This is a genomic window from Pseudoalteromonas sp. NSLLW218 (genome assembly GCF_015864775.1).
Taxonomy (GTDB): Bacteria; Pseudomonadota; Gammaproteobacteria; order Enterobacterales; family Alteromonadaceae; genus Pseudoalteromonas.
Genome location: NZ_JADYWO010000001.1, coordinates 115344 through 173014, shown reverse-complemented (window position 1 = coordinate 173014; position 57671 = coordinate 115344). Strand labels below are relative to the sequence as shown.

The window sequence follows — 57671 nt, the reverse complement described above, 5'->3', positions numbered from 1 at the left end:
TAGTTTGTTCATTTCTTCATAAGAAAGTGTGCTACTGCTTACAGAGTTTTGGAAGCTCTTAGAAGCTATATCACGGCGAAGCTCTGTAGATAAGCGTGCGAGTTGTTTTTCCTCTTGCTCTTTAATCGACGTACGGGTAAATACAGCTGCTTTTTGCTCTGCAAATTGTGAAAAACCACCGGCACGTTCAAGTAATTCAGTTAGCGTTTCACCTCGGCGTATTGTATAAGTGCCCGGAAATTTAAGCTCGCCTTTTAATTCTATTTTTACGTTTTCTTGCCAATTTGGAATTGCAAAAACGTTGATGCTGTCTTTGCTTTGTAATGTAATATTACTTTGAAGGTCGCCCTTCATGGCGCTTTCAAGGTCAAATCTTAAGTGTTCTATTTTAGAACCATCACTCGCTACAATACGTGTAATTTCAGCTTGTTTTACGTAGGCAGACTCTAAAAGGCCACCGGCTGCTGTTATTAAATCACTTACTTCACCACCAATCATTAGTGGATAAATACCAGGAAAAGTAACGTTTCCGCTAATCTCAACTAATTGCATAGCTTGCTGCACTGATGCTTGCTGCTTAAATTTAGCAATAATTGGCGCTAGTAAGTTATGGCGGCTAAATAATGCGTAATCTTCAGGTTTGAGTTCTTGGTCTTCCTCTTCTTTTGCTTTACGTTTAGAAATTTCAGCAATAGTGAGTATTTTATTGTCTTCAAGAACAAGCTCTTCGTCTTCTTGATTAACGCCAATATATTTTTCGAATTCTTTTTGCTCAAACTTATGCCATTGCTCTGCTTTTTGTTGCTGCTCTTGTTGCTCTTGGCTAAGGGCCATATTTGCTAGGGCTGATTGCTCTGCTTCTTTTTCTTCAAAACGACTAAATACAACTATTTTGTCATTTGCTTGAAGCTGTAAATTATTTTCAGGGTTATTAATAATCGCTTGAGCAACATCGAACTGATGCGCTTCTATATCGCCGTTTATATTTATTTCGCGGATTACGAGGCCGTAGCTTAAATCTGCTTGCGGTAGTAAGTCACCACGTACTGATTTAAGTACATCAGAAATACGCTTACCTTGGTGCCATTGATAATTACCTGGGCGTGCTACTGCACCAATTAGACTAACCGAATTTTGATATTGCGAGCTAACTGAATTAAAGCGAATACGGTCGCCATCTTGTGGAATATAGTTAATTTGCGATTTTGAAAAGTCTACCGAGAGTACTTCTTTACGATCGAAGTTAAAGCGCTCTACAATTGCGCTTTTAGCATATGCATTTGGTTTAAGGCCTCCAGCCATTGCTAATAACTGCTTAGCAGACTCACCTTTTTTAAGTTCAAAGATAGCTGGGCGTTTAACCGCACCTTCAACTCTTACTTGAGCGCCAACTGATGGAATAAATACAGCATCGCCCGGCTTTAATACGATATCGTTACTGCTATCGCCATTAATAAGTAAGTCGTAAAGGTCAAAGTTTGCAACTACGTTGCCTGCGCGTTTAACTTGAATATTACGAAGAGAGGCAATGTCAGACACGCCACCGCTTACGAATAATGCGTGCGAAACGGTTGTTAATGAAGAAACACTGTAGCTACCCGGCTTATACGCTTCTCCTAGCACTAAAATACGCATGCTACGAAGTTGGCCAAGCGATATAAAGGCTTTTACACCAATAACTTCCTGCTCTACTTTTACTTTTATTAGTTCTTTAATTTCAGCAAAGGTTAAACCAGCCACTTCTACAGGGCTCAGATCAGGAATACTAATACGTCCTTCACGGTCAACTATGACCTCAAAGCTGTCACTTTCTTTACCATAAAAGTTAATTTTTAATTGATCGCCAGGGCCTACAATATAAGTATCGGGTACTGCGGCATTTTCGCTTGGCATAAATGTAGTGGGTTCACCTGCAAACAACTCATAACCATATGGTTTTAATTCGTCTGCTTTTGGTTTGAACCGTTCTTCATCTGTTAACTGCTCTTTCTCTGGCTCTGCGCGCTCGCCAACAGTACTTTTCTGCTCTGTATTATTTTCATTATTAGATTGGTTTGTACCAGTGATCGTTGATACATCGACACCGTATTGTTTTGCTAGGGCTTCTTGCTGAGCTTTTGGCAGCTTTTTAAATTGCTCAATTTGAGAAGCTGTTGGCGTAAAAGCCAAAGTACTAAAGCTACAAAGTAGAATAAAAGCACTAATAAATTGTATAAAAACTTTCACGAGTAGGTATATCCCTAGGTCTACAACCAAAATTGGTGGCTATAATACATTAATTTTGAGCAAATAAAAAAGGGACTTTCGTCCCTTTTGTCACTTTAGTGTCATTAACTTAGTTACATTGGTTAAAAACTGTAAACCAACGTGAATGACGTTTCTGTATCTGTACTTTCTTTATCATCAGCAACGTCTGAGTTGTTGGTAACATTAAAAGCTACTTTCATTTGTAGCGAGCCGTTTATTTTTGCAAGCAATGCAGTTTCTGAGCGAGTTTTAGTGTTTGTATCACCGTACTCCACAGCAACTAATTGGGTAAAACGGGCACTTTCAGAAATTTGCCAGTTGTAATCTAACTTACCTAATGCAATTACTTCGCCTTCAAACTCGCCAGCAAGAGAGTTACCGTTATCATCTATTTCAGTGCTGTCATCTGGGTATTCAAAATATTTATAACCAGGACCAACTTCAGCACTTAACCACATTGTTTTTTCGTTTAATAAACGTAAACCGTAACCAGCAGAAATTACCGACTCACTTCTATATGCTCCAAAATAATCTGAAACGTGTGAACCATAAATGAATAAATGAGAATGATCTTCATTTAATTTGTAATTGCCTTGCGCAGAAATTGAGTACTTTTCGTTAGTGCGCTGCTTATTTTTGTCGCCATCAGCATCTTCAACTTCATCTTCTTTGTAGATGCCGTCTAGCTTGTATTCGTTGTTCCAGTTTTCAAGGTTGTGTTGTACCTTGATACCACCTTTAAGTGTGGTTGTTTCGGTATTACCACTAGTGATAATAGCACCAAGTTCACTGGTAACTTCCCACGTTTTTTGATCTGCGTCTGCAGCGAATGCATTTGTTGCAGCAGATGCTGCAACTAAAACTGATAAAAGCTTTAATTTCATTAAAAAATAACCTTTGTATAAATGTATATCTATTTTATTAAAGCGTTACTTGTTAGAGCAAGCTAAATAGCTTATTAATTAAATTAAAAATTTTCATGCAGAAAATCCACATGAAAATTTTATAAGCAATTTTACTGCTACAACAATTAAGAAGAACCTTAATTTAATAGGTATTTAAAATTAGTCTTGCTTGTGTAAATGAACATCCATTTGTGGAAATGGGATGGCAATATCTGCATCATCTAATGCAATTTTAATATTTTCCATTAATGACCAGTAAGTAGGCCAGTAGTCTGCAGCGTTAACCCAAGGGCGAACAACAAAGTTTACGCTAGAATCACCTAGCTCAGATACAGCTACTGTATAAGCTGGGTCTTTTAGTATGCGCGCTTCTGCATCTAATACAGATTTTAGTACTTCTTTTGCTTGGCGTAAATCAGCATCGTAACCAACACCAATAACTAAATCGATACGACGAGTAGACTCTCGCGAGAAGTTAGTAATAGCACCAGACATTATTTGAGAGTTTGGTACGATGATTACTTTATTGTCTGGAGTACGAAGCTCAGTTGAAAATATTTCGATTTTCTTAACAGTACCCATTTTACTACCAGCTTCTACAAAGTCACCAGATTTAAACGGACGAAGTAAAATAATTAGCACGCCTGATGCAAAATTAGATAGTGAACCTTGTAATGCTAAGCCAACAGCTAAGCCTGCAGCACCTAAAATAGCGATGAACGAAGTTGTTTCAATGCCAATTTGCGAAAGTGCCATTAATATGGTTACTGCGAACACAAGAGTGAACACGATGCTAGCAACAAAAGATCCAACTGCCTTATCTACTTTCTTCTTAGCAAAACCTTTTTCAGTTAAGTTAGAACAAAACTTAGCAACACGACTACCAATTAAAAAGATAACAAGCGCAACAACAGCTTGAATACCATAATGTAAGATTAGGCCTGAGTTTTCGTTAAGCCAATTAAGTACTGAATCCATATTTACTCCAAATGTTTTTTATTAAGCGTTTTCCGAGCATTATTATACATTAATTTACAATTTATTCTCATGAAATAATGAATTAATACTATTAAACATAACTTCATTCGATTTTTTAGGGGTAATTCTGTGCCAAATATATCCCCTGGTATGGATAAATATTAGTTGCCCAACGCTGATTACATTTGCATGGTTTAAATTATTTTAATTTATTTCACTTTTGGGCTTCACAACATTTATTATTTTATGTATTATGCGCGCCACACCAAACAAGGTGTGTGTAGTGGCGGTTGTAGCTCAGTTGGTAGAGCCCCGGATTGTGATTCCGGTTGTCGCGGGTTCAAGCCCCGTCAATCGCCCCACTTTTTCTCCTAGTAATACCCTTTATTTATATTTCAATAATCTCCCTAAATTATCTTTTTATATCCTATACAGAATATCTAACCTTTGTTACCCAAATTAATTACTATTTTAAGCTAAAGCAGTCTATCAGCAACCTCTTCTGTTTTAATAAGTTTAATTAGAAGATTTATTAAACAAGTATTTAGCCTAAATTAAATAACATTTATTTAACCAATGTGATTACATTGGCTGTACTTAAGTACAAAAAGTGCTAAATTTCTAGTACATACATCTCTTTTTATGCAAAACATCAAACTTCTACTGGGATATAAAATTAAGCATGATTAAACAGGTTTTAAGAAATTTACTGTGTAGTTGTTTAGCTGTAATGAGCTTTAACTCATTGGCTCAAAGCAATGATGAATATAATAAGCTACTGATTGAACTTCAAAAATTAGTTTCTGAAAAAAAATATACTCAGGCTTATCAAAAAAGTAATAGTGAATACCAGTACCTGGGTGAACCCGTATACGATTTTTTACTAGGGATCTCTGCCCTTAAAACAGGACATCCGGCGCCAGCTGTATTTGCCTTTGAACGTGTGGTTGAAAACAACCCAAGGTGGTATCAAGCTCGTTTGTATTTAGTGCGCGCTTATTTAACAGTTAATAATTTACCTGCTGCTGACACACAAGCTTTAATACTGATTAACTCACCTAATACACCTAATAACATAAAGTCTTCAGCACAGTCGTTACTTGATACAACCACACTTAAAAAACAAGAAGCTAGGCGTTCTTATAAGCAAAATATTGAGCTTGCCCTTGGCGTTGATGGCAACGTAAATGCGGGTACGGCAGAAGATACAATTATAATTCCTAACATTGGTGAATTTTTATTATCGCCAGAAAGTAAAAGTACGCAAGACAACTATGCGCGACTAAATTATAGAGGAAAGTACTCCCACCCTATAGATCAAAAAAGTTTAATCACTTTGAGTGTTAACACTGGGTGGTACAAATTTGCAGAACTCAGCCAATACGATCGTATAAACGCGCACATTAATGCTGCCTATCAATATAAACAAAATGACATAAGTTGGTTTGCACAAGTATCGACGACTCCATTACTGCTTGATGGCGATCTTTATCGTACTGAATCAGCTTTAACAGCAGGTGCTAATTATAAGCTGAATAAACAAGTTAATTTATTTAGCTCTGCGACTGCTGGTGTTTTGAATAATAGGTTTGATGAAAAGCTCGATAATTCGTTTTATACATTAAATGCAGGTGCTAGCTATGCAACTAATCAATGGTTTCAAAGTTTAAGCGTTAACGCCAAAAACGAAAAAGCCGATATTACTGAAGGCGAATTTAATAGCCGAAATATTACTAGCTTGTACTACCAAGCAAACACTCAGCTGGCTCAACATTGGCAGTTGTTGTCTCTTGCTGGATACCAATGGATTAATTATAAAGAAGATCACCCTTTATTTTTACAAGAACGTGCCGATAACCTCTTTATGCTTTCGACTACTGTTCGCTATTTAGTTAATCGTGATTTAGCAATACAGTTGGCTGCAAACTATCAAGATAAATCCAGTAATATTTCTTTATTCGAATATGACCGTTTAGATATCAATTTAAGCGCTTCTTACTCATTTTAATTTAAGGTATTTATGAAACATTTACTCCCTGTAATTACCACTTTACTGTGTGTAAGTTTTTATACGCAAGCAAATGATCCTGCTGGTAAAACTATTTTAGCGCGAGGCTCAGTACTTGCGGTTGATGGAAGCTCTGAACAACAACGACAGTTGCAGCGCAGAGATACCGTTTTTGGTGTCGATCGCATTACGACTGGAGAGAAAAGTAAAGCGCAGTTTTCGATGTCGGATGGTGGTTTAATCGCTTTAAAAGAAAATTCAGAACTAAATATTGCTAACTACGAATTTGATGCTAATACCCAACAAGGTTCTGCTTCTATTGAGTTACTTAAAGGTGGTTTACGCTCTATTTCAGGTGTAATTAAAAAAAATGGCGGCTCTTATAGTGTTAAAACTCCCGTGGGCTCTATTGGTATACGTGGAACACATTTTGAAGTTCAGCTCGTTGAAGGCAATGTATTTTTAGCTGTATGGGATGGCGCAATAGATCTAACTTTAGAAAATAATAGCGTAGTTTCTTTGGGTGATAACGAAGCATTTTCGTTTGCGCAAATTACAGCTTCAGGTGAAGTATTAAAAACGACGCGTGCGGCACGTGTGTTTGATCAAAATATTGTAACGATCGATCCTAAAGATGACAACGAAGAAGAAACTGAGCAAGTAGCTGCAACTGAAGTTGAAGTAAATGCCTTTGAAACAGATACAGATGCTATGGATGTATATTCTGAACAACAATTTCAAACAGTTAGCAGCGCGTCTTTAGTTGATCAGATAGCTCAGCGCCAAGGTGTATTTAACTATGAAGCATCAAGCTTTAATGTAAATTCGAGTGTGGGTGCTGTTACTGACTTTGCTATGACTATGGCCGTTGATTTTGATAATGGCACAGTGCCTGATGGCGAAATTAGTTTTAATGACGCCGACGGAAATTGGTATGCAGCCTACAGCGGCTTAATAAATTTAAGCGAACTTGACCTAGCCGTTACATTTGCATCCCATGGTAACAATAAAGCCGAAGGTGATGTTGAGGCAATATTTTTGAATGACTTAGACAACATTACTGGCAACTTTAATCTTAACGAAATAAATAATCCTGATGTAAATGCTAGCGGTTCTTTTAAATTAGAACCATAAACACATTGGATACAAAGCTTTTATTATGGAGTATTTAAAATGACAGCAAAAAATATATTTTTGCTTGGTTCTATGGTGTTTTTGTTAAGTGCTTGTGGAGGTTCAGAAGAAAGCCCTGCTCAAGAGACTATACAATCACCTACAGCTGAAGTATTAACGCCAACAGTGACTAGCTATATAAATTTAGCTGGCGTTATAGCAAGTAATCAAAACAAGAATACAAAAGTTTTAGGTGCTGTCACTTCAAGTAGAGGAGTTGTTGGATCAAGCATAGCCAATACGCGCGCTAATATTGTTTTTTCACAAATAAACGAAACCGTGCAAGGCAATGTTTCTTTTTTACTTGAAGCTTCGGATGCGGATGGCATTGCTGAAGTTAATTTAGTGCTCCCTAGCGTAAATAAAAGCATATCACTGTGTTCTTCTGATTGTGGTTTTGACTACGAAAAATCAATTATAGGCCTCAGTCCTGTGCTTTATGGGGTAACTCCAGGAGAGATACGCCTAGAAATATGGATAACTGACACTTTAGATAACCAAGTCCTTGCTGATGCAATTACTTTTAACTGGCAACCATATCAAATTGAAGGGGTTACAGCTCAGCGAGACGAAGATAATATTAATATTTCGTGGCAAGCTAACCCCGAACTTAATCGTTATAATGTTTATATTGCAACTCAAGCGGGTGTCTCATCTACTAATATTAATGAGTTAGAAAATGGGCAACAATTTTTAAGTATTCAAGATACTGCATTGAGCATTACCGAGTCATTGACAGATAAAAGTTATCAAGTACTTATTACCGGTGTTGATGGCAGTGGTGAAAGTGGCTTTGCTAATACAATAAATATAGCACCAGTGGGTGGAGAGCTTGCATTTGCGCCAGAAGCTAATGCCGATCAGTTTCAGATAAGTGAAGATCAAACTCTACAAGGCAACGTATTAACAAATGATACAAATCAATACAGTGGCGATTTACGTGTAAATGCTGATGCCTTAATTCTACCGCAGCATGGCACGCTTAATATAAATGAAAATGGGGATTTTACTTATATCCCTATTGCAAACTTTAATGGTGAAGATGCCTTTAGCTATCAAGTTGCTAACGAGCTAGGTATGACAGACACCGCAGTTGTAGAGATAACTATTTTAGCTGTTAATGACGCCCCTATTGCGCTTGATAATACTTATAACATTACAAACAATGGAGCCTTAGTTGTCCTATCGCCTGGCTTACTTATTAACGATAGCGATATAGACTTAGATAACTTAACTGTTGATACAACGCCTGTTAACGAACCGAAAAGAGGACAATTAACTCTTTTTGATAATGGTGGCTTTGAATACCAAGGCGAGCAAAACATGCAAGGTGAAGACAGCTTTCAGTATAGAGTTGTTGATGCACAAGGTGCTCAGGCTATTGCAAATGTAACCATTGTAAGTTCAAACACTAACGTAGCCCCCGTAACAAAAAATGATAGCTATAGTTTAAGCGAAGATGAAACACTTGTGGTTACAGCAGCCAATGGTGTGCTTAGTAACGATACTGATCCAAATAATGATAGTTTTTCAGTTGATGAAACATTTATTGTAGCACCAACACATGGCCAACTATTGTTAGCAATTGATGGCAGTTTTAGTTATGTACCAGATGCAAATTTTAATGGTGTTGATCAATTTCAATATCAAGCTATTGACGCTTTAGGAGCGACTTCTACAGCGACAGTAACTTTAATAATAAACAGTGAACCTGATAACCCTGTTGCACAAAATGATGCCTATCAGTTTAGTAAAAATAAACTATTTGAGGTAACTACGCAAAATGGCCTACTAGTTAACGATTTTAATATTGAGGCTGGCGATTTATCAGTTAATACTACTGCAATTAATACGACTCAAAATGGCGAGCTTACATTAAAAGTTGATGGCTCGTTTACTTACCAGCCAGACTTAGGTTTTATTGGTGTAGACAGCTTTACTTATTCAATTTCAAATGAGCAAGGCTTAACCGCGACAGCCCAAGTAACATTAAGTGAAAGCGGTGTTAATACTTTTCCAGAAGCCAATGACGATCAATATACGTTAGGTGAAGACAGCTCTGCATCTCTATTAGATGTGCTAGCTAACGACACTGATGCAGATGGCGATACAATTACTATTTCTAACATACAAAATATTGTTGGAGAGGCGACTATTGTTGCCGGAAAAATACAGTTTACTCCACCAGCCAACTTTTCAGGTGAGATAGTACTAACTTACACCATTACTGATGGCTATAGTGTTGGTAATGAAGGTATAAACGACAGAACAGCTAGTGTGACTATTACAGTTACACCCGTTAATGATGCCCCTATTGCAAATGCTGATTCAGTAACGATGAACGAAGATGGCCCTGCGGTATTAGTTAACGTATTAGCTAACGACTCCGATATTGATGGCGATACTCTTGCAATAACAGCTGCTACTGCAGATATAGGCTCTGCATCTGTTGTTGATAATAAAATCCAATACACGCCTGTTGCTAATACAAATGGAACAGCAATTATTAGCTACACAATAAGTGATGGAAGCGGCGGTACTGCAACTACTAACTTAACAATTACTATACTACCAATAAATGATACTCCAATTGCAAACGCTGACTCAGCTACAATTGATGAAGATGCTGCTCCAATACTAATAAACGTATTAGCAAATGACTCTGACGTGGATGGCGATAGCCTCATGATCAGCGCTGTCTCGGCAGATACTGGCTCGGTCTCAGTGATAAGCAATCAAATTCAATACACACCTGAGACTAACAGCAACGGTTTAGCAACAGTTACTTATACTGTAAGTGATAGTAGCGGTGGTACAAGTACAACAACATTAACTATCACTATTACTCCCGTAAACGATGCCCCAGTTGCAAACGCAGACTTGGCTACCATGGCTGAAGATGCTGCGCCAATACTAATAAACGTATTAGCAAATGATTCAGACGTGGATGGTGATAGCCTCACGATCAGCGCAGCCTCGGCAGATATTGGCACAGTCTCAGTGGTTGGCAATCAAATTCAATACGCACCTGCAGCCGATAGCAACGGCTTAGCAACCGTCACTTATACTGTTAGTGATAATAATGGTGGAACGAATACCGCTACGGTTACTATTACGATAACTGCAGTGAACGATGCACCTGTTGCTAATAATGATACCGCGACCATGGCTGAAGATGCAGCGCCAATATTAATAAACGTATTAGCAAATGACTCAGATGAAGACGGCGATAGCCTAACAATAAGTGCAGCCTCAGCTAATATTGGTTCGGTTTCAGTAGTTGGCAATCAAATTCAGTACACACCTGCAGCCGATAGCAACGGCTTAGCAACAGTTACTTATACTGTTAGTGATAATAATGGTGGAACGAATACCGCTACGGTCGCTATTACGATAACGGCAGTGAACGATGCACCGATTGCCAATAACGATACCGCGACCATGGCTGAAAATGCAGCACCAATACTGATAAACGTATTAGCAAATGACTCAGATATAGATGGCGATAGCCTGGCAATCACTTCAGCCTCAGCCGATATTGGCTCAGTCTCAGTAGTTGGCAATCAAATTCAATACACCCCTGCACCGAATGAAAATGGACTCGCCACTATAACTTATACTGTTAGTGATAATAATGGTGGAACGAACACTGCTACACTCACTATTACGATAACTGCAGTAAACGATGCGCCTGTTGCCAATAACGATACCGCGACCATGGCTGAAGATGCTGCACCAATACTGATAAACGTATTAGCAAATGATACTGACTCTGATGGCGATAGCTTGGTGATTGCTTCAGCCTCAGCTGATATTGGCTCGGTCTCGATAATTGGCGATAAAATTCAATATACACCTGCAACCAATATCAATGGACTTGCCACAGTAACTTATACTGTTAGTGATAATAATGGTGGAACCAATACAGCCACAGTAGCCATTACCGTAACAGCCGTTAACGATGCCCCCGTAGCGTCAGTTCAAATTTTTAGTATTAATGAAAACGCTACAGATGGTGACATTATAGGAACTGTTAGCGCGTCAGATATTGAGAACCAGACTTTAACTTATAGTTTAACTGGCGGTGACACTGCTTTATTTGAAATTAATAGTAGCTCTGGTGTTTTATCAACCGCAGGTGAAAGCCCATTTGATTTTGAAACAACTAATCAATATATCTTAAATATCACTATAACTGATGATGGCACCCCTAATGAAAGTTCAAACGTTAACATAACCGTTAATATTACTGATGAAGTTGAGCTTTTTATACCAACTGAAGATGTGGCATTTGGCCGCCCAATTACAGGAGAGCTTGATCTTTCAGACATTTTTTCTGGTGGCGAATTTAAAGACAGTATAGAGCTTAATGGCAACCTTTATTTTGTTGGTTTTACCAACAATGCTGATAAAGACCTTCTTATTGTCTCTTACTCAAACAATGGTGATATGAATACTGCCTTTAATAACACCGGCACTAAAATACTCGATTTAGATCAAGACGAAGAAGCCACCGCTATTATTTCTGACGGTACAGATCTTTTCATTGCCTATTCTAGTTTTGATGGCACCCATAATGAAGCTTGTATACTTAAAATGGATCTCGCTGGAACGTTAAGCACTGGTTCGGATGATGACGATGATGACGACGACGACGATGAAAGTGGCGCAGATATTCAATGTACAACGCTTAATAGTACTACCGTTATTAATGACCTTGAAATTGATGGCGATAAATTACTGGCTGTGGGCAAACACTTTGACGGCACTCAAAACGATAGCCTATGGATACATTACAAAAAATCAGATTTAGATTTTGAGAACTCTACTCCAGCTATTGTAGATGTTAGCGGCGCTAATCGAGATGATGAAGGCTTTGCCGTTAAGAACTTTGATAAGTCTGATTACTTAGTTGTAGGGAGTGTTACCAATGCAGAGGGAACAAAAGACTCTCTACTTCGTTATTTAAAATCTGATGGCGATAATGACAATAACTTTAATGGTGGCGCTGCACTAACAATTGATATATCTGATAATAATACAGACGACGAACTTTTTGCGGTAGGCGGAGTTGTTGATTCTGAATTTACTGCCTTTGCCGGTGGGTATGTAACAAGAACCAGCGGTGAAAAAGAAGCCGTAGTATTAGCTATTAATGAAGATGGGGAACTAATTACCACTTTTGGCAGTGCTGGTATAGCAATTTACGATGTTGATGGTAATGGCGGAAATGGTAATGGCGGCGCTAAAATTTCCGGTATTAAACACGAACCTATTAACAATGGTATTAGTTTTTCGGGGACTACAGGCGTATCAGCCTCAGAAAAATTATTTTCAGCACGGATTAATGATGAAGGTACTTTAGATGGCGCCTATGGCACCTCCGGCATTAATATAATTGATGGTATAAGTGGTAAGCAATTTGCCAATACTTTAGCTATCGACTCTAATGACACTATTTGGGTAGCAGGTGTTAACGATGATTCAAATACAAAACCGTTTATTGCAGCAATTGACGATAAAGCCACATTATTTAGTAACTTTGAGACCAATGGTCACTTTACCTTTACTAATTCAGTAGATGCAACTAACGATGAATCAATGCACGTTTTACAGCTTAGCAATGGCCCTGATGCTGGGAAATATATTCTTGCATCAACGGCTAAATCAGGCTCAATTACTAAGTTAGTATTAACACGCTTTACGAGTGCGGGTGATATCGATACTGGCTTTAGCGAAAGTGGCCATAAAGAAATTGCCATAGGTTTGAGTAACTCACGCATCGCTTTAACCGAGCAAAGCGACGGTAAATTAGTTATTGCAGGCTCTAAAAATAGTGAAAATGGTGAAGCGGGTTTTGTAGCTAAAGTTGATCAGTCTGGTAATTTAGACACATCATTTGCAACAGACGGTGTATACACAAGCTCTGTAAGTGGCGCAGAATTGGTAAACCTAATAGATATCGCTCTTGATAATAGCGGTAACATTATTACTGTTGGATCAATCGTAACAAGCGGTACTCCTAGCCCAATCGTTATAATGTTAACGCCAGAAGGCACCCTCGAGCCTAACTTTGGCACTGGCGGAAGTATCATAGGCTCAGCCTTTGAGTACTATAACCGCGTACATACCGACAATGCAGATATTTTCATTGGTGGTAAATCAGTATTAAGTGGCACTTCAAAGCTAATTGCATTGAAGCTAAGCTCAAACGGTACTGAGGTCTTTAAGTATGTAGGTGAAGAAACCACAGATACCGACAATAAAATAGCGCAGATTTTAACTGACACAACCGGGAAGTTATATTTAATAGCAAACCTTATTGATTCGCCAAATAAAGCCAATGTTATTAGGTTGCTTGTTACGGGTGCGCTTGATACTAGCTTTGCTTTAAATGGTGTCGGTGAATATACCTTGGCATCAAGTGGTGACACTGAGCTAAGCGGTGCAGCGCTCAATAGCAGCAATCAACTTATTTTAGCAGGCAAGGCTAACGATAAAGGAATGTTAGCGCGTATTTTAACTAACGGTACTTTAGATAATACGTTTGGAGCCAGTGGTGCCGGATTTTATGAAGCAAGCCAATGTGCCAGCACACATGTATTTACTTCAATTATCTTGCAAAATGATACTCAAGTTGTCCTAAGCAGCACCTGTAATGATACTAACTCTAACAATGTTAGTATTTCTAAATTCAATTTTGAAGAAGATGGAGCTTAGCCTTAAATTATGAAAGTTGAATTTTTTGGTGTTAGAGGCTCAATGGCTTCAGCTGGAAGTAATACCCACATTTTTGGGGGAAATACCTCATGTGTGTACATTGAACAAAATAATGGCAAAGATCTTATTTTAGACTCTGGTACCGGTATTGTAGAACTCGGTACACGTTTATTAGAAACACAAAGCCCTATCAATATTTTGCTAACACATAATCATTGGGATCATATTCAAGGGTTTCCTTTTTTTAAACCTATATACCAACCCAATCGCGATATAACTATTGCTGTGGGTAACGTTGATGATAAAAAAAGCCAAGATGCCATATTAAAGCAAATGAGTGGTTCGTACTTTCCGGTGTGTTATCAAGATTTACCTGCCAACATTACGCTTAATACTGATTTATCGTCTCACAAGCAGTTTACACTTAATGGTTTTTTGGTTTCGACTGCTCCACTAAATCACCCAGGTGGTGGTACTGCTTATTGTATTAAAGCGGATGAAAAAAAGGTGGCTTACGTTACCGACAATGAGCTAAACCCGCCAGAAAAAGCAAAAACAAGCATTAGCGAATGGGTCAACTTTATTGAAGGCGCTGATTTACTGATTCATGATGCTCAATTTATAGATGCAGACTTGCCTCTTAAACATGGTTGGGGGCATAGCACTATAGATCAGGTTGCTGAGCTGGCTATAAAAGCGAGTATTAAAAATGTGGTTATTATTAGCCACGACCCATCAAGAACCGATGAGCAGTTATCAGCTATAGAAAAATACCTACAAACAAATTACGCAAAACAAGTAACGATTGAATGTGGTCGAGAAGGACGAGTTTTTGATTTTTAGCCTATCAAGGAGCGTTACTCATTAGTTCCTTAAAACCAATTACTTCAAAGCACTTTTTCATTGGCGCTGTTATTACATTATTAATCGCATCAATAGAGCTATTTTCAACTGGGTCGCTCGCAAAGTTAGTTAACCGCGTAGAAGGTATAATATACGACTCTCGGCTTTTACTAACACTTTCAGAGGCGCCTAGGCGCATTGATGAATCTGTAGTAATAATTGATATCGACGAAAAGAGTATGCAAGAACAAGGGCGCTTTCCTTGGAGTCGCTCAAAAGTAGCTGACCTTGTTACAAAGCTTACTGATGCAGGTGTTATTGTTATTGCATTCGATATATTTTTTTCTGAGCAGGAAGAAAACCCTGTTACAAAAATCATGTCCGAAATACCCGATTTATCAAAAAAGTACACTATTCCCTTTGCTGAAATTACTAAACAAGTCGATGCAGACTCAAAACTAGCAAGCGCATTATCTAAAAATGATACTGTTCTTGGTTTTTTATTAATTGATGAACAACTCACAAATAAAAACTTGCCAGCTAAAAGCAGTGTTGTATGGGCAAATGCGGATCATACTAATTCACAAATAAACCACTTCCCTGGTGCTATTGTAAATATTCCTAAGCTGCAAAATGCGACAACGGGTACCGGTTTTATTAATGCACATAGCGATGAAGATGGTTTTATACGTAAAGCAGCTCTTGTAAATCGAGTTGGCGATACACTCTACCCTTCTTTAGCACTTGAAGTTGCTCGGCTGTATACCCTTGCTGAAAACATAGAAACCCGTTCCAATATATTAAATGATATAACCTTATTCGAAGGTATAAAGTTTCAAGATAAGTGGATTCAAACTGATGAGTATGGGCAAGTATTAATCCCTTACAAAGGCCGTGCGCATAGCTTTCCTTATTATTCGGCTACCGATATTTTGACTCAGCGAATTGGCTCAGAGGAATTAGAAGGCACTGTAGCGTTTATTGGCACATCGGCAATTGGGCTCGCTGATTTAAGATCAACGCCTGTTGGTTTGCAGTACCCTGGTGTTGAAGTACATGCCAACATATTTGAAGGGTTAATGCACCCAGAACTACTTCCATCTAAACCTAATTGGTCACTGGGAGCAAGCTTACTCATCATTGCATTAACTGGTAGCGTATTGTCGTTTTTTAGCCACGGTAAAAGCGCACGTTTTATTATTATTTTGTCTCTTATAGTCACAAGTGTTGTTATATTTTCAAACGTTTATTTATGGTCTGTACAAAAAATTAGTTTACCTTTATTAATGCCTCTTTTACTCATCATTATATTAGCGGGTTACTACATCATTGTTGGATCTATCGCTGAGATGAAGCACAGCCGAAAAATAAAATCGATGTTTGACCAATATGTACCTCCTGAGCGTATAGACCAAATGATATTACAAGGTAAAAGTTTATCTCAAAAAAGTGAGCGAAAAAATATGACGGTGCTATTTGCCGACATCCGTAGCTTCACTTCTTTATCCGAAAGTATGTCACCTCATCAATTAAGCGACTACTTAAACGAATATCTTACAGCTATTACCAAAATCATATTTGATCATAACGGAACTATTGATAAGTACGTAGGCGATATGGTGATGGCATTTTGGAACGCCCCACTAAAAGATGAAAACCACGCTCGCCATGCTGTTGAAGCCGCAATGGCTATGATAAACGGGTTAACGCAAATAAATCAGTTATTTGCAGAAAGCAGCCAGCCTGCAATAAAAATTGGTATAGGCTTAAGTACTGGCGACATGAATGTAGGTGATATGGGATCGGTTTACCGTAAAGCCTATACAGTTCTTGGTGATACTGTTAATTTAGGTGCTAGAGTAGAAAGCTTGACCAAATTTTACGGCGTAGCTATTCTTGTTACAGAAGAGACTATGAAGGAATGCCCTCATATTTCATTTCGTTTAATAGATAAAGTGCAAGTTGTCGGAAAAACAACGGCGGTACAGTTGTTTGAGCCTATAAATTTTATAGATAAGCTCGATGAAGAGCAGTTAAATGAAGTTGAAAAATCACAGCAAGCCATAACTCTTTTTTATAATAAAAAATGGCCACAAGCACTTAGCTTATTTAAAGAACTACAAAGCACGACCGTATTTAGCTCTGACGTTTATAGTATTTTTATCGAACGTATTAAGGGCACTGATTTGCAAACACTCGCTAAGGATTGGAATGGTGCCTTCAAACATACTAAAAAGTAGTAAACATATGCGACAGCACATTATAGATAAAACAAATCTTCAGCATTTTATCGATATTAGCATTAGGCTAACAACAGAAAAAAATTCGTCTAAGTTACTTGATGAAATACTGCAAGTTGTGATGTCGATAGCAAATTCTGATGCTGGCAGCATTTACTCTATTACCCCAAACAAACAACTCAAGTTTGAAACGGTAATAAATAAATCATTGAATCTCTATTTAGGTGGCACTTTAGGGAGCCCTGTTGATTTTCCTAATATTGATCTTTTTATTGATGGCAAACCAAATGAAACAGCTATTGTTGCTCACTCCGCGAACTCTGGCGAAGTGATTAATATTCCTGACGTGTATGATGCCCTGCCCTTTGATATGAGCGCAGCTCGCAAAATGGATGCACGCACGGGCTATCGCTCTGAGTCCATGCTAACAATTCCCTTGAAAGATCATGAAGATGATATTATTGGTGTCATTCAGCTTATAAATGTTAAAGACGAGCAAAATAAAAATATTCCTTTTAGTGAAGAACTCGCCACTTTAATTCGATCTTTTGCCTCTCTAGGCGCTATTTCATTAACTAACTCAACACTGATTAAGGGGATGGAAGATCTTTTTTCAACCTTTGCTGAAACAATTGCAATGGCAATAGATGAAAAATCACCTCATACCGGCGGCCATTGTAAACGAGTGCCAGCGCTCACATTAATGTTAGCTGATGCAGTCCATGATATAGATAAAGGCCCATTGGCTTCATTTTCGATGAGTGAAGCTGACCGCCATGAACTTGATATAGCAGGCTGGTTACATGACTGTGGGAAAATCGCGACTCCCGATCACATTATGGAAAAGTCGACAAAACTAGAAACTATTTTTGATCGAATAAAATATGTAGATGCTAAATTTGAAATAATTAGCCGAGATTTAAAAATAGCGTATCAGCAAAAAATTATCTGTGCGATGAAGCTGCAAAAACCTATCGAAGTTCAACAATTTGAACGACTACTTGATACCGAACTTAAACAGTTGGCATTAGACCGTGCATTATTACAGCGTGTTAATGTAGGGGGCGAGTTTTTAGGTGATGCAGAACTTGAGCACATTGAACGCATTGCAAACAAATACCAACTCGTTATTAATGATATTAATACACCATTGCTCTCAGCTGATGAAGTTGAAAACTTAACAATACGAAGAGGCACGTTAACCGAAGCCGAACGTGAAGTAATGAAGCGTCACATGGATGTAACTAAAAATATTTTAGATGCCCTGCCGTTCCCTAAACACTTAAGCAATGTTACTGAATATGCTTTAGGTCATCATGAAAAACTTGACGGTACTGGTTACCCTAGAGGTTTAACCAAAGAGCAAATGTCGGTGCCTGCGAGGTTAATGGCTATTACGGATATTTTTGAAGCGCTGTCTGCGGTAGACAGGCCTTACAAAAAAGCAAAACAGGTCAGTGAATGTTTATTTATTTTGGGGTCAATGGTTGCTAAAAACCATCTTGATGCTGACATTTTTGCTATTTTTATTGAGTCACAAGTTTATAAAAATTATATCAATGAGTATGCAAATCCTGAGCAGTTAGATGAGATAGATTTTGATAACTTACCAGGCTACACACCTATAAGTTAATAGCTATAAAAGCGCATTTCCATCTAAAAAGCTTTATTGCAAACAAAACTATTCAAACAAAAAAATGCCACCTTACGGTGGCATTTACACACGGGGTTATTTCTACTTATAGAAATCCTTTTACTTTTTATTTGTTTTTTAGTGTTGTTTTATTAACAAAAAATATGGTCATAAAGGTAGCATTAAGCGCTTTATGTAGCAACCGTAAAAGAAAAAGTTCATTTTTCTGCCATATTTCTGAAATAAACCAAAACGCAATTAAATTCGCTTCTAAAAAACAGCTATATCTTTATACACACGTATTTTTCTTCTAGGTATTCATCAAGCCCTTGATGCCCGCCTTCGCGGCCTAAACCTGATTGCTTAACGCCACCAAATGGTGCAACTGGGTTGGATATAACACCTTCATTTACGCCGACCATACCAAATTCCAGCCCCTCACTAACTCGGTAGACTTGCTTAATGTTTTGGCTGTAAAAATAAGCAGCTAGACCAAATGGTACATCGTTAGCCAAGGCAAGCACTTCGCTTTCTTCATCAAAAGGAATAACCGTTAATACTGGACCAAATACTTCTTCGTGGTAAATATCCATCTCGGTAGTTACGTTATTTACTATTAATGGGTTTTGAAAGCTGCCACCTAAGTCACTATTATCGCCAATCAACGTAGCGCCTTTATCGAGTGCGTCTTGTACTAACTGTTGTACTTTCTCTTTGGCTTTAGGATAAATGAGTGGACCAATATCGACATCGTCTTCAAAACCATTTGCCACTTTTAACGCTGCAACCTTAGGGGTGATTTTTGAAAGTACTTTATCGAGAATATTACGCTGTATAAAAATACGGTTTGCAGCAACACATGCCTGCCCACTATTTCTAAATTTAGCCGCCATTAGTCCTTCGACTGCTTCATCTAAATCTGCATTATCAAAAATAATAAAAGGAGCATTACCACCGAGCTCCATTGATGTACGTTTAATTGTGTCTGCACATTGCGATAGTAACTGCTTACCTACACCGGTAGAGCCGGTAAATGTAAACTTACGCACGACTTCTGAATCAGTCAGCATTTTACCGACTGTTTTAGCATCTTGTGATACGAGTACGTTAAATGCACCTTTAACAAAACCAGCTTGATCGGCCAGATAAGCAAGTGCAATAGCACATAGTGGCGTGTGTTCAGAAGGTTTAAGTATAAAACTACAGCCCGCAGCGTAAGCTGGAGCTACTTTACGAGTAACCATAGCAACAGGGAAGTTCCACGGCGTTATACCCGCTACAACACCTACAGGCTGCTTAAAACTAGTTAAACGATGCGAGTTATCTGTTGGCGGAATTACATCACCGTAACTGCGCTTGGCTTCTTCTGCAAACCATTTGATAAAACCAGCACCGTAATCAATTTCGCCAAGGGATTCTTTAAGCGGCTTGCCTTGCTCTTTGGTCATTAGCTCTGCAAGAGTTTGTTTGTGCTTTATAACTAGCTCATACCAGCGCATTAACGTTTCGCTTCGCTCGGTCGCATTCGTAGTTTTTAACTTAACAAAAGCCCCTTGAGCTGCAGTTATTGCGCTATTTACACCCTGCTCGTCAATATCGCTTACATCAACAATACTTTCTTCGGTCGCGGGATCGTTAACGCTAAAGCGCGTATCAGTTTTATAAAATTCGCCGTTAATAAATGAGTCTGAGAAAGTTAAATTATTCAAAATAGATCTCCTAAAGGCTACGTATAAAAATTACAGGTACGTGTTAATTTAGTAACAAGCGAGGTGTAAAACCTCACCTACATCAACACATACGCCAAACTTGTAGGTGCGAATTTATTTCGCGCTTATGCAACATAGCGAGGTATAAAACCTCACCTACATCAATACATATACCAAACTTGTAGGTGCGAATTTACTTCGCGCTCATGTAATTTGGTTTTAATGCAGCTTTAATGCAAAATAAAGCGAGATATAAAACCTCACTTACAAAAATGAACGCATACAAACAAAAAAGCCGCTGTATCAAACAGCGGCTTTTAATATATACATCGTTAAAAACTAGTGCTCTTCATTAACGATATTGAGATTGTACTTAGGTATTTCAACCACCAAGTCCTCATCTCTTATAATTGCTTGGCAACCAAGACGTGACTCAGGCTCTAAGCCCCATGCTTTATCTAGCATGTCATCTTCTAGCTCATCACTTTCTTCAAGTGAATCAAATCCTTCACGAATCACTAAATGACACGTAGTACATGCACACGACTTTTCGCAAGCATGCGCAATGCTAATACCATTTTTAAGCGCAGCGTCGAGTACTGTTTGGCCTGTAGGTGCTTCGATTGCAGCGCCGTCAGGACATAATTCAGGATGTGGAAGAAAAACAATTTGTGGCATTCTAATCTCTCTTAAATGTTGTCTACTGACTGCCCTGTAAGGGCTTTTTTAATTGATGCATCCATTCTGCGCGATGCAAAGTCGCTACTCGCATTATCGACTTTTTCGATAGCTGCTTTAATTTCGCCAGGCTCTTGTGCATTTTCGCGCACTTTTACCAGTTCTGCAATTTCAGTGCGTAAGTTAGCTAGTTGCATATCATCAAGCAATGCACCATCAGCTGCAAGTGATGCATTAAGCGCTTCTATTACACGCAGTGCTTCTACTTGTTGCTCTTTGAGCATACGCGCTTGCATATCACCTTTCGCGTTACTCATTGACTCTTTTAGCATGTTAGCTACTTGGTCGTCAGATAAACCAAACGAAGGCTTAACTTGAATTTCAGCTTGTACGCCTGTTGATTTTTCCATTGCAGATACACTTAATAAACCATCTGCATCTACCTTAAAGGTTACACGAATATGCGCAGCGCCTGCCGCCATTGGTGGAATGCCTTTTAAGCTAAACTTAGCAAGCGATCGACAATCATCAACAAGCTCACGTTCACCTTGCAGCACATGTAATGACATGGCTGTTTGGCCGTCTTTGAACGTTGTAAACTCTTGCGCGCGTGCTACCGGAATCGTCGTATTGCGTGGAATGATTTTTTCAACCAAACCGCCCATAGTTTCAAGGCCTAGCGACAACGGCAATACATCAAGTAACAACATGTCAGAATCAGGCTTATTGCCAATTAACACATCAGCCTGAAGCGCAGCACCTAGTGCTACTACACGATCTGGGTCGATTGAAGTCAGTGGCTCTTTATCAAAAAAGCTTTGTACTTGGCTACGTACCAGTGGCATACGAGTTGAACCGCCTACCATAATAACTTGCAGTACTTCGTCGTTTTCTATGCCAGCATCTTTTACAGCACGACGACACGAACGCAGCGTTTTTTTTACGAGTGGCATAGCCATTTCGTCAAACGTTTCGCGCGTTACTTCAACGGTGTATTTTTGGTCGGCAAACTCAAGACCCACATTTACTTTGGCGTATTGGCTTAGTGCCTCTTTACATGCTTTTGCTTTATTGATGAATAAACGTAAAACTGAAGGTGATAAAGCTGAGACACCCGTTTGCTGCTTAAAGTAATCAACAAGGAGCGAATCAAAGTCATCGCCGCCGAGGCTAGAGTCGCCACCGGTTGCCATTACTTCAAACACACCTTGGTGTAATCTAAGTACTGATATATCAAATGTACCACCGCCTAAATCGTAAACAGCAATAATACCTTCTTGGCCAGAATCTAAACCATAAGCAACAGCTGCTGCTGTTGGCTCATTTAATAAACGTAGTACGTTAATACCAGCAAGTTCTGCGGCATCTTTAGTACTTTGGCGCTGTGCGTCATCAAAGTACGCTGGTACTGTGATTACAGCCCCTAAAATTTCTTGGTTGCCAAAACTTTGCTCAGCACGTGCTCTTAATGCAGCTAAAATATGGCTTGATGCTTTAATTGGACTGATTTTGCCAGCTGCAGTTTCTATTGCTAGCGCACCATTGTCTTCACAAAATTCATACGGTAATTGGCCATAACTTTGCTCTATTTCAGCCTGAGTTTTGCCTAAAAAACGCTTAACCGAAATAAGTGTATTAGCAGGATCTTGCGTTGCTGCTTGTGCAGCCTCTGCGCCAACAGTAATACCGCCAGCTTGATAACGAACAACCGACGGTAACATAGCCGCGCCAAGATCATCAGTTAACGTGCGGGCTTCGCCACTTTGTACTGTTGCAACTAATGAATTAGTTGTACCAAGGTCAATACCAATAGCTAGTTTATGTTCGTGTGGTGCCGCGCTCTGCCCCGGCTCAGCAATTTGCAATAATGCCATAATGCTCTTTAAACTCGTGTTGCTCGCTTTGCAGCAAGTAATTAATCGTCAAATAAACTGTCTTCAATGCGCTCTAGTTCGTCACGCAACTTATAAACAAACTTCAGTTTACGAATATTATCTGCGGCAAGTTGATATTGCTGCTCATCGTTACTTGCTAGTTGCTCGGCAAGTTGCGCACTGTACTGCGCGTTTAGTTGCTTAATTTGTTTTTCAAAATTTGCAATCGCAGTATCAGGATCGCTTGATGATGTTAGCTCTTCAAGCTCTTCGCGAAGTTCCATTTGCTGCATTAAAAACATTGGATCTTGCAAGGTTTGCTGCTCTGCACGAATATCAACACCTAGTTCACTCAACATATATTCAGCACGCTTTACTGGGTGCTTTAATATTTGTAGCGCATCGTTAATTTCGGCGGCGCTTTGCACAGCCATTAACTTATCGCGGCTGCTCGCATTCGCGTGGCGATCTGGATGTACAGTACGTTGTAATTCCAAGTAGTGCTTGTTAACTGTTACTAAATCAATATTGTAGTCAACTGGTATTGCAAATAACTCAAAATAGCGCATAACTTCAACCAATAAAATTCAGAAATTAATTTCAAAAATAACAAAGCCCTACATTAACTGGCAGGGCTTATTTATACTACAAAGATATTTAAATCTTAAACGGTAAAGCTTTCGCCACAACCACACTCGTCTGCTTGGTTAGGGTTTCTAAATTTAAACCCTTCATTTAAGCCTTCTTTAGTGTAGTCGAGCTCTGTGCCGTCGATGTAAACTAAGCTTTTAGCGTCAACAATTAATGTGACACCTTTAGCCGCAAAAGTTTCATCGTCTTCGTTTAAATCGTCAACAAACTCAAGTACATAAGCAAGACCTGAACAGCCCGTCGTTTTAATGCCAACGCGCAGGCCTAAACCTTTACCGCGGTTTGCTAAAAATGATTGTACGCGGTTTGCTGCCGCATCTGTCAATGTCACTGCCATGAGTTTCTCTTCTTACTTCGCTTGTTTGCTTTTGTAGTCTGCAATTGCTGCTTGAATTGCATCTTCGGCTAAAATTGAACAGTGAATTTTCACTGGTGGTAATTCTAGCTCTGCACTGATATCAGTGTTTTTAATTGTCGCTGCTTCGTCTAGCGTTTTGCCTTTAACCCACTCTGTTACAAGTGAAGATGAAGCAATTGCGCTACCACAACCGTAGGTTTTGAATTTTGCATCTTCAATAACGCCAGTGGCAGATACTTTAATTTGCAATTTCATTACGTCACCACATGCTGGTGCGCCTACCATACCCGTTGCCACTGACGGATCGTTCTTATCTAGAGTACCTACGTTACGTGGGTTTTCTACGTGGTCGATTACTTTATCACTATAAGCCATTATTCTATCCTCATTACCTGCTAGGGTATGTGCTCACACTATTAGTGGTGAGCCCATTCAACTGAATCTAAATCAATACCTTCTTGATGCATCTCCCAAAGTGGAGACATCTCACGTAGGCGACCGATAGAGTTTTTCATTAATTCGACGGTGTAATCAATCTCTTCTTCGGTAGTAAAGCGACCAATACTAAAACGAATTGAGCTATGTGCTAATTCGTCGTTACGGCCAAGTGCACGTAATACATAAGAAGGCTCTAAGCTTGCAGATGTACAGGCTGAACCTGACGATACTGCAATGTCTTTTACTGCCATAAGTAACGACTCACCTTCAACAAAGTTAAAGCTGATGTTTACAATGCCAGGTACTGATTGGTCTTGTGTGCCGTTAAAGTATACTTCGTCCATATCAGCCATAATGCCGTCGATTAAACGATTACGTAAGGCGCTGATGTGTGCGTGATCTTTTTCGAAATCTTGCTTAGCGATTTTAAACGCAGTACCCATACCTACTAATTGGTGAGTAGCTAGTGTACCTGAACGCATACCACGTTCATGTCCGCCACCGTGCATTTGCGCTTCAAGGCGAGCACGTGGTTTACGACGAACGTAAAGTGCGCCAATACCTTTAGGGCCATACACTTTATGTGCAGAGAACGACATAAAATCAACTTTAAGCTGTTGCACGTCAATTAATACTTTACCCGCGCTTTGCGCTGCATCTACGTGGAACATAATTTTACGTTCGCGACACATTTCGCCAATAGTCGCGATATCTTGAATTACACCTAGCTCGTTATTAACGTGCATGATGCTTACAAGTACTGTGTCGTCACGCATTGTGTCGGCAAGTTTTTGTAAATCAAGTAGGCCGTTTTCTTCAACGTCCATGTAAGTTACTTCAAAACCTTGGCGCTCAAGCTCACGACACGTGTCGATTACAGCTTTATGCTCAGTTTTAGCGGTAATAACGTGCTTACCTTTTTTCTTGTAAAACTGTGCTGCACCTTTAATAGCAAGGTTATTTGATTCTGTTGCACCCGATGTGAAAACAATTTCACGTGGGTCTGCATTAATTAAATCAGCAATATCTGTACGCGCTTGGTCAACAGCTTCTTCTGCTTGCCAACCAAAACGGTGTGAGCGTGACGCAGGATTACCAAACTTACCGTCCATTGTCAGGCATTGCATCATTTCTTTAGCAACACGTTCGTCAACAGGCGTGGTCGCTGCGTAATCTAAATAAATCGGTAACTTCATTTCTCTCTCCGCTGCAGGTCAACCTTAAAGTTGACAGCTTACTTGAATGTTTTCCAACTGCTTAATTGCATTATTGATACTGTTATCTTGGCGCGATGCTATTTCTTTCACATCTGATTTTTCCACCAATTCAGCAAGGGTAATATTATTCAAAAATTCTTCTATGCGTGCGCTTAAGTCTGACCACAAATTATGTGTTAAACAGCGCATACCACTCTGACAGCCGGTATCGGCACCTTGGCAACGTGTTGCATCGACCGATTCGTCTACGGCGCTAATAATATCGCCAACAGAGATAACGCTCGCTTCACGTCCTAGTAAATAACCACCACCAGGTCCACGAACAGAACTTACTAGGCCATTTTTACGTAAACGAGCAAATAATTGTTCAAGGTAAGACAAAGAAATTTCTTGTCTTTGTGAAATATCAGCAAGGGCTACAGGACCTACACCTGTGTGTAGTGCAACATCCAGCATAGCTGTAACGGCATATCTGCCTTTTGATGTTAACTTCATAACGCCCCCTGCACAAAAGAGTGCAAATTTTAATTACCAGAGTAAATTAGTCAAGTATTATCACTTGATAAAAATTTGATTTAGAAACTCATACTTTTAAATTGTAGAGTAAACAAATTTTCAATACTTGACCTCTTTGGTCAAGTATTACAGCTATTGTAATTACCTGAGTATTTTAGTCAAGTATTAGCTAGTTATTTACCTATTGGTTTTTATAACTAATAGCTATACCTAAGTTACTTAGGGATAGCCTTATTAATTGAGGTGAGAATACCGCGTAAAATATTCATTTCGGCATCTTCAGGGTGAGCTCGGTTAAACAAACGGCGTAATTTAGTCATAACTAAACCAGGGTGTTGTTTGATGATAAAACCTGTTTTGAAAAGTGTATCTTCAAGGTGATCATAAAACAGCTCTGTTTGCTTTGAGCTTGGGTAAACAGCATCGTCTTCTTCAACCTTTTTAGGTTGTTGATTTAAAAATGCCATACGCGTTTCGTAGCTAAGTGTTTGTACGGCCATTGCTAAATTAAGCGAGCTGTATTCTGGATTAGCAGGAATACATACATGGTAATTACAAAGCTGTAATTCTTCGTTAGTTAACCCACTGTTTTCACGACCAAATACTAGCGCTACAGGGCCATTTACCGCTTCAGCAACGAGTTTTTCACCACATTCACGTGGTTCAACCATTGGCCACGAAAGCGTACGAGAACGCGCACTTGTGCCAATCGTTAATGTACAGTCAGCGATAGCTTCTTCAACAGTACCTACAATAACTGCATTGCCTAAAACATCAGTTGCGCCTGCAGCTAATGCACTTGCTTGGCTGTCTATTTCGCAAGCAGGATCAACTAAATAAAGTTTTGATAAACCCATGGTTTTCATGGCGCGAGCCGCCGAACCAATATTGCCGGAATGTGACGTGTTAACTAAAACAATGCGAATATCATCTAAGATCATTACTGTGCTACTTTGCTATGCCAAAAAATTGCGCAAATTCTAACATGAAAGTGCAATAAGATCCTAGATTCAAAAGGCTAGATCCTAAGATCTAGCCCAATATAACAGTTCTTACATGGATCAGTTCTCGGGATATAACGCCGATTTGTTTTGATGCTTAAACCATTGCTGCCTTTACATAGACATCAAAACGGTTCTTTTTGGTTTTGATCTGCATGCTTGGGGTTTTGTCATTTAAAAATGGGGCGTAATCGGGGCGTTTTACTACTACGCGCTTACTGGCGAGTGGGTAGGCGAATTCGAGTAAATCGTCAGCGTCGGTATCTGCACCAACAAGTTCTTGGAATACGCGCATTTCTTTTTTAACTAATGCTGATTTTTCGCGGTGCGGGAACATAGGATCTAAATAAACCACATCGGGCATGCTTTCACATTGCGATAGTAGGGTATGGCTTGAACCAAATATTAGGCTCATATTTTCTTTCATCCACAAACCAATTTCAATATCGCTATAGGCTCGCTTTAAGCCATCGTATAAAAGTGCAGCTACAACTGGGTGACGTTCATGTAATATAACTTTGCACCCTAGCGAGGCAAGTACGAAGCCATCTCGCCCAAGGCCTGCGGTAGCATCGAGTACAACAGGCGTTGCACCTTTATTTAAGCCAACCGCTTTGGCAATTGCTTGCCCTTTACCACCGCCAAACTTACGCCTATGGGCGGCAGCACCGGTTACAAAATCAACGTTAATTGCACCTAGTTTAGGCTCGTCGGTTTTAAATAGGCTTAACCCTTTATCGTCGTAATGTAAGCTAAAGCCACTGCAATTTTGCGCCCATTGGGCTAAACCAAAGCGTGTTTCTAATTCATTTAAATAAGGGCGTAACTCTTTAAAAGCACACTGAATAACCACAATAAACTCCGACGATAAAATACGCCTGTAGTATATCAACCGCTTTACTTTAAAGCACTAAAATAGCTCTATATCACTATGATGATTAGTATTAACCTTTACTGCTTCCGCTTTAGTACGTAAATTAGATATAAGTTCATTGCGGCTTTCGGCAACCTGTTTAAGCTGATATTTGATAAAGGCTAAATCACTATTAGCCGATACAAATAACTGCATCGTTTGATCCAGTTGGGATATATATAAAGTGAGATCCGCGGGATTTGCTTGTGTTTGTTGTAGCTTAATGGCGCAGTCAAGTTCATGTAGCTGTTCTATAAATATTTTAGTACTTTTGTTTTGCTCTACATTTTGAGTAGTTAACTGCTTAACAATGTCTTGAAGGGCTGTACTTATTTGAGCTGCCTGCTCATAACTGCTTTCGCTTCTTTCCATGGTAACAACCTTCTCGTTGGTCACTTCTAATATATGCGGGAAAAGATCTTTGTAGCGCCCGTACAAAGCATCGTTATCAACAGGCATATTTTTTATCAAAAGGGATACTTTGGGATAATTAATAATAGTACTGCTACCAATATCAACAAATCGTTGAGCATGTCGATGCTGCTCTAGCAGCTCTTGCTCTAGCGGGCAAACACCACTTTGCTGGCTGTAAAAAATACCTTTGCTTTGATACCAAAACACAACCACAACATCTAAATTTAAAGGTGCAAAAAAAGTAAAAAAGTATTCACTCAACGATTGAAAGTTATTAGCGTGATAACTTTGTCCAACGTAGCGCATTATACGCCCCATATCGCCCGACTCTGTCATTGCTATTTCAGCTGTTTTATTCGCTTTTGCTATATCCAATTTAAGTTTTGCGCATTTTTGCCTATATTCGTAAAGTACCTTTATTCGCGCTATTAACTCTTCTGCGTTAAAAGGTTTTGTAATGTAATCGGATGCGCCGACGCTGTAACCTTTTACCCGATCGCTTAGCTCTATTTTAGATGAGAGAAACATAACGGGAATATCTTGAGTATTTTGACTTTGCTTTATTGTTTTACATACGTCATAACCTGACATACCTGGCATTTCAATATCGAGTAAAATAATATCTGGGTTGTATTTATTGGTTAGCCTTAATCCTTCATCGCCATCTTTTGCATGAATTATTTTACAAAACCCTGCTAAAGACTCTTCAATTATATGATGAACATACTTGTCGTCATCAATTGCCAATACCAACTTTGCCATGCCTTAGTCCATTTTATTAGGTGTGCTAAAAGCATAGTACGGTAGGATGAAATTACTAAAAATTATTAGATAATAATTTTAAAATAATAAAAAAGCGCCATTAAGGCGCTTTAATTTGGTTTGTGCTAAATATTAATTTTTAAACAGCAATACCGCTATGGCGTAGTAACGCGTCGACATTTGGCTCACGACCACGAAACTTTTTAAATAATTCCATTGGCTCTTCGCTACCGCCTTTTTCTAAAATGTTTTGCATAAAGGCTTGCCCTGTTTCGGCGTTAAAAATACCTTCTTCTTCAAATTTAGAAAACGCATCAGCAGAAAGTACTTCAGCCCATTTATACGAGTAATAACCTGCACTATAACCGCCGGCAAAAATATGACTAAAACCATTTTGAAAACGGTTAAACTCAGGCGGTTTAACGATTGATGTGCGGCTACGTACATCGTTTAGTACTGCTTGAATTTGGCATTGCTCACCCACTTTGTAATCGTTATGGATTTTAAAGTCGAATAACGAAAACTCAATTTGACGTAGCATTTGTACGCCTGAGTTATAGTTTTTAGCAGCAAGTAACTTATCAAGTAACTCTTTAGGTAACGGCTCACCCGTTTCATAATGACCTGAAATAAAGCTCAGGGCTTCTTCGTCATAACACCAATTTTCTAAAAACTGACTAGGAAGCTCTACCGCATCCCATGCAACACCATTAATACCCGCAACAGGAGCAGCATCAACTTGTGTCAACATGTGGTGAATACCATGACCAAACTCATGAAATAAAGTAGTTACTTCGTCATGAGTAAACAGCGCCGGTTTATCGCCAACCGCCTTATTAAAGTTACACACTAAATAAGCCACTGGAGTTTGTAGTTCGCCGTTAGCACGTACTTTACGACCCATACAGTCATCCATCCACGCACCACCACGTTTGTGGTCGCGTGCATATAAATCTAGATAAAAGCGCCCACGAAGCGTATTGCTACTATCCACAATTTCAAAAAAGCGTACATCTTTATGATAAGTATCAAAATCAGTAACTTCTTTTACGCTAATACCAAATAAGCGATTAACGGTTTCGAATAATCCACTTAATACTTTATTTGCAGGGAAGTAAGGACGTAGTACTTCGTCTGAAATTGCATATTTTTCTTGCTTAAGCTTTTCGCTGTAGTAACCAAAATCCCATGCTTCTAATTCAGAAATACCGTGTTTTTGCTCAGCATACGCTTTTAGCTCGGCCACTTCTTGCTCTGCTTGTGGTTTTGATTTAGCCGCTAGGTCTTCTAAAAATGAGAATACTTGTTCTGGTGACTCTGCCATTTTAGTCGCGAGTGACTTTTCAGCGTAGCTGTTGAATCCTAGTAACTGTGCAAGTTCATGACGAAGCGCAAGCTCCTCTCTCATAATATCTGAGTTATCAAACTCACCGGCGTTAGGGCCTTGATCTGATGCGCGCGTAGAAAACGCAGTGTAGGTTTCTCTGCGTAGTTCGCGGTTATCTGCGTAAGCCATTATTGGTAAATATGATGGAAAATCGAGTGTAAATAACCAGCCATCTAATTCTTTACTTTTTGCGGTATCGGCTGCAAGTGCAAGAGCTGATTCTGGCAAGCCAGCTAAGTCGCTCTCATCAGTAATATGTTTGTGCCAAGCAAGTGTGGCATCCATTACGTTGTTGCCAAATTTTGAGGCAAGCTCAGATAAACGTGCGCTTATTTCACCATAGCGTTTTTGTTGTTCTGGCGCTAAAGCAATACCCGATAATTTAAAATCACGCAGCGCATTAGTAATTGTTTTCTGCTGTGCTGTAGTCAGCGTTTTAAATTCGTCGCTGTTATAAAGCGTATTATACGCGTTGTATAAACCTTGATGCTGACCTACAAATGTTGAATATTCAGATATTAACGGTAAGCACTGCTCGTAAGCTTCACGTAATTCGTCGTTATTCATTACTGAATTTAAATGCGATACAGGGGAAAACATGCGCGATAATTTATCGTCAGCTTCTTCAAGGGGTAATACTAAGTCATCCCACGTGTACGAACCTTTAGCTAACACGTCATCAATGGCTTTACGACAAAGCTCAATACCGTCTTTTAGTGCGGGCACTACATACTCAGGCTTTATTTTTGAAAATGGTGGTAAGCCTTCAAGGCCAATTAGTGGGTTGCTCATAAATACTCTCTTTGCGTTAATGCATTACGTTTTAAATTGGGTCTAAAAGTAAAAAAACAACTCAACTGCTTTTAAGTTGTGTAATTTTAATAGGGTTGCTCCAGAGCAAAACACAAATAACCCATTAATGAATCAGCCACTTTATAACGCTCTAGTACCGTATCAACTAAATTATTGCTACATACTTGCTTTTGAGTCAGCGGGCTAATGGCTATAAAGTCTTTTCGCTTGAGCTCATTTATTAATGGGTGCTCTTTTTCAAAACCTCTTGGTGGGCGTTTTAGCGACTCTCCTGACATTTCAAAAATAGATTTAAATTGCTCATCATAAATTGCTTTTTTATAGCTATTTGGGTTTTCATCTATGCAGGTTCTGATTGCGTTAAGCGCCTTTGATTCTGGTCGCCAAATACCAGCACCTATAAAACATTCGTCATTTGCTAAATGAAAGTAAAAACCCGGGGCGTGTACGTTTTTTCCCATAAAATGGCGAAATTGAATCCCTACATTAATTTTATATGGGGTTTTATCTTTACTAAAACGCGCATCCTTATGGATTCTCATTAAACTACCGCCCACTTTTTTATCTGATGCGACAAAATGGCTAGAAACCTCAGTAAGTGGCGCTTGCATTTGCCTAATGAAATCTAAAGCAGGCTCTCTTACGTATTCCTCATACTGTGATTTATGGTCGTTAAACCAGTCTCTATTATTGTTTTGATCAAGCTGAGCAAGAAATTCGAATGTTTTTTTACTAAACATAGGTCACCTAAACACTCTTTATTTTTAAAACTTAATGTTATGCTAATGCGCATAAAACTCAACGCCTAAGGACATAAAATGACACAACACTTTGATTATATTGCAATCGGTGGTGGCAGTGGTGGTATTGCCTCTGCAAATAGAGCGGCAATGCGTGGCGCTAAAGTAGCACTTATTGAAGCAAAACACATGGGCGGTACGTGTGTAAACGTAGGCTGCGTACCTAAAAAAGTAATGTGGCACGGTGCTCAGGTTGCCGAAGCTATTAATTTATACGCCCCAGATTACGGCTTTAATGTTGAAGTTAAAGGCTTTGATTGGAGCAAGTTAGTAGAAAGCCGCGAAGCCTACATAGGCCGAATTCATAAAGGTTATGACAGTGGTCTTGCTAGCAATGGCGTTACTGTAATTAAAGGCTTTGCTAAATTTGTAGATAATAAAACAGTTGAAGTAAACGGCGAGCATTACACAGCCGATCACATATTAATTGCAGTAGGTGGGCGCCCAAGCATTCCGCATATTGAAGGTGCTGAGCACGGTATCGATTCTAATGGCTTTTTTGAATTAAAAGAGCAACCTAAACGCGTTGCAGTAATAGGCGCAGGTTATATAGCTGTAGAACTTGCTGGTGTATTACATGGTTTAGGTACTGAGACGCATTTATTTGTACGTAAGCATTCTCCGCTTCGTAACTTTGACCCGTACATAGTTGAAACGCTTGTTGATGTTATGGCTGCTGAAGGCCCTACTCTTCATACAGAATCTGTACCCCATAAATTAGTTAAAGAAGACGATGGCTCAGTAACGCTACATTTAGATAACGGCAAAAGCCATAACGTAGATCAGGTTATTTGGGCTATTGGCCGCGAGCCAACAACCAATGCTATTAACGTTGCTGCAGCTGGCGTAGAAGTAAACAGCAGTGGTTTTGTAAAAGTTGATGAGTATCAAAATACCACAGCTAAAAATGTATACGCGGTAGGCGATATAATCGAAAACGGTATTGAACTTACACCGGTAGCAGTTAAAGCAGGGCGTACTTTATCTGAGCGTTTATTTAATAAAGAACTCCCAGATGATTTAAAAATGGATTACAGCTTAGTTCCTACGGTTGTATTTAGTCATCCACCGATTGGTACTATTGGTTTAACTGAGCAAGAAGCTATTTCTCAGTATGGCGAAGAAAACGTTAAAATTTATCAATCTGGTTTTACGGCTATGTACACAGCGGTAACTAAACATCGCCAGCCTTGTAAAATGAAACTTGTATGTGCCGGCCCAGACGAAAAAGTAGTTGGCCTACATGGGATTGGTTTTGCGGTTGATGAAATGATTCAAGGTTTTGCAGTCGCCATGAAAATGGGCGCAACTAAAGCTGATTTTGATGCAGTTGTTGCTATTCACCCGACTGGCTCGGAAGAATTTGTAACGATGCGCTAGGCGCTAAACTCTAAGCGCTCAATTATAAAAAGCCCTTGCTAAGTAATTAGTAAGGGCTTTTTAATGCTTGTTATATTTTGCACAACAAACCACTTAAAACGTCACATTAAAAACATCCATTCAACATAAAATAAATATCTAAGCCATTATTTTAACAGCAAAAATTTTAGACCAATAAAAATATTAAAAGTTTAAATTTTGTTTTGGCTTTAAGGCATTTTTACAATTAGAATCTCGCGCATTTATAGTTTCTCTTGGTTATTTATGTTTTTACTGCGATCTTTTATTTATCTATTATGCCTAGCGGGTGTTGCTTATTTAATTCAACTAGAAGGCTTTGAATTAAAACAGTATGCACTTTACAGTGAAGAAACTCTTACTGAACATATGCAAGATGTTTTAACTTTTTTAAGCTGTATCTTGTTTTTATACGCTTCGCGAATTAACTTTCAACTCAAAATACCGGCAGTATTACTTGCTGCGTTATCGGCAATGATGTTTGTAAGAGAGTTTGATACCTACCTCGACTTATACTTTTTTGATGGCGCTTGGCAAAGTATCGTCTATTCAATTTTAGCTGGCGTGTTTGTTTATTTAATAACAAAGAGAGGAAGTATTTTTGACTCTTTAAAAGCCTATAGCCTCACTCCTAGTTATGGAATTTGCTTATCAGGCATGGTTACTTTACTCGCATTTTCGCGAATGATGGGCAAAGGTGCATTTTGGCATTCAGTAATGGGCGATGACTACGTACGTGCGGTAAAAAACATTGTTGAAGAGGGTATAGAAACGCTTGGCTATACTTTAATCTTTATTTCAGCCATTGAGTTTGTACTCATATGCCGAAAAAAAATGGCTAAAAATCACAAACATTGCACTGATGAAGTAACTCAATAGCGTCGCTCGATTTTTATTGGTTACTCTTTTTGCACTAAATTTGCTAATTGGTTTAATAAATCAATATACTTAGCCTGTTTTTATCAACTCGCGTTTAATTGGATATTATGACTAAAGATATATTGCTGCATCCGTTTCTTCTTTCAATTGTAATGATCACAATTGCATTTGTACTAAAAGTACTTGTTGATAAGCTCGCTAAAAATCGCGCAGAAAAAAAAGAAAAAGATATTCGCTACATCGCACACAATATTAAGCACTTTATTAATTTTGTAATGATGATATCGCTGCTATTTGTGTGGTCTACTGAAATTCAAAACTTTGCACTTTCTATTGCTGCTTTTGCTGTGGCGATTGTGCTTGCTACGCGCGAGTTTATTCAGTGTGTAATAGGCTTTTTTTACCTCGTAACAACTCGCCCGTTTAGAGTCGGTGATTGGATACAAGTAGGTGATTACTTTGGTGAAGTAGCTGAAACTGATTGGATAAAAACAACCATGCATGAAATTGATATACATACTTATCAATTTTCAAGAAAAACCATATACATACCTAATAATAAGCTGATTACCAGCTCTATTAAAAACTTAAACTTTGTAAAACGCTTTGTTACACATCATTTTATTATTGTTCGTCGAGAGAGCTTTAACCCGTACCCTATTCACGACACACTCACTGAACAAGCTAAACTGTACTGTGAAGAATTTCAAGAAGTAGCAAGTCGTTATAATTCAATGATTGAGCGTAAACTCGATGCAAAAATATCTGGTCCAGAGCCGGTAATTCACTTTGGTACAACCGATTTAGGTGAATTTAAAGCAAGCTTCACCTTGTTTTGTCCGACAGAAAAAGCGCTTGAGATAGAGCATAAATTAACAGAGTGCTTTTTTGCGTTATGGTATAAAGAAGCTGAAAAAAATAAAGAGGATGAAGGAGAAGTATAAACCCCGCCTTCATTAAAACAAAAAGCGCGAATTTACTTCGCGCTTGAGTAATATTTAAGCTGTACCACCGACCGTTAACTGATCAATTTTAAGGCTTGGTTGGCCTACGCCTACCGGTACGCTTTGACCATCTTTACCACAAACACCCACACCTTTATCAAGTGCTAAGTCGTTACCAACCATAGATATTTGCTGCATTACTTCTGGGCCATTACCAATAAGCGTTGCGCCTTTAATTGGTTGGGTAATTTTACCATTTTCGATTAAATACGCTTCTGATGCGCTAAATACGAACTTACCTGACGTGATATCAACTTGTCCGCCGCCAAAGTTAGGCGCAAATACACCTTTTTTAACTGAGCTGATAATATCAGCTTGGCTGTGCTCACCACCTAACATGTAAGTATTAGTCATGCGAGGCATTGGTAAATGTGCATACGACTCACGACGTGCGTTACCGGTAGGATTTACACCCATTAAACGCGCGTTTAGCTTATCTTGCATATAGCCTTTTAAAATACCGTTTTCGATGAGTACGTTGTAAGCGGCTGGTGTGCCTTCATCATCCACATTAAGTGAGCCACGGCGATCAGCCATTGTGCCATCATCAACCACAGTACACAGCTCAGATGCTACTTTTTGGCCCACTTTACCACTAAACGCAGACGCGCCTTTACGGTTAAAGTCGCCTTCAAGGCCATGCCCTACCGCTTCGTGTAAAAGTACGCCAGGCCAACCATTACCAAGTACAACTTCCATCGTGCCTGCAGGTGCATCAATAGCCTCAAGATTTACTTTAGCTTGGCGTACCGCTTCTTCTGCAAATTCCATCCAACGCGGTTTACCGTCAACAAGTTCTTTAAAGTAACCATAATCTAAACGTGCACCACCGCCTGCACCACCGCGTTCACGGCGACCATTTTTTTCAAGCAGTACTGAGCAGTTTAAACGAATAAGCGGGCGAATATCGGTGGCAAACGTACCATCACTTGCTGCGATTAATACTTCTTCGTATACCGCTGACATTGAACTAATTACTTGCTCTGCATCGGGTGCTAGTTCACGAATATAGTTTTCAAGTTCGCGTAATAAACTCACCTTGTCGGTATCGCTCATACTCGAGATTGGCTGATGCGGTGCAAACTGCTCTTTAGCTTTAACATCACTAAATACTTTAATCGCTCTATCTTCACCAGCATCTGCAATGCTACGAGCCGCTGTAGCCGCTTTATTAAGCGCTTCAAGATTTATTGCATCAGAGTAAGAAAAACCTGTTTTTTCGCCGCTTACAGCACGTACACCAACGCCGCGCTCGACGTTATAAGAGCCTTCTTTAACTAAGCCGTCTTCAAGCACCCATGATTCGTGGTGGCTAGATTGAAAATATAAATCGGCGTAATCCACTTTATGCTGATGTATATAAGCGAGCGTTTTTTCGAGCTCTTCTCTATTTAGCTGGCTGTCGTGTAGTAAATGCTGTTCAACCGAATTCATAATAAATGCTCTCTAAATCGTTGATGAGACTGCACGGGCATATCTCGTCTAATTTTTTGTAACTGGTCTAAGTCTGCGTTGCAACTTATAAAACCGGTGCCTGTTGGCAATTCACTCAGGATATTTCCCCAAGGTGAAATAATAATACTGTGGCCATATGTTTGTCGGCCATTTTCATGTGTACCGTGTTGAGCCGCTGCAACCACATAACATTGTGTTTCTATTGCGCGCGCTGTTAATAACGGCTGCCAGTGTGCTTGCCCTGTAGGGACTGTAAATGCACTTGGTACTAAAATAATATCGGCGCCTTGGCGCACTAGTTCGTTGAATAAGCCACTAAAGCGCAGATCATAACATACTGTTAAGCCTATTTTACCAAAGGGAGAATCAACAACAACCACATCGCTACCTGCTTGGGTAAAATCTGACTCTCGATAGCTACCTGTTTGATCATCCACGTTTACATCAAATAAATGTATTTTGTTATACGTTGCAACCAGCTCGCCTTGATTATTATATAAGTGCGATGCTGCGTAATATTTATGTTCGTTAAATGGCTCAGGTATTGTGCCTGCATTTAACCAAATATTATGGTGTTGGCACAATTCACTAAGTTGTAGTTTGTATCGCTCAACTTGCTTAGCAACCCGTAACGTATCGTTACCACTTTTACTAAACACTAAAAAAGCCTCAGGCAAACAAACAAGTAATGGCCTTGTTGTTGGGAGGGTTTTAAGGGCACGCTTTAAGCTTGCTAAGTTGTCATCAGGGTTTAGCCCTGAACACATTTGTAGGGCAACTATTGTGGGTGTGCTTATGCTTGCTGTTTTGTTCATTGCGTTACTGTTACTTGTGCATCTTTAAGCTTTAAATCGACTGATGCTTGTGGCTGATTTTGCGCAGCTTGCGGTAACGTAACTTCACGACTTTTTCTGTCGAGTTCTTGAACTATAGGATCGTTCATTTTACCCGTTACTTTAAAATTTATCTCTGAGATAACGCGTGCAGAGTGAATAACTTTATCAATTGCTAAGGCAGCAAGCCCTGTTACTGGATTTACCATCCATGCAACTATAACCGGAATGCTCGAGGTTACTTGTGGCGCTACAGCAAGGTCATAGTCTATATCTAGCGTATTTAAATTTGCGTAGCCTTTAATAGTTAAATCGGCGGGCACACCGTCCATTTTGGTATCTTTAGTGTAAGCGATACCTTCTTCTAGCTGCATAGAGCCTTGCATACTGTTATAAAAAAAGCCCTTTGAAAAGACATCTCTAAAATCAAGTTTTAGCTTACGTACTAATGAATCAAGGCTCAACAGCGAAAATACGCGTGCACCACCATCGCTTATTTCAGTTAAATGACCTTCGCCTAAATCCCAAATAACCTCACCACTTAACGTTTTCACATCAAAATCATAAGGAGCAGCTTGCCAAGTAAGATCATAATTTAAATCGGCTTTTGAGTCCTTAATTGCAGAGGTAATATCAAACTCACCAAACAATGCGCCTATGTCATCACTTTTAAGCTCGCCACTTAGCGTTGTTAAGCCATTTTGCCACTGCCCTTTAGTTCTCAGCACATGATCGCCTTTATCGACCACAAGCTCTGATATTGATAAGCGCTCGCCATCACCTAATAATGACGCACTCACTTTATCAAGTTGGTAGCGGTCAATTTTGCAATCACTACATTCAAACTCAATGGCAGGTATTTTAGTAAGCCAGCTCAAGTCTTCCTCGGGAAGTACATCTGTTATTTCAAGTGCTTGTTCATTGTGCGGTGCAAAATTAAGCCTTAAGTAATCGGCATTAATTCGTATTGGCTGGCTAGGCTGTGATGTAGGAATAAACACCCCAGCTCTAAGTTCTTTAGCATTTAGCTTTAGATATAAATCGTCTTTTGATGGTGCTAAACGCATTTCAAAGTCATTAAAAATGATGTTACTCGCATCAAGCATACCTATATTTGCGACCACCTCATTGAGCGGTGGCATAATCCCTTTTGATTTTTTATCTGGGTTTGCTTTACCCGCTTTAATTATTTGATCAATCAGATCAAACCAAGGCACTAATTCACTCTTTTCAAGATTTATATTTACGCTTAAATCTTTTTGGTTTAATCCTAAATCTTGTTTTCCGAGCACAAAATGGACATTGCTAAACTGTGATTTACCATTTTCTAAAATAGCATTAAAGTAAAACTGTTGATTAGCGTTTGCTGTAATGAGATTAGAAATGTCATCACCTTGTACAACTGCATCAAGCGCCCACACTTGTTCGCTATTTTTACTATAAGGTGCGGGTAAGTTGCTCGTTAAGCCAAGTAGTTCTGAGTTTACCTGTGCACGGTAATTAAAGCCTTGCTCGGTAAAATTAAGTACTAAGCCAATATCAACATCACTTTGCCCGCTTAAATAATTTTTTAATATACCTTGTCCACTATCTATTAGTGTATCGGCGTCAATTTGGGCGTTTATATCTATATTTGCTTGGTAATTTTTTGCATCACTTTTACTGCTGTAATTAATAGTTAGCGGCATGCCCAGCCACTGCGCAGTCGCATTTTCAAGTGTGATGTTGTCGTTTTTAAAATTAAGCTCGCCAGTTAAGTTTTTAAGCTCAATTCCTGGCGTTGCTATAAATACTGGCAAGTCATTTAAATTAACTTTACCACTAACACTGGCTCCGCCTTTAAATTTTGAGCCTACTAAAAGCTCAATACTGGCATCGGCTTCCCCTTTGCCCTGCACAACTTTAAAAATTTCAGCGAGAGGTTTGGCAATAGGTGTCGCTGCGAAAAAGTCATGTAACTTTTTCATTTGTGCTTTTTTATCAATTTGCACGATAAGTTCATCTGCATTCATTAAATCTGCAATGCTTACCTGTACACTATTACCAATATCTAAATTAACCAACTTACCTTGCTGGCTATATATATCCATACGCTCATTATCAAAATGTAGCTGTACATTGGCATTAGTGACCAAAGGCCAATCAGGATCAAACTCATAGGTTGCGTTGTCTATTTGCGCTAATACATTAAACTGACCGCTACCATCGGTGAATGGAAAACCAGATAAAGGTCCTGCAAATAAGACTTGTGCTTTAGACACTTCTCCGCCTTTAATTGCGCCATTTAAATAGCTAACGAGCTCAGGGCTCATAGCTTTTAATGGGAAGTAATGACCTGCAATGTTGGCATCTGGGGCGAACGCTTCAGCGTAAAGATCTAATCGAGGATCATCTGTTAGACTAATTTGTAATTCTGCAGCAAGAGTAACTTCATTATTATCAAACCATATATTGTCACTACTTATATGCCAGCCATCATCTCGTTTAGCTAAATCTAGCTCTACATTTAGCTGATTATAATTTATGTCGTTACTAAAGCTTTCGCCTGTAACTAATGTGCCGTTTTCACCAAATAAATTTATTCGACCACTACTTTGATTAAGTAAACCACTTACTCTAAGTCCTTGTGCTGCAGGTACCGACCTTAATTCTTGCCAACCAATATTGTCAGCCTCAAACCATAATTGCCATTGCTGTGCATTAGAAAAATTTAAATAAGCTTGATCTATTTGCCCGCTAGGTTGGCGCTCTAAAAATGGTTCAAGTGCATTAAAATTACTTAGCCCAGCTAGGTTACTCAGTAATTCAAAATCAACTTGATGGAGCCACACTTTATTTTGCGACCCTAGTTGAGCTTCAAACTCTAAACTTGGCCATGCTTTATCGTTACTATTAAATGTTAAACCGGTGCTTTTTAAGTGCCAGCTATTTTGTTCTGGATATAAATGGAATCCACCTTCACTCAGGCTGACTTGTTGGCTTTGCTCTTCTCGCTGCCAACGCACAAAGCTTGGTAGCCACTGCATTTTTATATCGCTTACAAGGCCTTTATCTAGTTTTAGCCACGCTTGTAAATTAATATCGCTATGCAGTTGTTGCTTTTGCGTATTTATATATTGTGCTAACCAGTTAGATACATCGACCTTATTAGCCTGCACATAAATGTCGCCCGCAACTTGCTCTAGGGTATCGCCAGTAAGTGCAATGCGCGCATCAAAGTCACCAACCGAAATACCCGGCAGTGCTAAGCTCCCACTGCCAAGATGTTGCTCATCTTCATTTTGCCAAACAATATTTTTGAGGAGTAACTTACGTTCTTTACCATCTTCTAGAACAAAGTTAATACTGGAATTTTCTATTGCAAAATGACCTGTTTTACCCAAAAACAGTTCTTCTATTAGCTCTTTTTGCTCAAAAGAGACTTCGTCGTTGTCAGCGGTTTTAAATAAGTTGGTGATATTTACACTGGTATGAAACCCATTAATAACAAAATAATTAGATCTAAGTTGCAGTGCTTTTAAGCTTTCCCATAAGTTTAGCTCTAAGCTGGTTTTAGCAATGGTGAGTGATATTGGCGCGGTTTCGTTATCTTTAAACGATAAATTCTCTAATACTAATGCAGGACCACTGCCCTGCCAACTAGCTGATATTTCACCGATAGATAAGCTTATTTCAAACTTTTCGTGTAAATAGCTTTCTATATTACCTTTGTATTCGTTTGCATACGGGAGGGTATATTTTAAAATTGAAACAATAACGGCCAGTAATACCAAAATTATGGCGCAGGTCTGCCATAACTTTCTAAAACAAAAAAAACAGACCGCTTTTGCTTTCATTACATCATTACCACATCAAACTGTTCTTGGCTGTATAAGCTCTCTGTTTGAATATTGACTTGCTTACCAATAAATAGTTCAAGCTCGGCAAGGTTATGATACTCATCGTTTAGTAGGGCTTCGCTCACAGCAGGCGCTGCATATACCATAAACTTATCGGCAGCGTATGCTCGGTTAACACGCACTATTTCACGTAGTATTTCGTAGCAAACCGTTTCAACTGTTTTTTGCGAACCACGACCAGAACACGCAGGGCATACATCACATAAAATATGCTCTAAGCTTTCGCGTGTACGTTTACGAGTCATTTCAACAAGCCCAAGCGCTGAAAGCCCATTAATATTCGTTTTAGTGCGATCTTTTGCGAGTGCCGATTCAAGTGAATGTAATACTCGGCGCTTATGATCCTCACTGACCATATCGATAAAGTCGATAATGATAATACCGCCTAAATTACGCAGCCTAAGCTGGCGCGCAATTGCAGAGGTTGCTTCTACGTTGGTATTAAAAATCGTTTCTTCTAGGTTACGATGTCCTACAAATGCACCAGTATTAACATCAACAGTCGTCATCGCTTCTGTTTGATCAATAATAATATAACCACCGGATTTGAGCGTAACTTTACGATGTAGTGCTTTTTGAATTTCGTTTTCAACGTCAAACAAATCAAATATAGGTCGCTCACCTGGGTAGTATTCGAGTACTTGAGACAGTTGTGGAACAAACTCTTCAGTAAATAACTTTAGCTCTTCATGAGTAAGTTTAGAGTCAACGCGAATGCGCTCCATATCTTCGCCTACGTAGTCACGTAGGGTTCTAAAGGCAAGCGTTAAGTCTTCATGTAGAATACTGGCTTTACTGGTTTTTTTGCGACGAGCTGTAATTTTTTCCCATAGTTTTCTTAAAAAACCGGCATCGTGTCGTAATTCTGCTTCGCTAGCGCCTTCGGCTGCTGTGCGAACAATAAAACTGCCATTTTCATCGCCATATTCTGCGACTATTTTTTTAAGGCGTGAGCGCTCTTCTTCAGTTTCAATACGCTGACTAACCCCTACGTGGGTCGCATCTGGCATAAACACTAAATAACGAGAAGGAATGGTAATATCAGTGGTAAGTCTTGCGCCTTTAGTGCCTAGCGGATCTTTTACCACTTGCACCATAATGTACTGGCCTTGACGAACTAACTCTCTAATATCTTGTACTTTTTTTATTGGTACGTCGTCTACACCTTCAACAATGGAGGCACTATTTACAATATCGGATGCATGCAAAAACGCCGCTTTTTCAAGGCCGATATCAACAAAAGCAGCCTGCATACCCGGAAGTACACGACTTATTTTTCCTAGGTAAATATTGCCTACAATACCTAGATTACCAATTCGCTCTAGCTGTATTTCTTGCAGTACACCGTTTTCTATTAGGGCAACACGGCTTTCGCTCGGTGTGACATTGATCAGTAATTCTGTACTCATGTTACCTTCTTAAGAATGTTTTTAATAATTGTTCGGTCTCATATAAAGGTAAGCCTACAACGGAAAAATAGCTACCTGCAATGTGGGTAACAAAACGCCCGCCTAAGCCTTGAATGCCATAGCCACCGGCTTTATCTTGTGGCTCTCCTGTCTCCCAGTAGGCATTAATTTCTTCATCTGTTAGGGCTTTAAAAGTAACATCAGTGCTTACAACACAGCTAATTACATCATTTTGCGTCGCAAGTGCAACAGCGGTGAGAACTTGATGTGTATTACCTGACAGGCGTTTTAATGTGTTTGTAAAATCGTTTTTATCACGAGGCTTACCCAGTGATTCGTTGTCGATAACAACCACGGTATCACTACCAAGCACAGGACGATCAGTATATCCAAGCTCAACACCGCTTTGTGCTTTTAAGCGCGCTAAACGCTCAACAAGAGCTCTAGGTTGCTCGTTTGGAAGTGGGCTTTCATCTGCATCAACACTAAACTGTGTAAATTCGACACCTAATTGGCTTAATAACTCTTTACGGCGGGGAGAGGCTGATGCCAAATATATTGAGGTAGTCATTACCTGATCCTAAAATGTCTGCGATATTTACGAAGCAGTAAAAAAACCCAAAACCAGCTAACCATTCCGGTTGCTACTGGCCATAAATACTGTGGATTAAAGTAAACATCTAACAAAAAATGATTTAGCCAAAATTGCATTAAATGGTACAGCGTTAAAAATAAACCAACTAATAAGCTTTGTTGCCAAAGCGAAAAGTTACGAATTTTTTGAAAGTTACTTGCGGTTATAAATATACATACTGAGAATGTAAGCGAGTTCACACCTAGTGGTGAGCCAGATGCTAAATCTATTAATAAACCAACAACCCATGCAGTACCAATATTTAAACGATGCGGTACTGCCAATGACCAATACATAAGTACAAGTAAAACCCAATCAGGCCTAAATGGTTCAAATGAAAATGGCAGTGGCATTAGTGCCATTATTAACGCAAAAAAGATGCTTAGCGCAATTAACAATGAATAACGGTTAATCATCGCTGATTTGCTCCTGTTGATTACGCCATAAAATAACCAGCAAACGAATGCGATCTAACTGTGCAATTGGCTCTGCAAAAACTTGTGCAAACGGGCGGCCTTCATCACGATTTATTTCGGTTACTACAGCCACAGGGTATCCTTCAGGAAATGTGCCACCTAAGCCAGATGTAACAAGTACATCGCCAATTCGCACATCTAAACTGTGTGGAACGTGCGAGAGCTTAACTACATTAATTTTACCTATGCCTTCAACTACTGTTCGTACATCGTTTCGAAGTATACGTACAGGTGTTGCGTGTGTGGTGTCGGTCATTAGTAGTACGCGTGAAGTAGTTGAGCCAACTTTTGTAAGTTGCCCTACTACACCCATTTCATCAATTACAGCTTGGCCTTCACTGAGCCCATCAGTAGTACCTCGATTAATAACAACCTGATGACTATATGGATTTGAATGTACAGAAAGTACTTGAGCAATAATTTTACGATTTGGTTGCTTTGCTGATGAGCCTAATAAGGCGCGTAGTTTTTGGTTTTCTCTGGCTAGAAATTGATACTGCTGAAGTTGCTCGCTTTGTAGCATTTGCTTTTTTTTCAGCGCTTCGTTTTCGGTAAGAAGTTGATCCCGCGTATGTAGACTTTTAGCACTTAAGCTAAATAGTTCGTAGGGTAAATTAGCAACATAAATGAGTGGGCTAACTAAAGTATTTAGGCTGGTACGAACAACGGTACCACCTTGCGTATATCTGTCTCCAACTATGAGTACGATACTCAAAAGCACTGCGACAAAAAGTCGCAGTTGCAAAGAGACTGTGCGTCCAAACATTAATTTCATTAGTCGTAACTAAAAACGTCACCACCATGAACATCGATCATTTCAAGTGCCTTACCACCACCACGTGCAACACATGTAAGTGGATCATCGGCGACAACAACCGGAATACCCGTTTCTTCCATTAATAAACGGTCTAAATCTTTTAACAATGCGCCACCGCCAGTAAGTACCATACCGTGCGCAGAAATATCTGATGCCAGCTCTGGTGGTGATTGCTCAAGCGCAACCATTACTGCACTCACAATACCCATTAGCGGCTCTTGTAGAGCTTCTAAGATTTCGTGTGAGTTGAGTGTAAATGAACGCGGAACACCTTCTGCAAGGTTACGACCGCGTACTTCAATTTCGATTGGCTCATCAGTTTTAAACGCAGAGCCAATTTGATGCTTAATATTTTCTGCTGTCGCTTCACCAATTAAGCTACCAAAGTTACGGCGTACATAATTAATAATAGCTTCGTCAAATTTATCACCACCAATACGAACAGATGATGAGTAAACAACACCATTAAGTGAAATAATAGCAACTTCAGTTGTACCACCACCAATATCAACAACCATAGAGCCTGTTGCTTCTGATACTGGTAAGCCTGCACCAATAGCCGCTGCCATTGGTTCTTCAATTAAGTAAACTTCACGAGCGCCTGCACCCATTGCAGATTCACGTATTGCACGTTTTTCTACTTGAGTAGCCCCACATGGTACACAAATTAGTACACGCGGACTTGGGCGCATAAAGTTATTGTTGTGAACCTGTTTAATAAAGTGTTGTAACATTTTTTCTGTTACAAAAAAGTCGGCTATAACACCGTCTTTCATTGGACGAATCGCTTTTATATTACCCGGTGTACGACCTAACATAAGCTTTGCTTCTGTACCTACAGATGCAACGCTTTTAGGCCCACCAGCACGTTCTTGGCGGATAGCAACTACTGAAGGTTCATTTAATACAATGCCTTCGTCTTTTACATAAATTAGGGTATTGGCTGTACCCAAGTCGATCGATAGATCGTTAGAAAAAATACCACGGAGTTTTTTAAACATGAGGCTGGATGACCTTTGAAATACGTTCTTATATTAGCTGCCTCACTTTAACATGCTCAACTGTATGAGCAATATAAAGCGCAGCGCCTTTGTGAATTTATGAAAAAAGGAAGCAAAGCTTCCTTAATTGAATTTTATCGTTCGCGAACTAAGCGAAAACCAATGTAGTTAGATCTAAAATCAGGCGCTAAAATTAAACGCGTAGATGCACGAGCAAGGCTTGGTGCAAAGTTCCACGCTCCGCCTCTTACTGCTACATCAGACTCACCTGATTCTTTATCGGTCCATTCCCATACATTGCCTACGGTATCGTATAATCCAAATGCATTTGGAGAAAAAGAACCTACTGGTGATGCACGTCTGTTTGACCATTCACTACCACACCAACCACAGTTAGCTAGGTTTTTACCAATTTCGTTACCCCAAGGGTATTCTGTTTCGGTTCCTGCGCGTGCTGCGTATTCCCACTCAACTTCGTTAGGTAAACGAAATTGCTGTCCTGTTTGACCCGATAACCACTCAGCGTAAGCTTTTGCATCGTTATAAGTTAAACATACAGCAGGAAAGTCACTACCTTGTTCAAAACCAGGATTACGCCAATTTAAATTTGCTTCCCATACTGGTTCGCCATTTAAATAATACGCACACCCTTTATTTTTTTCCGCTTGAGTTTTATAACCTGTATTTGCTACAAACTTTTCGTAGGCACCCACGGTTACTTCTTTACTTTGCATAGCGAAAGAATTCGCTATTACTTTTTCAATTACTGGACGTTCATTAGCTAAACCATTGCCGTTGATATCGCCCATTTTAAATTTGCCTGCAGGAATAACGACAACCGGCGTTTCAACGTTTGCATTTAATACATTAACGTTTTCACTAACCTGGCGTGTTGTTACTTCTGGTTGCTCTCGAGTATAGGTCGGTGCAGCAATCGACTTAGGCTTTTTTACTAAATTTGCATTAATTGTTTGCGCTTTATTCAAATCAACACGTGCTTGATAAGGTTTATAACCAAGTTTACGTATTTCAATGTTATGAATGCCCGGCGGTAAACGTGTAATCAAGCGTGTTGAGCCAAAGCTTACACCATCGATAAACACTTCATCGTCGTATACGTTTGATCGTAATGTCAGCTCTACTGATTGATCCTTCTTCTTATTAAGGATAGAAGGGTAATCTTTTTTTACCGATGCAGGTTTAACTGAATAATCACGTATTGGCTGCTCATTTAAACGAGAAACCGAAACCGTGTTGCTATTATCCGCGCTATTACTGAATGTTAACTGACTATCAGTAAATGTATTGTTATACGCTGGTTGATAAGCAGCCGTAAGCGGCGTGCCATACTCAGAACAATAGCGGTTATCTATGCTTAATAAGCTACATAAACGGCTGCTATTAACTTCGCCACGCATAGTTACGCTTAAGTTAACGTTGTAATTACCTTGGCCGCTAAATGCACTGTTAACTACATGGCTACTTAATATTTGTACTTGAGCGCCCGCCAAATTACGTTTTGGCTCAACAATGCGCTCTTCTGTTAAGTTTGCAAAAATTTGATCAACAAAGCGTTTAGTTGCTTTTTGTAGACCCATTTGCTGACCGCGTTGCTCACACGCTGCTAGCGTTTCTGTTCGCTTACAGTTAATAGTATGGTTAACCTCAAGCGTACCTTCACGTGTGAACTCGTTACGTAAACGCTCTACGCGGGCTGTAGTTAACTGCTCTTTTAAACTTTCTAATGTATTTAAAAGCGTATGCTTAGCAACACGAATCTGTTCTATGTCTTTACGGTGGGATGCAATTGCCGCCAACTGCATAGAAATATCATCTTTATTTTGCTTATGATCAATCACCGCTTTTTGATAGCGTGATTGAGCCGCACTAATATTAATAGTGGGATCATCAATTAAACGACGGTACATTTCGTTCATCGCATCGAGCGCTTGGTTTTTTTCTTTATCTAGCTCTGTAGAACGAGAACGAAGTAGCTCTAATTGATTTTGTAACTGACTTTCTTCTTTAAGATGTTTTTCAAGTATTCTTGTCGAGTTATCGTATTCTGTCTGTTTAACACTAATCTCTGAGTCAATTCCAGTCACTGTAGCTGTGTCTTGTGCAAATGCACTACTAGCTAACAAACTAGCTGAAATTAACAGAGATAAAGGAGTAATTCGCATATATTCCAGTCCCAAAAAGCGGCAATTATTTGGTCGTTATTATTTTTTATAATTAAAGCCTTATGCTATGTACTTGCAGCACAAAACACAAGCTTTGTTCAATTATTATATTAGTTTACAACTATTCGCGTGTTTCACGCCAGTAAATAACCCGATCATTTCCTCTAAAGCGTCCAAATTGTAAAATAGTACGAGGATCAAGCTGTGTTCCATCGCCCTGCCAATCCCACTTTAACCAATCATAAGTATTATATTCTAAGGTAAATTCACCCAAACCATTTGGCTGTGCATAAATACCGTTATCTGCCGGATACACTCCCGCCTCTAGCTGGCCAGATGCATCATTTCCGTATTTATAGGTTAATTGTGGGCTGCTAGGTGCTATTTGAGTGATTTGGGTATGATCAAATACACTACAATTATCTTCAGCGTTATTTACAAATCCACTGCCGTTGTAATACTGAGCCTGCATAGGAATAAGTAAAGGGTCGAGATCGGAGCCTGCGTTATTACCAAGTACTAAGCGTCCAAATCTAAACTCTATTGGTAATGCATTTAGCCGTACGCTATTACAACCACCCGAGCATGCTGTTTGTGTATTAGGTTTATCATTTGCATCAATGAGTGTTGCCCCTTCTATGTCAGAAAGCGTTGCCATTAAGCTCACCATAGCGAACGGTCCGTCTGCTTGTCCTACACCTAATCTTTTAAGTGTCGTGTTGAGTTGGCTCATTTGCCATTGGCCATCGTTTGTATCTCCCCAGTTGTTATTTCCTAGGTTTACTAAGCGGCTAGCAAAATTAGTTGCAGGTACATAGTTACCTACTTCATTATTTTCGGCATTAACGTCTACACTCGATTTATCAAAGCCCTCTTTATAATTAGCCATTAGCTCACCATTTTGATTTTGTGCTTGTACTGTAAAGCTAAGTTCAAAGGGTTGATCAAGGTAAGTTAAATTACTGCCGTATTGCGTGCATTTTGCGGCAGCTTGAACCCCCACTACCTGAAACTGCGAAGGTGCAAAGCGACCAACGTTGTAAAGCTCACCTTTTACGTCTCCGGCACCAAAGTAATCGGCATCTTGAAGACCTGATGTTAAATCAATTATACCAACTTGGTCGTAACTATATTGCGATATAGATTCACTCAAACTACCTGTGTCACTAAAAGGTGATGTAATCATCGCTTCAAGCGTACCTTGAGTGCCTGGCGTAGGCGCTTTAAGTAATGGCTCTACAAGCGGTTGCTCTGTAATAAAATGCTTAGCAATGGTGTTATTTGTAATATTGCTGTAGTTGTCTGGGAAACCATCGTTGTTAGTGTCTTGCCCTGTTTGCCACTGCACCGCATTCATTTTTAAATCAAATGCTTCGCCCGTTAGTCTAAATAAACTCCCATTGGCATCTGCTGCATAGCCATCACTTGCAACTTCCATCGCTAATCCAAATGGCTTTACAACATATTCATTTGAGCTACCCGTTAAATTTACTGATAAATTAGTTAGTGGGTCTAAAATTAAGTTGGTTTTTACATTTAAGCTCAACCTTCCTGCATCGGGATAATTTATAACAATCGGGGCTTTAGACTCACTATCAAAGTTAAGTATGAATGATTTAGAGGCTTGCTCTACCGCAAAGGTATTATTGTTATTACTGAGTGAAACCGTATCGGAGCAACTTGCACCAGCACTGCATGTGTACGATAAATCTAAGCTTACATCGCCACCGGCGGGAAATGCGGCTTCGCATACACCTGTTGTAGTACTTGTTTTTACCGCTTGAATAGATAGCGCTTTTGCATTAAATCCAGTATTTGAAGGCTTTGCTGATAACTGAGTAGGAATTGTAGTATTACCATCGGTTTCGTTATTAAAAATAAACCCTGCATCAGAAAACGTAACTTTACAGCCGCTTAATCCAACATTATTACCTGCAATATAACAACGAAGCGGTGCAGAAGGATCCGCAGTGTTATATCCAAATGTAACACTGCCTGTGGTGCGTTTAGCAAATTCGACAACTGCTGAGCCTGTAAAATTAATATTCTCCCCTGTAACCCAGCTTTGCTGACCACCATTATCTGGAGAAAGATTCAAACTAGAGGGCTCTGCAAATAATAAATCGCAGGCGTCATTAGCGCAGGCTGTGAGTGTCATTTCTTTAGCTTCACACGTTAGGCCTTTGTTATCGCTTATTGTTAAACGATAATGATCTAGGGTTTCTGGTGTATAAATTCCACAAAAACCAGGGATGCTTTCTGGTACTGGCAGAGCGTCAAACGTTGAGCTCCCTTCGGTAATAATTTGAGTACCCGATGTAATTGAGCCCTGATACGTTACATTTTGAGCGATTCTTACCTCACCAGTGGCAACAATATAGCCCGCAATATTTGCATCGGCTGCAATAGCAACCGCACCATCCACATAAATAGCCAAGTATGCGCCAGTTTCTACTACTATATTTGTTTTACCTATATTCAAAAATGAAGTTGATAAAAGTGATGTTGTGTCTTTTAAAAAAATACGTGTAGGCGCTGTTACTCTGTACTCTGTTTCCAGCATACTTAACTGCAACTCATCGTAATAATAATCGCCAGCTAAAGATGTTGGTATGGGACCTGTTGAACTACCATCGTTTGTAACCGTTGGCACCTGCGCCGCTTGATTGGGCTCTAAAGAGTTATAACCACCAGCAACACACGCCTGACCATTACATAAAGGAGGGCTCGTCAGCGCTGTAGAAATTAAATTTGTGGTGGTGACAAACTGCGCATTACCATCGGTTATTTCTACCCCCTGCACCAGCTGTACTTCACCGTTGTTATAAGTAGAAATAGCGCCTGGGAATAACGTATCACAGTCTAAAATATCACCATTAAATACAAAGGTACTGGTCATGGCGAGTATTGATGCTTCCTCGTTTACGTGACGGCGCTCGTTATCGCCATCACGATCTTCGTCAACAACAAGCCCTAGCCTGTCAGTTCTTAGGTTACAGCTGCGTAACCACCCGCCATCATCTTCTTGGCGTGAGTTTTTACTTGCAACCACCAAAGGAGCCACACTAAAGTTATTAGTAAAACTAAAGTAATTACAGCCATCGCTCCAACCGTCAATTTCAAAGCCTGTGAAAAAAGTTTCCCACGATACCTCAACGCCATTATCGTCAGTAAATGTGCGGTTACTTCCTGGCTCCACTGCCATGTAAGCAACAGTTTCGTTTTTTATGAGCCCAAGTGCTGTTTCAGATGCCTCTAAAGCAATATTAACGCCGCTGACAGATAGCGAATTACTTTCTACTGCAACTGTTAAAAACGGAATTAATGCCTCAGAAGGTGGATTGCTGTCTATGCTATTGAGTGTTTGTAACGAATGGAAAAAGTTTGGCCTTTGAGTAAACGGTTCAGCAAATGTTAAAGACTTATAGCCTTTAGGTGTCAGTGGAGCAAAGCCAGACTTAGAGCCATACTGTAATTCGAGTAATAAGTCTGTACTGCCCACTTCCATAATTGTGCCGTCTGGAAATTGATGCACACCATACTCAACAGCTAAATAGTGCGCCCCCATACTAATATGTCCACCATCTTCTCCTGAAGGTTCAAGCGGTAAGGCCTCAAAGCTAGTTGTGGTTATATTACGTATTCTTATTATTGCAGGGTTTCCACCTTGGTTTGTTGAGAGCATAAAGACAGCAGGAGGCGTTATATATTGCTGTTGAAAATTTACTTTTGTCCAAACAGGCGATGTGTATGTATCTTGCAGCTCTATATAACGGCCCTCGATTTTTGGAGGCACTGCATTTGCGTGATTACAAAGTAACACGCAGCTAAAAAATATAATGACTAATGCACTTTTTATCATGGTAAAGTTTTAGCCTCCACACTGAGTGTTCTTTGTGTTTCCCAATAATCCTTTCTACAATCATTTCCTACAGGGCAATTAATTGCGGCGCACGTTGCACTACTTTGTAAGTAATAAATATTAACAAGCCCGTTTGTTGTGCTGCTGTCGGGTAGGTCTATATATTCATCGCAACTCACCAGCACGTTACAATTAGCTAAATATGTAGTTTGGTAGGTTAAATTAGTTGTAACTGATGCACAGCTTTGCACTGAGCTATTTATTGGAAATAGTTGCGTTAAACCACTTTCTAAGCCGCTTTGTGCTGCCATAAAAGCGCGAGCCCCGTAGTACTCAATCGTATTTTGTTGTGATGCACCAGAAAGCACTTTAACTAATGCTAATCCCAGTGCTAATAAAGCAACAATAATTACCAAAGAAACAATTATTAAGTTCCCTTTTTGTTTACTGGGTGAGGCTTTTCCGTGATGATTTTTTTTAAGGTACATTAGGAATATGCACCTCATGGTTAAAATTCATTACTTCAGTATCGTTAAATTGCATTTGCGCATTCACATTTAGCACAGCGTTTCTTTTTAGGGAGAGTGAATCAAGAGTAAAAAACAAATCGCTAGCTAAATTATTGGCAATGTAAATACCTAATAAATCACGTTTAACACCACTGCTTATTTGTAAGCTCACGGCATCTAGTTGATTAACAGTAAAACCGTAATTGGTATATCTATATAAATACTGCCCTTCAACGCAAAAACTTACAGGTTCTGAAAGTAAATAAAGGCGTTTACTCGGCGACTCTTGGGCAAATGCTTTGCTAAATTGCCACTCATCAATTTCGCTCGCTGAACTATTAAATGCTGATACTTGCAAGCGCTTACTATTATTCTCATCGTATATATCAGCACTGCTTAATGGGTAAATAGTTGCCCAATCTCCAGCTTGCGGCTGCGTTAAATTATTAAGTTCAAAATCAACAGCGCTAACATTAAAAGGCGCTACGGTAGGTAGGTAATTTGTATAGTGAGTCGCCGATAAAAACGGCGTAAATTCTAAGCACTGCTGAGCACTGCACGCTCCGCTAGTGCTGTTATCGCAAGAAAGCCTTAACGAATTTGGTGTAGCGTGGCGAAGTTCTTTACTAAGTCGCGTTATTAAAAATCTGGCCTGGGCTACTGCTTCTTGGCGTTCAACACCTTGCGAATAAATACTGACCCCAGCACCAATAAATGAAAATGCACTTACGGCTAAAATACCAATAATAACCATGACAAGTAATAGTTCTATAAGGGTAAATGCATTTTGGTATTTAGCTCTTTGCATTAGTAATTCCCTTTATATGCACTAAATCCGTAAACTTCCCCTAAGGGTGATGTTATTTCAATAGTAATACGCTTAAAGGTTGTGCCATCGTTAATGGTCAATTCGTTAAAGTCGCTATCGTACTCAACTTTAATAACTAAGTTAAAGTCACTGTACTCGCTTAACAACTCACCTAAGCTATTAGTAATAGGCTGATTAGAGAGTGCAATATAGTCATCTACATCGTTATAACTGGTTCGGGTTTCTAGGCCTGTACTTAAGTCATCCGCGCCTAAATCATCTATTGCGGTACAAGGCTCAGCACCCAAGGTTGTTTCGCCGCAACGTCTAAAAGGTGCGCTTCTATCACTGTGCTCATCAAACGACTTACTTTGGATTTCGTTCATTAATGATTGACCAAATTCAGAGGCTCTTAAAGCAATAATTGGCTCTGCACTTTTCTTTGCTTGAGGGGCAATGAGCGCGGTAATAATGCTCAATGCAATCGCAAACATGACGATGCCAATAATAAGCTCAATTAAAGTAAAGCCTTTTACTTTAAGGGCACGCATAGATAAGCCCTTCACCACTTATGCATACGCCAGCTAATCCAACATCTATTCGACACTGCGAAGTGCAGGTTTGATTTGATTTACCTAAAGGGTCAAAACTAATTTGGGTAAATATATTCGCGTTACTATCTAAAGCACTAAATGCTATATCACTTCTTTGCGTGTTTATTTGTACCACTAAATGATAGGTGTTGTTGGTATCAGCGCCACCAATACATGTATCAGGTGTGGGGGGAGCAATAAGTGTGGAGGTTATATAAAGAGTATGGCAACTTGTTGTCGCTGTATTTTGCATTGCACGTAACTGCACTGTTCTCAGTACATTTAAAGTACGGTCTCGATATGAGTATGCATCTTCTGTTGAGCTGCCTAGAAATTTGGGAACTGCCGTTACCGACAGTATTCCCAATATCACTAGAGTAATAATTAACTCAATGAGTGTGAAGCCACGCAATCGTTGCTTACTACTGCTTATCATTTATGTAATTAACATTCATCAATAAAAATATTAATTGTAGGAGGCGTTACTACAACAGGCCCTGTAGTTGCAGTTGCTTGTGTGTATTCAATTCTGCATTCATCATCAGAAATGTAACTATTTGGGAATATAATTGCTGTACCTGCGGTGCTCGTATCTATATTAAAGTCTTTTGAATCGAAAGTATCATCAGCACTATTATCTGCAAAGTCGACATCTAAAAATGCTTCAAATGCAGCTTTTGTTGCAGCTGGGTAACCAAAAATAATAGAAACATTTTCACCATTATCTCCTGTTATCTCAGCGTTTTCAGCGGCGGTTTTTTTATGTAAGCTAGCAATAATAGCCTTGCCATTCACAATATTCATACCGCTGCGAATAGAGCCCTGTAAGCCTTCAAGTGTTGAAGCATTGGCATCACCTTGCAAGTTTAAAAAACGAGGTGCGGCGGTAACTGCTAAAATACCTAAAATAACAATTACGATGATCAATTCAACAAGTGTAAAACCTGCTTGTTTATTCATTGGTAAACTTTTTAACGATTGCGTTTTCATAAGTAAGCCTCTTTTTAATTACTTAATTTTTAAATATTTTTACTTTGCCTGTTTTAGCAAAGTATGAAAAACCTGTTAAACCTGATATTTCACTCGTATTAGTAGGTATACTTTTAATATCAATGGTATGAGTTAAATAGTAGTCGCATTGCGTACTTTCTGCATTGTACCTAACTAAAAAACTTACACTTTTTATTCTTGATATTTCATCACTTAACGTACTACTGGGTGCGTCTTGTAAAATTACATTTAAAACTTGGCGACATTTATTAGCATTTATAGCTTCTGCACGAGTATCTTTTTTTTCTGTTTCATCGCTTGTTGGTGTACCTAACACTCCATCAATACCAACTATTACACCTCCATAATTAACAAATGTTTTGTTTGACCTACTGCTTGGTCTTCCTTCTAATTCCCATTGACCCCTAACCATGCCAACGGCCGATGAGAAAGCACCTGCAATAGCGTCTACGCTCGCATTATGCGCTTGATTTTTAATACCTATATATTGAGGTATAGCAAAGCTCAAAATTACTGCCAGTAAAATAACAACAATAACTAACTCAAATAATGAGAAACCTTTTGAGTAAGCCTTTGACGCAATCACTTGGTTAATTACCTTTAATCGCTGACATCATGTTCCACATAGGCATAAAAATACCCAACGCTAAAATCAGCACCATAATGGCAACAAACACAGTTAAAATAGGTTCGATTTTTGCAGTTAAACTACGTAGATCGTAATCAACTTCACGCTCATAATAATCAGCAGCCTCTTGTAATAGCTCATCAACCCGACCAGTTTCCTCTCCCACCGCAACCATCTGTAATACAAGCTGAGAAAACAGCTCAGAGCTTTTTGACGCTCTAAGTAAACTATCGCCCTTTTCTATATCTTGGCGCATAGTAACAATCGCTTTTTCCATATAACTATTATCTACTGCATGCGCAGTAAGCGATAACCCCGTGGTCATAGGTACACCAGAGCGCAATACCATAGCTAGACTTTGGCTGTAGCGCGCAAGCAATGTGCGTTTTAAAATATCGCCAATAAATGGAATTTTTAATTTATATTGATCCCACTTAAAGCGCCCAGTATCTGTATTTAAATAACGCTTCCAAGCGAATACCGCGCTAATACCCATGATCAACAACAACCACCAGAAATTAACAAAAAAACTACTAGTCCCAATGAGTATTTGTGTCATTAACGGCAATTCGGCATCAAACTTGGCAAACATGCTCGCAAAGGTAGGTATTACAAAAATATTTAAAATAACCATAGCTGCTACAAGAGCCAAAATAACAAAAGTGGGGTAGCGCATTGCTGCTTTTATTCGTTTGCGGGTTTCTTGCTCTTTTTCAAAATAAATAGCGAGTTGGTAAAATGCATCCTCTAATCGACCAGAACCTTCACCAACCATAACCATTGACACGGTTAAACGGCTAAATACTTCGTTATGTATCGCCATTGCACTGGATAAGTCACGGCCTTGCTCAAGTTGCCTGGTAACTTCCATCAATACATTTTTAAATTCTTTATTTTGTGTTGTATCTGCCAGCCCAATCATTGCTCGTATAATTGGAATACCTGCTTTTAATAGCGAATACATTTGCCTAGAAAACATAATCATGTCGTCTAGTGTTATTTTTTCGACAAATAAGTTATCAAAAATTTTAATATTATTTTTTGTTTCAACTAAAGAAATTGATATTGGTATAAATTGACGCTTCATTAAACTATCGGCTACGCCAGCTTGGTTACTTGCTTCTAATTGGCCTTTAACCAATACACCTTTGCTGTCTTTCGCTTTATAGTTATATAGTTGCATCAATATCCCCTACTATTTCTGGGATATATTCAGCCACTTTAAATACTTCATCTAAAGAGGTAATACCTTGCTTAGCGTAATTTAGTGCCATTGTTGAAAGTGGTGAAAAGTTAGCACTATTTTTAGCTGCCTTTGCAAAACCTTGTGTGTCGTTAACCCGTAAGGCATCCATCATCGCATCATCCATTTCGAGTAACTCAAAAATACCTACACGCCCTTTATAGCCACTGTGATTACATGCGGTGCAACCTTGCCCTTTAGAAAATTGAGCATCTGTAATCTCTTCGCCTAAATATTTTAACCAACTTAATTCTTGGCGATCTGGCAAGTACGGTACTCTGCAGTCATTACATACTCGTCTTACTAATCGCTGAGCAATAATCGCGCGCAGTGAACTTGCAACTAAATAGGCTGGTGCGCCCATGTCGATTAAGCGCATAGCACTGGTAATTGCATCGTTGGTATGTAACGTTGATAGTACGAGGTGGCCTGTTAAAGCGGCCCTTAATCCAATATCTACGGTTTCTTGGTCACGCATTTCGCCAACCATTATAATGTCAGGATCTTGCCTTAGAGCGGTCCGTAAAATACTTGCAAAGCTCAGCCCTATTTTATTATTTATTTGTACCTGGTTAATACGGCCAATACGATACTCAACGGGATCCTCTACTGTAATAATTTTACTTTCTTGTTGGTTTAACTCACTTAATGCACCGTATAGTGTGGTTGTTTTACCCGAGCCTGTTGGCCCAGTAACTAAAACCATGCCATGAGGACGTTTTATAATGCTGCGTACACGTTTTAATATGTG

43 protein-coding genes and 1 tRNA gene (2 of these 44 cut by a window edge) are annotated in these 57671 nt (G+C 39.3%); 10 read left to right on the top strand and 34 right to left on the bottom strand.

Features of this window, described 5'->3' with window-relative positions:
* The 3 genes from I6E80_RS00690 to I6E80_RS00680 form a co-directional block, all read right to left on the bottom strand.
* Window positions 1-2226, bottom strand: the 5' portion of a protein-coding gene (locus I6E80_RS00690) for an SLBB domain-containing protein (protein ID WP_197184528.1). 453 nt of this gene lie to the left of the window's left edge; the window shows 2226 of its 2679 coding nt (coding positions 1-2226); it begins with the start codon at window positions 2224-2226; the stop codon falls past the left edge of the window.
* Window positions 2227-2348: 122 nt separating this feature from the next.
* Window positions 2349-3131 (bottom strand): YdiY family protein, encoded by a 783-nt coding sequence (locus I6E80_RS00685; RefSeq protein ID WP_024597834.1) that lies wholly within the window; start codon window positions 3129-3131, stop codon window positions 2349-2351.
* 180 nt (window positions 3132-3311) lie between these two features.
* Window positions 3312-4130, bottom strand: coding sequence for a mechanosensitive ion channel family protein (locus I6E80_RS00680; RefSeq protein WP_197184527.1), 819 nt, complete (start codon window positions 4128-4130; stop codon window positions 3312-3314).
* Between the two features lie 286 nt (window positions 4131-4416).
* On the opposite strand from I6E80_RS00680, the gene I6E80_RS00675 reads away from it, so the two are divergent.
* The 7 genes from I6E80_RS00675 (at window position 4417) to I6E80_RS00645 (ending at window position 18747) form a co-directional block, all read left to right on the top strand.
* Window positions 4417-4492, top strand: a tRNA-His gene (locus I6E80_RS00675).
* A 320-nt stretch (window positions 4493-4812) separates the two neighbouring features.
* On the top strand, window positions 4813-6138 hold the full coding sequence (locus tag I6E80_RS00670) for a surface lipoprotein assembly modifier (protein WP_170072618.1): 1326 nt from the start codon (window positions 4813-4815) through the stop codon (window positions 6136-6138).
* 12 nt (window positions 6139-6150) lie between these two features.
* The gene (locus I6E80_RS00665) at window positions 6151-7272 is read left to right on the top strand and encodes a FecR domain-containing protein (RefSeq protein ID WP_197184526.1); all 1122 of its coding nucleotides are present in this window, start codon (window positions 6151-6153) and stop codon (window positions 7270-7272) included.
* A 39-nt stretch (window positions 7273-7311) separates the two neighbouring features.
* Window positions 7312-14031, top strand: a complete 6720-nt coding sequence (locus tag I6E80_RS00660) for an Ig-like domain-containing protein (protein ID WP_197184525.1) — start codon at window positions 7312-7314, stop codon at window positions 14029-14031.
* A 9-nt stretch (window positions 14032-14040) separates the two neighbouring features.
* Window positions 14041-14874 (top strand): MBL fold metallo-hydrolase, encoded by an 834-nt coding sequence (locus I6E80_RS00655; RefSeq protein WP_197184524.1) that lies wholly within the window; start codon window positions 14041-14043, stop codon window positions 14872-14874.
* Between the two features lie 20 nt (window positions 14875-14894).
* Window positions 14895-17114: an adenylate/guanylate cyclase domain-containing protein gene (locus tag I6E80_RS20590; protein ID WP_331459307.1), complete on the top strand. Its 2220-nt coding sequence runs from the start codon at window positions 14895-14897 to the stop codon at window positions 17112-17114.
* Complete coding sequence (locus I6E80_RS00645) at window positions 17086-18747, top strand: HD domain-containing phosphohydrolase (RefSeq protein WP_197184523.1); 1662 nt, start codon at window positions 17086-17088, stop codon at window positions 18745-18747. Before I6E80_RS20590 ends, I6E80_RS00645 begins: the two co-directional genes overlap by 29 nt.
* A gap of 281 nt (window positions 18748-19028) precedes the next feature.
* Here the strand turns inward: I6E80_RS00645 and I6E80_RS00640 are convergent, their stop codons facing one another.
* The 13 genes from I6E80_RS00640 to I6E80_RS00580 all read right to left on the bottom strand — a co-directional run bounded on the left by I6E80_RS00640 (window position 19029) and on the right by I6E80_RS00580 (window position 32218).
* The gene (locus I6E80_RS00640) at window positions 19029-20456 is read right to left on the bottom strand and encodes an NAD-dependent succinate-semialdehyde dehydrogenase (RefSeq protein ID WP_197184522.1); all 1428 of its coding nucleotides are present in this window, start codon (window positions 20454-20456) and stop codon (window positions 19029-19031) included.
* A 339-nt stretch (window positions 20457-20795) separates the two neighbouring features.
* Window positions 20796-21134, bottom strand: a complete 339-nt coding sequence (gene fdx, locus I6E80_RS00635; protein WP_002958430.1) for an ISC system 2Fe-2S type ferredoxin — start codon at window positions 21132-21134, stop codon at window positions 20796-20798.
* A gap of 11 nt (window positions 21135-21145) precedes the next feature.
* Window positions 21146-23008, bottom strand: a complete 1863-nt coding sequence (gene hscA, locus I6E80_RS00630; protein ID WP_197184521.1) for a Fe-S protein assembly chaperone HscA — start codon at window positions 23006-23008, stop codon at window positions 21146-21148.
* Window positions 23009-23049: 41 nt separating this feature from the next.
* Window positions 23050-23577 carry a co-chaperone HscB gene (gene hscB, locus I6E80_RS00625; RefSeq protein WP_024598032.1) on the bottom strand — a complete coding sequence of 176 codons (528 nt, stop codon included), beginning with the start codon at window positions 23575-23577 and terminating at the stop codon, window positions 23050-23052.
* Between the two features lie 95 nt (window positions 23578-23672).
* Window positions 23673-23996 (bottom strand): iron-sulfur cluster assembly protein IscA, encoded by a 324-nt coding sequence (gene iscA / locus I6E80_RS00620; RefSeq protein ID WP_007377674.1) that lies wholly within the window; start codon window positions 23994-23996, stop codon window positions 23673-23675.
* 12 nt (window positions 23997-24008) lie between these two features.
* Window positions 24009-24392 carry a Fe-S cluster assembly scaffold IscU gene (iscU, locus tag I6E80_RS00615; protein WP_002958426.1) on the bottom strand — a complete coding sequence of 128 codons (384 nt, stop codon included), beginning with the start codon at window positions 24390-24392 and terminating at the stop codon, window positions 24009-24011.
* 41 nt (window positions 24393-24433) lie between these two features.
* Window positions 24434-25651: an IscS subfamily cysteine desulfurase gene (locus I6E80_RS00610; RefSeq protein WP_182720558.1), complete on the bottom strand. Its 1218-nt coding sequence runs from the start codon at window positions 25649-25651 to the stop codon at window positions 24434-24436.
* Between the two features lie 24 nt (window positions 25652-25675).
* On the bottom strand, window positions 25676-26167 hold the full coding sequence (iscR, locus tag I6E80_RS00605) for a Fe-S cluster assembly transcriptional regulator IscR (protein ID WP_007586371.1): 492 nt from the start codon (window positions 26165-26167) through the stop codon (window positions 25676-25678).
* A gap of 236 nt (window positions 26168-26403) precedes the next feature.
* Window positions 26404-27129: a tRNA (cytosine(32)/uridine(32)-2'-O)-methyltransferase TrmJ gene (trmJ, locus tag I6E80_RS00600; RefSeq protein ID WP_024589846.1), complete on the bottom strand. Its 726-nt coding sequence runs from the start codon at window positions 27127-27129 to the stop codon at window positions 26404-26406.
* A 157-nt stretch (window positions 27130-27286) separates the two neighbouring features.
* Window positions 27287-28042, bottom strand: a complete 756-nt coding sequence (locus tag I6E80_RS00595) for a class I SAM-dependent methyltransferase (RefSeq protein ID WP_024598033.1) — start codon at window positions 28040-28042, stop codon at window positions 27287-27289.
* 57 nt (window positions 28043-28099) lie between these two features.
* The gene (locus I6E80_RS00590; RefSeq protein ID WP_170072604.1) at window positions 28100-29278 is read right to left on the bottom strand and encodes a response regulator transcription factor; all 1179 of its coding nucleotides are present in this window, start codon (window positions 29276-29278) and stop codon (window positions 28100-28102) included.
* 139 nt (window positions 29279-29417) lie between these two features.
* Window positions 29418-31457, bottom strand: coding sequence for an oligopeptidase A (gene prlC / locus I6E80_RS00585; protein ID WP_165742886.1), 2040 nt, complete (start codon window positions 31455-31457; stop codon window positions 29418-29420).
* An 86-nt stretch (window positions 31458-31543) separates the two neighbouring features.
* Window positions 31544-32218, bottom strand: a complete 675-nt coding sequence (locus I6E80_RS00580; RefSeq protein ID WP_076925402.1) for a DUF2461 domain-containing protein — start codon at window positions 32216-32218, stop codon at window positions 31544-31546.
* A gap of 78 nt (window positions 32219-32296) precedes the next feature.
* On the opposite strand from I6E80_RS00580, the gene gorA reads away from it, so the two are divergent.
* The 3 genes from gorA to I6E80_RS00565 all read left to right on the top strand — a co-directional run bounded on the left by gorA (window position 32297) and on the right by I6E80_RS00565 (window position 35499).
* Window positions 32297-33658, top strand: coding sequence for a glutathione-disulfide reductase (gene gorA / locus I6E80_RS00575; protein ID WP_024598037.1), 1362 nt, complete (start codon window positions 32297-32299; stop codon window positions 33656-33658).
* 264 nt (window positions 33659-33922) lie between these two features.
* Window positions 33923-34555: a hypothetical protein gene (locus I6E80_RS00570; protein WP_197184520.1), complete on the top strand. Its 633-nt coding sequence runs from the start codon at window positions 33923-33925 to the stop codon at window positions 34553-34555.
* Between the two features lie 107 nt (window positions 34556-34662).
* On the top strand, window positions 34663-35499 hold the full coding sequence (locus I6E80_RS00565) for a mechanosensitive ion channel family protein (protein ID WP_010553762.1): 837 nt from the start codon (window positions 34663-34665) through the stop codon (window positions 35497-35499).
* 54 nt (window positions 35500-35553) lie between these two features.
* Here I6E80_RS00565 and tldD read toward each other — a convergent pair whose 3' ends face one another.
* The 18 genes from tldD to I6E80_RS00475 all read right to left on the bottom strand — a co-directional run.
* Complete coding sequence (gene tldD, locus I6E80_RS00560; protein ID WP_024589854.1) at window positions 35554-36993, bottom strand: metalloprotease TldD; 1440 nt, start codon at window positions 36991-36993, stop codon at window positions 35554-35556.
* Window positions 36990-37829, bottom strand: a complete 840-nt coding sequence (locus I6E80_RS00555; protein ID WP_197184519.1) for a carbon-nitrogen hydrolase family protein — start codon at window positions 37827-37829, stop codon at window positions 36990-36992. The genes tldD and I6E80_RS00555 overlap by 4 nt, the downstream gene beginning before the upstream one ends.
* Window positions 37826-41683 (bottom strand): YhdP family protein, encoded by a 3858-nt coding sequence (locus tag I6E80_RS00550; RefSeq protein ID WP_197184518.1) that lies wholly within the window; start codon window positions 41681-41683, stop codon window positions 37826-37828. The genes I6E80_RS00555 and I6E80_RS00550 overlap by 4 nt, the downstream gene beginning before the upstream one ends.
* Window positions 41683-43155, bottom strand: a complete 1473-nt coding sequence (gene rng, locus I6E80_RS00545) for a ribonuclease G (RefSeq protein WP_007586345.1) — start codon at window positions 43153-43155, stop codon at window positions 41683-41685. The genes I6E80_RS00550 and rng overlap by 1 nt, the downstream gene beginning before the upstream one ends.
* Window position 43156: 1 nt before the next feature.
* Window positions 43157-43726 (bottom strand): nucleoside triphosphate pyrophosphatase, encoded by a 570-nt coding sequence (locus I6E80_RS00540; protein WP_024598041.1) that lies wholly within the window; start codon window positions 43724-43726, stop codon window positions 43157-43159.
* Window positions 43726-44205: a rod shape-determining protein MreD gene (gene mreD / locus I6E80_RS00535; protein ID WP_024598042.1), complete on the bottom strand. Its 480-nt coding sequence runs from the start codon at window positions 44203-44205 to the stop codon at window positions 43726-43728. The genes I6E80_RS00540 and mreD overlap by 1 nt, the downstream gene beginning before the upstream one ends.
* Entirely contained in the window at window positions 44198-45040 is an 843-nt protein-coding gene (gene mreC / locus I6E80_RS00530) for a rod shape-determining protein MreC (protein ID WP_171972332.1), read from the bottom strand. The genes mreD and mreC overlap by 8 nt, the downstream gene beginning before the upstream one ends.
* The gene (locus tag I6E80_RS00525) at window positions 45040-46083 is read right to left on the bottom strand and encodes a rod shape-determining protein (protein WP_007586338.1); all 1044 of its coding nucleotides are present in this window, start codon (window positions 46081-46083) and stop codon (window positions 45040-45042) included. Before I6E80_RS00525 ends, mreC begins: the two co-directional genes overlap by 1 nt.
* A 134-nt stretch (window positions 46084-46217) precedes the next feature.
* Window positions 46218-48266, bottom strand: a complete 2049-nt coding sequence (locus tag I6E80_RS00520; protein WP_024598044.1) for a formylglycine-generating enzyme family protein — start codon at window positions 48264-48266, stop codon at window positions 46218-46220.
* A 121-nt stretch (window positions 48267-48387) separates the two neighbouring features.
* Window positions 48388-52128 (bottom strand): H-type lectin domain-containing protein, encoded by a 3741-nt coding sequence (locus I6E80_RS00515; RefSeq protein ID WP_197184517.1) that lies wholly within the window; start codon window positions 52126-52128, stop codon window positions 48388-48390.
* On the bottom strand, window positions 52125-52616 hold the full coding sequence (locus tag I6E80_RS00510) for an agglutinin biogenesis protein MshP (RefSeq protein ID WP_197184516.1): 492 nt from the start codon (window positions 52614-52616) through the stop codon (window positions 52125-52127). The genes I6E80_RS00515 and I6E80_RS00510 overlap by 4 nt, the downstream gene beginning before the upstream one ends.
* Window positions 52606-53445: a type II secretion system protein J gene (locus I6E80_RS00505; protein ID WP_170072590.1), complete on the bottom strand. Its 840-nt coding sequence runs from the start codon at window positions 53443-53445 to the stop codon at window positions 52606-52608. Before I6E80_RS00505 ends, I6E80_RS00510 begins: the two co-directional genes overlap by 11 nt.
* Window positions 53445-53996: a type II secretion system protein gene (locus I6E80_RS00500; protein WP_197184515.1), complete on the bottom strand. Its 552-nt coding sequence runs from the start codon at window positions 53994-53996 to the stop codon at window positions 53445-53447. The genes I6E80_RS00505 and I6E80_RS00500 overlap by 1 nt, the downstream gene beginning before the upstream one ends.
* Complete coding sequence (locus I6E80_RS00495; protein ID WP_197184514.1) at window positions 53983-54474, bottom strand: type II secretion system protein; 492 nt, start codon at window positions 54472-54474, stop codon at window positions 53983-53985. Before I6E80_RS00495 ends, I6E80_RS00500 begins: the two co-directional genes overlap by 14 nt.
* Window positions 54475-54482: 8 nt before the next feature.
* Window positions 54483-55028, bottom strand: coding sequence for a prepilin-type N-terminal cleavage/methylation domain-containing protein (locus I6E80_RS00490; protein ID WP_197184513.1), 546 nt, complete (start codon window positions 55026-55028; stop codon window positions 54483-54485).
* A gap of 22 nt (window positions 55029-55050) precedes the next feature.
* A complete protein-coding gene (locus I6E80_RS00485; protein ID WP_083707592.1) occupies window positions 55051-55635 on the bottom strand; it encodes a Tfp pilus assembly protein FimT/FimU in 585 nt (194 codons plus the stop codon).
* Window positions 55636-55639: 4 nt separating this feature from the next.
* Complete coding sequence (locus tag I6E80_RS00480; RefSeq protein ID WP_170072583.1) at window positions 55640-56860, bottom strand: type II secretion system F family protein; 1221 nt, start codon at window positions 56858-56860, stop codon at window positions 55640-55642.
* Window positions 56847-57671, bottom strand: the final stretch of a protein-coding gene (locus I6E80_RS00475) for a GspE/PulE family protein (RefSeq protein WP_076925387.1). The gene runs 903 nt beyond the window's last position; 825 of the gene's 1728 nt are visible here — the last part of the coding sequence; its start codon lies beyond the right edge, outside the window; it ends in the stop codon at window positions 56847-56849. Before I6E80_RS00475 ends, I6E80_RS00480 begins: the two co-directional genes overlap by 14 nt.

Excerpts from the sequence above, each read along its gene's own strand:
- I6E80_RS00515 (WP_197184517.1), bottom strand. The coding sequence starts at position 52,128 with ATGATAAAAAGTGCATTAGTCATTATATTTTTTAGCTGCGTGTTACTT.
- rng (WP_007586345.1), bottom strand. The coding sequence starts at position 43,155 with ATGAGTACAGAATTACTGATCAATGTCACACCGAGCGAAAGCCGTGTT.
- I6E80_RS00670 (WP_170072618.1), top strand. The coding sequence starts at position 4,813 with ATGATTAAACAGGTTTTAAGAAATTTACTGTGTAGTTGTTTAGCTGTA.
- I6E80_RS00580 (WP_076925402.1), bottom strand. The coding sequence starts at position 32,218 with ATGTTTAGTAAAAAAACATTCGAATTTCTTGCTCAGCTTGATCAAAAC.
- mreC (WP_171972332.1), bottom strand. The coding sequence starts at position 45,040 with ATGAAATTAATGTTTGGACGCACAGTCTCTTTGCAACTGCGACTTTTT.
- I6E80_RS00520 (WP_024598044.1), bottom strand. The coding sequence starts at position 48,266 with ATGCGAATTACTCCTTTATCTCTGTTAATTTCAGCTAGTTTGTTAGCT.
- trmJ (WP_024589846.1), bottom strand. The coding sequence starts at position 27,129 with ATGATCTTAGATGATATTCGCATTGTTTTAGTTAACACGTCACATTCC.
- hscA (WP_197184521.1), bottom strand. The coding sequence starts at position 23,008 with ATGGCATTATTGCAAATTGCTGAGCCGGGGCAGAGCGCGGCACCACAC.
- I6E80_RS00660 (WP_197184525.1), top strand. The coding sequence starts at position 7,312 with ATGACAGCAAAAAATATATTTTTGCTTGGTTCTATGGTGTTTTTGTTA.
- I6E80_RS00565 (WP_010553762.1), top strand. The coding sequence starts at position 34,663 with ATGACTAAAGATATATTGCTGCATCCGTTTCTTCTTTCAATTGTAATG.
- I6E80_RS00550 (WP_197184518.1), bottom strand. The coding sequence starts at position 41,683 with ATGAAAGCAAAAGCGGTCTGTTTTTTTTGTTTTAGAAAGTTATGGCAG.
- iscU (WP_002958426.1), bottom strand. The coding sequence starts at position 24,392 with ATGGCTTATAGTGATAAAGTAATCGACCACGTAGAAAACCCACGTAAC.
- I6E80_RS00680 (WP_197184527.1), bottom strand. The coding sequence starts at position 4,130 with ATGGATTCAGTACTTAATTGGCTTAACGAAAACTCAGGCCTAATCTTA.
- I6E80_RS00685 (WP_024597834.1), bottom strand. The coding sequence starts at position 3,131 with ATGAAATTAAAGCTTTTATCAGTTTTAGTTGCAGCATCTGCTGCAACA.
- I6E80_RS00610 (WP_182720558.1), bottom strand. The coding sequence starts at position 25,651 with ATGAAGTTACCGATTTATTTAGATTACGCAGCGACCACGCCTGTTGAC.
- I6E80_RS00480 (WP_170072583.1), bottom strand. The coding sequence starts at position 56,860 with ATGCAACTATATAACTATAAAGCGAAAGACAGCAAAGGTGTATTGGTT.
- mreD (WP_024598042.1), bottom strand. The coding sequence starts at position 44,205 with ATGATTAACCGTTATTCATTGTTAATTGCGCTAAGCATCTTTTTTGCG.
- I6E80_RS00525 (WP_007586338.1), bottom strand. The coding sequence starts at position 46,083 with ATGTTTAAAAAACTCCGTGGTATTTTTTCTAACGATCTATCGATCGAC.
- I6E80_RS00495 (WP_197184514.1), bottom strand. The coding sequence starts at position 54,474 with ATGATAAGCAGTAGTAAGCAACGATTGCGTGGCTTCACACTCATTGAG.
- prlC (WP_165742886.1), bottom strand. The coding sequence starts at position 31,457 with ATGAGCAACCCACTAATTGGCCTTGAAGGCTTACCACCATTTTCAAAA.
- I6E80_RS00490 (WP_197184513.1), bottom strand. The coding sequence starts at position 55,028 with ATGAAAACGCAATCGTTAAAAAGTTTACCAATGAATAAACAAGCAGGT.
- I6E80_RS00645 (WP_197184523.1), top strand. The coding sequence starts at position 17,086 with ATGGTGCCTTCAAACATACTAAAAAGTAGTAAACATATGCGACAGCAC.
- I6E80_RS00665 (WP_197184526.1), top strand. The coding sequence starts at position 6,151 with ATGAAACATTTACTCCCTGTAATTACCACTTTACTGTGTGTAAGTTTT.
- I6E80_RS00540 (WP_024598041.1), bottom strand. The coding sequence starts at position 43,726 with ATGACTACCTCAATATATTTGGCATCAGCCTCTCCCCGCCGTAAAGAG.
- hscB (WP_024598032.1), bottom strand. The coding sequence starts at position 23,577 with ATGCGCTATTTTGAGTTATTTGCAATACCAGTTGACTACAATATTGAT.
- I6E80_RS00510 (WP_197184516.1), bottom strand. The coding sequence starts at position 52,616 with ATGTACCTTAAAAAAAATCATCACGGAAAAGCCTCACCCAGTAAACAA.
- iscA (WP_007377674.1), bottom strand. The coding sequence starts at position 23,996 with ATGGCAGTGACATTGACAGATGCGGCAGCAAACCGCGTACAATCATTT.
- iscR (WP_007586371.1), bottom strand. The coding sequence starts at position 26,167 with ATGAAGTTAACATCAAAAGGCAGATATGCCGTTACAGCTATGCTGGAT.
- gorA (WP_024598037.1), top strand. The coding sequence starts at position 32,297 with ATGACACAACACTTTGATTATATTGCAATCGGTGGTGGCAGTGGTGGT.
- I6E80_RS00570 (WP_197184520.1), top strand. The coding sequence starts at position 33,923 with ATGTTTTTACTGCGATCTTTTATTTATCTATTATGCCTAGCGGGTGTT.
- I6E80_RS00555 (WP_197184519.1), bottom strand. The coding sequence starts at position 37,829 with ATGAACAAAACAGCAAGCATAAGCACACCCACAATAGTTGCCCTACAA.
- I6E80_RS00590 (WP_170072604.1), bottom strand. The coding sequence starts at position 29,278 with ATGGCAAAGTTGGTATTGGCAATTGATGACGACAAGTATGTTCATCAT.
- I6E80_RS00655 (WP_197184524.1), top strand. The coding sequence starts at position 14,041 with ATGAAAGTTGAATTTTTTGGTGTTAGAGGCTCAATGGCTTCAGCTGGA.
- tldD (WP_024589854.1), bottom strand. The coding sequence starts at position 36,993 with ATGAATTCGGTTGAACAGCATTTACTACACGACAGCCAGCTAAATAGA.
- fdx (WP_002958430.1), bottom strand. The coding sequence starts at position 21,134 with ATGCCACAAATTGTTTTTCTTCCACATCCTGAATTATGTCCTGACGGC.
- I6E80_RS00500 (WP_197184515.1), bottom strand. The coding sequence starts at position 53,996 with ATGCGTGCCCTTAAAGTAAAAGGCTTTACTTTAATTGAGCTTATTATT.
- I6E80_RS00505 (WP_170072590.1), bottom strand. The coding sequence starts at position 53,445 with ATGCAAAGAGCTAAATACCAAAATGCATTTACCCTTATAGAACTATTA.